The sequence below is a fragment of the bacterium genome, assembly GCA_035307765.1.
In the GTDB taxonomy this organism is placed as follows: domain Bacteria; phylum Sysuimicrobiota; class Sysuimicrobiia; order Sysuimicrobiales; family Segetimicrobiaceae; genus Segetimicrobium.
In genome coordinates this window covers 1-57671 of the sequence record DATGHU010000048.1, presented here as the reverse complement: position 1 = coordinate 57671, position 57671 = coordinate 1, and the positions used below count along the sequence as shown (strand labels likewise).

The 57671-nt window shown below is 66.6% G+C and carries 51 protein-coding genes and 1 pseudogene (1 of these 52 running past the window's edge); 14 read left to right on the top strand and 38 right to left on the bottom strand.

Annotated elements, in window-relative coordinates; all coding sequences use genetic code 11:
• Positions 1-13, bottom strand: the 5' end (the start) of a protein-coding gene (locus VKV57_17135; protein ID HLW61628.1) for an ABC transporter substrate-binding protein. Its footprint begins 1283 nt before the window's first position; the window shows 13 of its 1296 coding nt (coding positions 1-13); the start codon lies at positions 11-13; the stop codon falls past the left edge of the window.
• A 195-nt stretch (positions 14-208) separates the two neighbouring features.
• Between VKV57_17135 and VKV57_17130 the strand changes: the two genes are divergently transcribed.
• Together VKV57_17130 and xpt are read left to right on the top strand one after the other, a co-directional pair.
• Positions 209-994 carry a glycerophosphodiester phosphodiesterase family protein gene (locus VKV57_17130; GenBank protein HLW61627.1) on the top strand — a complete coding sequence of 262 codons (786 nt, stop codon included), beginning with the start codon at positions 209-211 and terminating at the stop codon, positions 992-994.
• 99 nt (positions 995-1093) lie between these two features.
• Positions 1094-1663, top strand: coding sequence for a xanthine phosphoribosyltransferase (gene xpt, locus VKV57_17125; GenBank protein ID HLW61626.1), 570 nt, complete (start codon positions 1094-1096; stop codon positions 1661-1663).
• A gap of 14 nt (positions 1664-1677) precedes the next feature.
• Here xpt and VKV57_17120 read toward each other — a convergent pair whose 3' ends face one another.
• The 7 genes from VKV57_17120 to VKV57_17090 all read right to left on the bottom strand — a co-directional run bounded on the left by VKV57_17120 (position 1678) and on the right by VKV57_17090 (position 9815).
• Positions 1678-2358, bottom strand: a complete 681-nt coding sequence (locus tag VKV57_17120) for a Crp/Fnr family transcriptional regulator (protein ID HLW61625.1) — start codon at positions 2356-2358, stop codon at positions 1678-1680.
• 294 nt (positions 2359-2652) lie between these two features.
• Entirely contained in the window at positions 2653-3558 is a 906-nt protein-coding gene (locus VKV57_17115; GenBank protein ID HLW61624.1) for a trypsin-like peptidase domain-containing protein, read from the bottom strand.
• Positions 3559-3648: 90 nt separating this feature from the next.
• The gene (locus VKV57_17110) at positions 3649-4404 is read right to left on the bottom strand and encodes a response regulator transcription factor (GenBank protein ID HLW61623.1); all 756 of its coding nucleotides are present in this window, start codon (positions 4402-4404) and stop codon (positions 3649-3651) included.
• 118 nt (positions 4405-4522) lie between these two features.
• Positions 4523-5404, bottom strand: a complete 882-nt coding sequence (locus tag VKV57_17105; protein ID HLW61622.1) for an ABC transporter permease — start codon at positions 5402-5404, stop codon at positions 4523-4525.
• Positions 5405-5410: 6 nt separating this feature from the next.
• The gene (locus VKV57_17100; GenBank protein HLW61621.1) at positions 5411-6430 is read right to left on the bottom strand and encodes an ABC transporter permease; all 1020 of its coding nucleotides are present in this window, start codon (positions 6428-6430) and stop codon (positions 5411-5413) included.
• Between the two features lie 36 nt (positions 6431-6466).
• Positions 6467-8128 carry an ABC transporter substrate-binding protein gene (locus VKV57_17095; protein HLW61620.1) on the bottom strand — a complete coding sequence of 554 codons (1662 nt, stop codon included), beginning with the start codon at positions 8126-8128 and terminating at the stop codon, positions 6467-6469.
• 28 nt (positions 8129-8156) lie between these two features.
• Positions 8157-9815 (bottom strand): ABC transporter substrate-binding protein, encoded by a 1659-nt coding sequence (locus tag VKV57_17090; GenBank protein HLW61619.1) that lies wholly within the window; start codon positions 9813-9815, stop codon positions 8157-8159.
• A gap of 330 nt (positions 9816-10145) precedes the next feature.
• On the opposite strand from VKV57_17090, the gene VKV57_17085 reads away from it, so the two are divergent.
• Both VKV57_17085 and VKV57_17080 read left to right on the top strand, forming a co-directional pair.
• A complete protein-coding gene (locus VKV57_17085; protein HLW61618.1) occupies positions 10146-11210 on the top strand; it encodes an NADP-dependent oxidoreductase in 1065 nt (354 codons plus the stop codon).
• A 278-nt stretch (positions 11211-11488) separates the two neighbouring features.
• Positions 11489-12115, top strand: a complete 627-nt coding sequence (locus VKV57_17080) for a TMEM175 family protein (GenBank protein ID HLW61617.1) — start codon at positions 11489-11491, stop codon at positions 12113-12115.
• Positions 12116-12142: 27 nt separating this feature from the next.
• On the opposite strand, the gene VKV57_17075 is transcribed toward VKV57_17080, so the two are convergent.
• Positions 12143-13720 carry an amidohydrolase gene (locus tag VKV57_17075; GenBank protein HLW61616.1) on the bottom strand — a complete coding sequence of 526 codons (1578 nt, stop codon included), beginning with the start codon at positions 13718-13720 and terminating at the stop codon, positions 12143-12145.
• A gap of 165 nt (positions 13721-13885) precedes the next feature.
• Here VKV57_17075 and VKV57_17070 point away from each other — a divergent pair, with 165 nt between their 5' ends.
• Positions 13886-14800 (top strand): chromosome partitioning protein ParB, encoded by a 915-nt coding sequence (locus VKV57_17070; GenBank protein ID HLW61615.1) that lies wholly within the window; start codon positions 13886-13888, stop codon positions 14798-14800.
• Between the two features lie 16 nt (positions 14801-14816).
• Here the strand turns inward: VKV57_17070 and VKV57_17065 are convergent, their stop codons facing one another.
• The 13 genes and pseudogenes from VKV57_17065 to VKV57_17005 all read right to left on the bottom strand — a co-directional run bounded on the left by VKV57_17065 (position 14817) and on the right by VKV57_17005 (position 27502).
• Complete coding sequence (locus VKV57_17065; protein ID HLW61614.1) at positions 14817-15275, bottom strand: cupin domain-containing protein; 459 nt, start codon at positions 15273-15275, stop codon at positions 14817-14819.
• Between the two features lie 87 nt (positions 15276-15362).
• A pseudogene (locus VKV57_17060) lies at positions 15363-16393 on the bottom strand (P1 family peptidase).
• A 219-nt stretch (positions 16394-16612) separates the two neighbouring features.
• Complete coding sequence (locus tag VKV57_17055; protein HLW61613.1) at positions 16613-17176, bottom strand: hypothetical protein; 564 nt, start codon at positions 17174-17176, stop codon at positions 16613-16615.
• A 78-nt stretch (positions 17177-17254) separates the two neighbouring features.
• A complete protein-coding gene (locus VKV57_17050; GenBank protein ID HLW61612.1) occupies positions 17255-17629 on the bottom strand; it encodes a gamma-glutamylcyclotransferase in 375 nt (124 codons plus the stop codon).
• Positions 17630-17637: 8 nt separating this feature from the next.
• A complete protein-coding gene (locus tag VKV57_17045) occupies positions 17638-19221 on the bottom strand; it encodes a regulator (protein HLW61611.1) in 1584 nt (527 codons plus the stop codon).
• A gap of 30 nt (positions 19222-19251) precedes the next feature.
• Positions 19252-19947, bottom strand: coding sequence for an isochorismatase family cysteine hydrolase (locus VKV57_17040; GenBank protein HLW61610.1), 696 nt, complete (start codon positions 19945-19947; stop codon positions 19252-19254).
• A 37-nt stretch (positions 19948-19984) separates the two neighbouring features.
• Entirely contained in the window at positions 19985-20944 is a 960-nt protein-coding gene (arcC, locus tag VKV57_17035; protein ID HLW61609.1) for a carbamate kinase, read from the bottom strand.
• Positions 20944-22401 (bottom strand): DUF1116 domain-containing protein, encoded by a 1458-nt coding sequence (locus VKV57_17030; protein HLW61608.1) that lies wholly within the window; start codon positions 22399-22401, stop codon positions 20944-20946. Before VKV57_17030 ends, arcC begins: the two co-directional genes overlap by 1 nt.
• The gene (gene fdrA, locus VKV57_17025; GenBank protein HLW61607.1) at positions 22398-24008 is read right to left on the bottom strand and encodes an acyl-CoA synthetase FdrA; all 1611 of its coding nucleotides are present in this window, start codon (positions 24006-24008) and stop codon (positions 22398-22400) included. Before fdrA ends, VKV57_17030 begins: the two co-directional genes overlap by 4 nt.
• Before the next feature lie 9 nt (positions 24009-24017).
• On the bottom strand, positions 24018-24752 hold the full coding sequence (locus tag VKV57_17020) for a GntR family transcriptional regulator (protein HLW61606.1): 735 nt from the start codon (positions 24750-24752) through the stop codon (positions 24018-24020).
• Between the two features lie 405 nt (positions 24753-25157).
• The gene (locus tag VKV57_17015; GenBank protein HLW61605.1) at positions 25158-25556 is read right to left on the bottom strand and encodes a VOC family protein; all 399 of its coding nucleotides are present in this window, start codon (positions 25554-25556) and stop codon (positions 25158-25160) included.
• Between the two features lie 59 nt (positions 25557-25615).
• Complete coding sequence (locus VKV57_17010; GenBank protein ID HLW61604.1) at positions 25616-25804, bottom strand: hypothetical protein; 189 nt, start codon at positions 25802-25804, stop codon at positions 25616-25618.
• A 57-nt stretch (positions 25805-25861) separates the two neighbouring features.
• A complete protein-coding gene (locus tag VKV57_17005) occupies positions 25862-27502 on the bottom strand; it encodes an AMP-binding protein (protein HLW61603.1) in 1641 nt (546 codons plus the stop codon).
• Positions 27503-27742: 240 nt separating this feature from the next.
• Here VKV57_17005 and VKV57_17000 point away from each other — a divergent pair, with 240 nt between their 5' ends.
• Positions 27743-28750 (top strand): 4-hydroxythreonine-4-phosphate dehydrogenase PdxA, encoded by a 1008-nt coding sequence (locus tag VKV57_17000; GenBank protein ID HLW61602.1) that lies wholly within the window; start codon positions 27743-27745, stop codon positions 28748-28750.
• Positions 28751-29320: 570 nt separating this feature from the next.
• A complete protein-coding gene (locus tag VKV57_16995; GenBank protein HLW61601.1) occupies positions 29321-29878 on the top strand; it encodes a hypothetical protein in 558 nt (185 codons plus the stop codon).
• Positions 29879-30034: 156 nt separating this feature from the next.
• Here the strand turns inward: VKV57_16995 and VKV57_16990 are convergent, their stop codons facing one another.
• From VKV57_16990 to VKV57_16970, 5 genes are all read right to left on the bottom strand, one after another.
• The gene (locus tag VKV57_16990; protein ID HLW61600.1) at positions 30035-31273 is read right to left on the bottom strand and encodes an ABC transporter substrate-binding protein; all 1239 of its coding nucleotides are present in this window, start codon (positions 31271-31273) and stop codon (positions 30035-30037) included.
• A gap of 233 nt (positions 31274-31506) precedes the next feature.
• On the bottom strand, positions 31507-31719 hold the full coding sequence (locus VKV57_16985; protein ID HLW61599.1) for a hypothetical protein: 213 nt from the start codon (positions 31717-31719) through the stop codon (positions 31507-31509).
• 703 nt (positions 31720-32422) lie between these two features.
• Positions 32423-33205 carry a hypothetical protein gene (locus VKV57_16980; protein HLW61598.1) on the bottom strand — a complete coding sequence of 261 codons (783 nt, stop codon included), beginning with the start codon at positions 33203-33205 and terminating at the stop codon, positions 32423-32425.
• A gap of 7 nt (positions 33206-33212) precedes the next feature.
• The gene (locus tag VKV57_16975) at positions 33213-33446 is read right to left on the bottom strand and encodes a hypothetical protein (GenBank protein HLW61597.1); all 234 of its coding nucleotides are present in this window, start codon (positions 33444-33446) and stop codon (positions 33213-33215) included.
• 554 nt (positions 33447-34000) lie between these two features.
• Positions 34001-34522, bottom strand: coding sequence for a hypothetical protein (locus VKV57_16970; GenBank protein HLW61596.1), 522 nt, complete (start codon positions 34520-34522; stop codon positions 34001-34003).
• A gap of 694 nt (positions 34523-35216) precedes the next feature.
• On the opposite strand from VKV57_16970, the gene VKV57_16965 reads away from it, so the two are divergent.
• Together VKV57_16965 and VKV57_16960 are read left to right on the top strand one after the other, a co-directional pair.
• On the top strand, positions 35217-36464 hold the full coding sequence (locus tag VKV57_16965; protein ID HLW61595.1) for an MFS transporter: 1248 nt from the start codon (positions 35217-35219) through the stop codon (positions 36462-36464).
• 623 nt (positions 36465-37087) lie between these two features.
• Positions 37088-37693 (top strand): SRPBCC domain-containing protein, encoded by a 606-nt coding sequence (locus tag VKV57_16960; GenBank protein HLW61594.1) that lies wholly within the window; start codon positions 37088-37090, stop codon positions 37691-37693.
• 127 nt (positions 37694-37820) lie between these two features.
• Here VKV57_16960 and VKV57_16955 read toward each other — a convergent pair whose 3' ends face one another.
• The 3 genes from VKV57_16955 to VKV57_16945 form a co-directional block, all read right to left on the bottom strand.
• Positions 37821-38324 (bottom strand): hypothetical protein, encoded by a 504-nt coding sequence (locus VKV57_16955; protein HLW61593.1) that lies wholly within the window; start codon positions 38322-38324, stop codon positions 37821-37823.
• Positions 38325-40507: 2183 nt separating this feature from the next.
• Positions 40508-41167, bottom strand: a complete 660-nt coding sequence (locus VKV57_16950) for a hypothetical protein (protein HLW61592.1) — start codon at positions 41165-41167, stop codon at positions 40508-40510.
• Positions 41168-41510: 343 nt separating this feature from the next.
• Positions 41511-42422: an LLM class F420-dependent oxidoreductase gene (locus VKV57_16945; protein ID HLW61591.1), complete on the bottom strand. Its 912-nt coding sequence runs from the start codon at positions 42420-42422 to the stop codon at positions 41511-41513.
• Positions 42423-42726: 304 nt separating this feature from the next.
• Here VKV57_16945 and VKV57_16940 point away from each other — a divergent pair, with 304 nt between their 5' ends.
• Positions 42727-43881, top strand: coding sequence for an FAD-binding oxidoreductase (locus VKV57_16940; protein HLW61590.1), 1155 nt, complete (start codon positions 42727-42729; stop codon positions 43879-43881).
• Positions 43882-44340: 459 nt separating this feature from the next.
• On the opposite strand, the gene VKV57_16935 is transcribed toward VKV57_16940, so the two are convergent.
• The 8 genes from VKV57_16935 to VKV57_16900 form a co-directional block, all read right to left on the bottom strand.
• On the bottom strand, positions 44341-45534 hold the full coding sequence (locus VKV57_16935; GenBank protein HLW61589.1) for an FAD-dependent oxidoreductase: 1194 nt from the start codon (positions 45532-45534) through the stop codon (positions 44341-44343).
• 12 nt (positions 45535-45546) lie between these two features.
• Positions 45547-45792: a sulfurtransferase TusA family protein gene (locus tag VKV57_16930; GenBank protein ID HLW61588.1), complete on the bottom strand. Its 246-nt coding sequence runs from the start codon at positions 45790-45792 to the stop codon at positions 45547-45549.
• Positions 45793-45801: 9 nt separating this feature from the next.
• The gene (locus tag VKV57_16925; GenBank protein HLW61587.1) at positions 45802-46230 is read right to left on the bottom strand and encodes a DsrE/DsrF/DrsH-like family protein; all 429 of its coding nucleotides are present in this window, start codon (positions 46228-46230) and stop codon (positions 45802-45804) included.
• A 674-nt stretch (positions 46231-46904) separates the two neighbouring features.
• On the bottom strand, positions 46905-47393 hold the full coding sequence (locus VKV57_16920) for a DUF4149 domain-containing protein (protein ID HLW61586.1): 489 nt from the start codon (positions 47391-47393) through the stop codon (positions 46905-46907).
• Positions 47393-48502 carry a hypothetical protein gene (locus tag VKV57_16915; protein ID HLW61585.1) on the bottom strand — a complete coding sequence of 370 codons (1110 nt, stop codon included), beginning with the start codon at positions 48500-48502 and terminating at the stop codon, positions 47393-47395. The genes VKV57_16920 and VKV57_16915 overlap by 1 nt, the downstream gene beginning before the upstream one ends.
• A 54-nt stretch (positions 48503-48556) precedes the next feature.
• Positions 48557-48913 carry a cupin gene (locus VKV57_16910; GenBank protein ID HLW61584.1) on the bottom strand — a complete coding sequence of 119 codons (357 nt, stop codon included), beginning with the start codon at positions 48911-48913 and terminating at the stop codon, positions 48557-48559.
• A 37-nt stretch (positions 48914-48950) separates the two neighbouring features.
• Complete coding sequence (locus VKV57_16905; protein ID HLW61583.1) at positions 48951-49256, bottom strand: iron-sulfur cluster assembly protein; 306 nt, start codon at positions 49254-49256, stop codon at positions 48951-48953.
• Entirely contained in the window at positions 49257-49973 is a 717-nt protein-coding gene (locus VKV57_16900; protein HLW61582.1) for a DUF2249 domain-containing protein, read from the bottom strand.
• Positions 49974-50605: 632 nt separating this feature from the next.
• Between VKV57_16900 and VKV57_16895 the strand changes: the two genes are divergently transcribed.
• The 4 genes from VKV57_16895 to VKV57_16880 all read left to right on the top strand — a co-directional run bounded on the left by VKV57_16895 (position 50606) and on the right by VKV57_16880 (position 56751).
• A complete protein-coding gene (locus tag VKV57_16895) occupies positions 50606-51799 on the top strand; it encodes a CBS domain-containing protein (protein HLW61581.1) in 1194 nt (397 codons plus the stop codon).
• Positions 51800-52205: 406 nt separating this feature from the next.
• The gene (locus VKV57_16890; GenBank protein ID HLW61580.1) at positions 52206-52874 is read left to right on the top strand and encodes a response regulator transcription factor; all 669 of its coding nucleotides are present in this window, start codon (positions 52206-52208) and stop codon (positions 52872-52874) included.
• Positions 52875-53583: 709 nt separating this feature from the next.
• On the top strand, positions 53584-54273 hold the full coding sequence (locus tag VKV57_16885) for a CBS domain-containing protein (protein ID HLW61579.1): 690 nt from the start codon (positions 53584-53586) through the stop codon (positions 54271-54273).
• A 75-nt stretch (positions 54274-54348) separates the two neighbouring features.
• Positions 54349-56751 carry a heavy metal translocating P-type ATPase gene (locus VKV57_16880; GenBank protein ID HLW61578.1) on the top strand — a complete coding sequence of 801 codons (2403 nt, stop codon included), beginning with the start codon at positions 54349-54351 and terminating at the stop codon, positions 56749-56751.
• Positions 56752-57671 lie beyond the last annotated feature (920 nt).

Sequence of the window (57671 nt, the reverse complement as noted above, 5' to 3'; positions counted from 1 at the left end):
GACGCTTCACCATCGCAGCCCCTCCCTCGACTAACATTCATGAGCAGAATACCGGGCGTCCGCACCGCAATCCTCCCTCCGCCACCGACCGCCGCCCGGGGGCACGCAGCCGCCGCCCGCCGGCGAGGGCCGCGCCGCGAGGAGGGAACCGCCCGCGCGCCGGGCAATTGTCGAACAGCAATCCGACGGGTGAGGACTCGCACACTTCGTGAACACACCTCGCCGAACCGGCGACGCGACGACGGAGGAAACCGGATTCTGGGGGGCGGGGCGGCCGCTTGGCGTGGCCCACCGCGGGGCGTCCAAGCACGCCCCGGAGAACACCCTCGCCGCGTTCCGGCTCGCGCTCGACCTGGGCGCCCGAGCGCTCGAATGCGACGCCCGCCGCACGCGCGACGGCGCCATCGTCACGATTCACGATCAGCGCGTCGACCGCACCACGGATGGCCAGGGGCCGGTCGAAACCCTTACCCTCGCCGAGCTCCGCCGCCTAGACGCCGGTCGCTGGTTCGGGCCCCAGTTCGCCGGGGAACGAATCCCGTTGCTCGAGGAGGTCCTCCAGCTCGCGCGCGACCGCGCGGTCGTCGAGCTGGAGATCAAGAACGATCCGCTGCCGTACGAGGGGATCGAGCGCCAGATCATCGATCTCGTCGACCGCGCCGGCATGGAACGCGACGTCCTGGCGATGTCGTTCGATCACCGGTGCGTCCGGACGATCCACGCGCTCGCCCCACGGCTCCAAACCGGAATTATCTACGCGGCCCGCCTCGCCGATGCCCCGGCCGCGGCGCGGGCCGCGGGCGCGGACGCGCTGTGCCCCGATTGGCGCTACGTATCGCAATCGGACGTCGACGAGGCGCACGCCGCGGGATTGAGGGTCTCGGTCTGGACCGTCGACGAGGAGGCGGCGCTTCGCCGCTGCCTCGCGCTCGGCGTCGACGGGGTGACGTCCAACGACACGCGGCTGTTGATGCGGGTGCTCGAAGGCCGGTGACGTTCGACACGCCCTAGACAATACCGCGCGGGCCGCGGCTCGCTCAGTGTCCGGGGGCGCGTCCGACACGTCACCGCACGTTTGAGCAGGAGGGAACTCGTGGACGCGCTCAAGGCCCGGATCTTGAAAGAAGGCCGGAACCTCGGCGGGGGCATCCTCAAGGTGGACGGGTTCATCAACCATCAGATCGACCCCGTCCTCATGAACGAATGCGGCCGCGAACTCGCCCACCGCTTCGCTCCAGCCCATGCCACCAAGGTCCTCACCGCGGAAATCTCTGGAATCGCCCCGGCGCTCAGTACCGCACAGCACCTCGGCATCCCCGTCGTGTACGCGCGAAAGACCAGACCAATCACCATGCCCGACCAAGTCCTGCTCACGATCGCCCCGTCGCACACCAAGCACCGCACGGTCGAGCTGATCGTCTCGCCGGAATACGTGTCCCCCAGCGACCGGGTGCTCATCGTCGACGATTTCCTCGCCACCGGACAGACGATCCTCGGGCTGGCCCGCCTGGCCGACGCGGCGGGGGCGGCGGTGGTCGGGATTGGCGTGGTCATCGAAAAGGCCTTTGAAGGGGGACGCGGGGTCTTGGCGCCGCTGGGGGTGCCGATCGAAGCGCTGGCGATCATCACCGACATGAGCGGGGAGCGGATTGTGCTCGCCTAAAGAAGGGATGCGCCTTAGGCCAGCTCCCGTTCGAGGCTTTCCGGATCGGTCACCACGAGCCGGCCGCGCCTGCGGGCAATGGCGCCCTGCTGCACGAACACGCGGAGCCATTTGTTGATGCTCTCCCGGGTGACGCCGACCATATTGGCCAACTCGGCCTGGGTGAGGAGCGGACACACAAGGGAATCTGCGGACGCCCCCTGCCCTTCAGCCTGGGCGAGCTCGAGCAGCAAACGCGCCAGCCTCCCGCGGACGTCGAAGAAGGCCGCGTCGTGCACAATCTGGGAGGTGCGCCGCAGCCGCCGGCTCAGCACGACGAGCAGATCCATCGCCACCTGGGGATGCTCCAGGAGAAACCCACGGAATGCCTCGCGGGGCACGATCAGGACCTCCGAGGCCTCGACGGCGATCGCATCGGCCGAGCGCGGGTCTCCGTCGAGCAGGGCCAATTCGCCAAAGAAGTCCCCGCGCCCCAGCAGGGCGATCGTCCGCTCCTTGCCGTCGAGCGAACTGCGCGCGATCTTGATCCGCCCCTTCACAATGGTATAGAGGGCCGACCCGGGATCCCCTTCACTAAAGATCACCTGGTCCTTGGCGTACCGACGCGCCTGGGCCAGCGCCGCGAGCCGAGCGAGCGGGCCGGCCGAAAGGTGGGCAAACAACGGGCTCTGCTGAAACACCGCCGGGTCAGGCATACCCTCAGCATACACCCTAGACGCCGACGATCAAGACGCGTCCCCGGGCCGACAGCGGTGGGGCCCCCCTCCCCTCGGCCGCACTCGGTTCGCGCCCGCGGCGGTTCATGCGGATCAGAAAGCCCGGGCACGGCGACGGCCGAGGGCCGCGTTTGAGATTCGACACCCGACGCACGACACTGGGGAAGCCGGGACGCGATCGCCAGCGTCGAGCCCCCAAAGCGGCCGGGGCCCGCCCCCCTCCCTCGGACAGACCCCGGCCCGGCCTTGAGGAACTCACGAGATCCCCGCCCCTTAGGCGGTGCGCCGCAGTCGTTCCCCGACGGTGATCGTGAGGGGCTGCACCGTCCCAGCCCGGACGATTCTGAGGGGGGCGGCGCGACCGATGCGCTCCCCGGACAACAGCCCGAACAACTCCTCCGGATACCGGACGGGCTGGCCATCGACCGCGGCGATGGTGTCGCCGAGGAGCACGCCGCCCTGATCCGCCGGGCTTCCCGGCTCCACCTCCAGGACCAAAAGTCCCCGCTCCTGTCCGAGTTGATCCGCGATCGTGGCGGCGAGCCGCACCGAGTGGGTGGCGACGCCGAGGTATCCGTGCCGGACCCGCCCGTGGGTTACCAGCGCCTCCGCCACCCGGCGGATCGTCGGGGTCACGACCGTAAGGCTCCCACCGCGCCGAAGCCCGGCGGTGTTTACGCCCAGTACGCCCCCCGCGCTGTCGAGGAGCGGCCCGCCCGAGAACCCCGGGTACAGTCGGACGTCGGCCTCCAGATATCGATCGAGCCGTCCGCCCGCGGGTGTCTGCCACTCCTCCCCCAGGACGCTGATGATTCCCAGCGTCGCGCGCAGTGTCCGTCCCGGCCGCCCCAGCGCCACGATGAGGGTCCCCACCCGCAGGGCCGAGGAATCCGTCCACGAGGCCGCGCTCAACGCGAGATCGCGGACCCGCAGCACGGCAAGATCGGTGGTCGGATCACGCCCAACGACCTCCGCGGGGACGAGGCGTCCGTCGGCCAGCCGAACCCGGGCCCTCTCCTCGCGATGCACGACATGGTCGGCCGTCACCACCAGCCCGTCCGCCGACCAGACCACCCCGGTCCCCCGAGACCGCCAGCCGGCTTCCACGCCGAGCACGCTCGCGCCGGTCGCTTCGATCACTCCCGCCAACTGCTCTGACACCGCTGCCAACTCACGCATTGTTGTCCCACCTCCGGGTCAGAGTGTACCCGAGAGGAGCGCGGCGCGCCCCACCCGTTTGGCTGGGGGCGGCGCGCTCGGCATAGCGGGTCACAACGCGACCAGGCCCAATCCTGCCGCGCGGGCGACGGCCTCGGTGCGCGTGTGGGCGTCCAATTTGCTGAAGATGGCGGCGATGTGAAATTTCGCGGTGTGCTCGCTGATGCCAAGCTGCTGCGCAATGAGCTTGTTGGGCAGGCCTTCCGCGAGGAGCCGCAGCACCTCCACTTCGCGGGGGGTCAGCTCCTCGAGCAAAACGGCCGAGGTCCCGCCCACAAGCGTCCGCGGCCCTTTGGCGAAGACCGGGTCGAGGACGATCAACCCTTGCGCCACCGCCTGGAGGGCAGCCGTCAAACTCGACGCGTCCACATCACGGGGAAGCAGGCCCTGGACCCCGCCGGCGGATCCGACGTCCGCGGTGGGATCCGCCGGCGCCAGGACGAGCACGGGGGGGGCCGCCCCTCCGATGTCGGGCCAGCGGTCGGAGAAAGCCCCACCCGGGCCCGCGACCCACACCACGACGTCGGGGCGAAGTCGCTCCAGGGCCCGGGGGAGGTCACGGTCGGCACTCGTCCGGCCGACGACCCGACACTCGGGTGCGTCGGCGAGGAGCGCAGCGACCTCCGCCCTCCTCTGCGGGTCCTCGGAGACGATCAGCACCCGCAGGACGTCGGCCGGGGCGGGTGGAGCGAACCCGTCCACCACGTAGGCGATCGGCGCGTCGGGAGCGCGGAGGACCAGCGAACCGATGGGCGCGGGCGCTCCGCCCGTCTCCGACCTCCCCCCGCCCATCGCCGGCCACATCATGCGATCCTCCCTCCGCGCGCCGAGGAGCCGCGCTTGACGACCGCGCGCAGCGAACTGACGCCGGTAGGGAAAACGTGGGGCGGCGGTGGGGTATGCCACCCCCGGCCGACGAGGGTCGTCAGCCCTTTCGCAGACGTGGATCCAGCGCGTCGCGGAGGCTGTCCCCCACCATGTTCAGCGCGAGCACGAGGCTGAGGATCGCGGCACCGGGGAAGGTGCCGATCCACCATTGGTCGAGGTAGTCGCGGCCGGTGGCGATCATCGACCCCCACTCGGGAATCTGCGGCGGGGGACCCAGTCCGAGAAAGCTCAGCGATGCGAAGGTCAGGATGGCGTGCCCGACGTCCAGCGTGCCCAGAATCACAATCGGGGACAGGATGTTGACCATGATGTGCCGGAGATACACGCGGATCGCGGACGCACCCACCGCCCGGGCGGCCTCGACGTACTCGCGCTCCCGCGCGGAGAGGACGAGCGCGCGGGCGAAGCGGGCGTAGGACGGCCACCAGGCCACCATGATGGCGATCACCGAGTTCCGGATCCCGGCGCCCAGCGCCGCGGAGATGATCATCGCCAGGATCACGGTGGGAAACGCCAGCATCAGATCGGTCGTGCGCATGATGACCTCGTCGACGGCTCCGCCCGCCGCCCCGGCGACGCTACCGATCAGCGTGCCGGACACCACCGCCAGGGCCACCGCGGTGATGCCGACCGGAATCGACAGCCGCGCCCCGTACAGGATGCGGCTCAGGATGTCCCGCCCGAGGGGATCGGTGCCCAGCCAGTGGGCCGGGCTCGGCGGCGCCAGCCGTCCAACGATATCCTGGGCGAGCGGATTGTACGGAGCGATCGCCGGAGCGAAGACCGCCACGAGAATCCAGAGCGCGACGGCGGCCAGCGAGGCGAGCGCCAGCGGGGATCGCACGAACGGTCGAGGCAGCAGACGCCCGAGGATCGACCTCCGCGCGGGACCGACGAGCGCGGTCGCGTCCGATACCATCGCCCGCTAGCCCATCCGAATCCGGGGGTCGACGGCCGCGTAGGCGAGGTCGACGACCAAGTTCACGAGGATGTACACGCTGGCCACGACGATCCCCACGCCCATGATCGCGGGGAAATCCAAGGAGGTCGCGCTCTGGAACGCGTACGAACCGAGGCCCGGCCACGCAAAGACGCTCTCGGTGACCACGGCTCCCGAGAGCAACCCGCCAAAGCTCAACCCGATCACGGTCAGGACCGGCAACAGCGCGTTGCGCGCCGCGTGCCGAAGCGTCACGGTCCGCCCCGACAGGCCTTTGGCGCGGGCCGTCCGGACGTAGTCCTCGCCCAGCACATCGAGCATGCTGCCGCGCATCATCCGGGTGATCACCCCGACGCTGTACGCCGCCAGGACGAGCGCCGGAAGCGCCAGGTGCGCGAGCGCGTCGCGGGCGATGTCCATCCGCCCGGCGAGGGCGGCGTCGAGCATGATGAACCCCGTGACAAAGGGCGGACGGGGAAGGCGGGGGCTCAGCTGCCCGGGAGAGGGCACCCACCCGAGCCGGGCGTAGAAGATCAGCAGCGCCACCAGGCCTAGCCAAAAGACCGGCACGGAAACCCCGACCAACGACCCGCCCCGGCTGATCTGGTCGAGCGCGGTGTCGCGGCGGACCGCGGAGGCAATCCCCAACGGGATCCCGAGCAGCAGGCTCAAGATCATCGCCGCCACGGCCAGTTCGATCGTCGCCGGCAGGTGCTGCCGGAGGTCGGTCGTGACCGGCTGGTGGGTGGAGATCGAAATCCCCATGTCGCCTTGGGCCAACCGCCCCAGGTACACCGCGTACTGCTGCGGCAGAGGGCGATCGAGTCCCCAGCGGTGCCGGAAGGCGGCTACCACCTCCGGATTCGCCGCCGCCTGCTCCCCAAGGTTCGCCGAAACGGGGTCGGCGGGGACGGCATGGGAAAGGACGAAACTCAACAGCGTGATGCCGACGAGCATCGGCGGAAGGAGGAGCACCCGCCGGATGATGTAGCGGCGGAGGGTCACGCCGACGCAGCCCCGACCCGGTGTCCTCCGCGGCGCCTAGGTGCGCCGTACCGCATGGAAGTCGACGCCCCACACGCTGTGGAACGTCACCCCCCGCAGATCCGCTCGGTGCGCCCACGGGAGCGCCGGCTGAAAGAGCGGCGCGTACGGGCCGATCTCGAGCAGGCGGCGCTGAACTTTTTCGAGCAGCGCAACCCGCTTTCGCGGATCCCCCTCCGCCTCAGCGTCGTCTCCCCACTGCGCGAGCTCCTTCGCCGCGGGGCTGGCGCTGGCCGGCCACCGCATGCGCTTCCCCACCAATCGGCCGGGCAGGTAGACGAGGAAATCGCTGGCATCGGGATAGTCGGCGGCGTACCCGCCGAACAGCGCGGGGGCCTTCGCATCGCGGTACTGCTGGAGGCTCAGGGCGCCGGGAAGCCCATTCAGCTCGATGGTGATCCCGACGGCCGCGAGATCGGCTTGAATCTTCTGCGCCACGACCGAGTACTGAATCCCGTATGCGGTGGCGTCGCTGGAGTACATCAGTTTCCCGGTCACGGCCCCCAGCCCGGCCTCCTTGAGCAAGGCGCGGGCTTTCTCCCGGTCCGTGCGAACGGCCTCATGGGGATCCAAAGCGCCCGGGAGCGAGTTGGGGATCACCCCCGCCATCCGCACCGCTCCGGGGCCGGCGATCGTCAGCAGCCCATCGTAATCGAGCGCGTATCGGATCGCCTGAATCACCTTCGGGTTCGACAGCTGCCCGCTCAACTCCGGGTCCTCGTTGATCATGAAGACAAACGACGTCGCCACCCGGCTCGACCGCACCGTGATGCTCGGCACGCGCCGCAGGGTCTGCGCGTTGTCCCGGCCGAGCCCCGTCGCGATGTCGAGGTCGCCCCGCTCGAGCTGCAGCGCCTGGGTCGATGCCTCCGGGATGTTGCGGATCACGATCCGCTCCATCTGCGCCGCACCGCGCCAGTGCTGACGGTTCCTGACGAGCACGACCTCCTGGTTCGGGATGTAGCTGTCCAGCGTGAACGCGCCCGTCCCCGCGGAGTGGCTGTTCAGATAGGCTTCCGCCTGGTCTTTCGTCTTGGCGTCCGGGCCCGCGTCCCCTCCGTGCTCGGTCACAAACTTGCTGTCGAGCACCGCGAGGCTGCCGCTCGAGAGAATCGGCACGATCGAGGGCTGCGGCGTCTTGAGCCGGAGCACGACGGTCTGGGGGGTGGGAGCTTCCACCGCCTCAACCCCGTCGAGGAAGAAAGTGGGGTTCGATTTCAGATTGATGACCCGCTCCAGGGACCACTTGACGTCGGCGGAGGTCATGGGGTTGCCGCTCGCAAATGTCACGTTGGGACGGAGCGTGAACGTATAGGTTCGCCCGTCGCCCGACGCCTTCCAGGCCGTAGCCAGGGACGGCTTCGGCGTCTGGAGATCCTCCCCGTCAAAGGTGACGAGGGAGTCGTAGGCGGCGTGACAGATCATCTCCGCCACCGGCTCCAGCGCGTGGCCGGGATCGAGACTTCGGATGACGAAGCTCGGCGCCATCACGAGCGTCCCCCGGTCCGCGGCGGAGGCGGCACGGACCCGGCGAATCGGCACCAGGCGACTCGCCGCCGCGACGCCCATGCCCTGCCCCACCACGCGCAGCATGGTGCGCCGGGTGATCGGCAGGCCTTCGGTGCCGTGCGCTGGTCCCCCTCGAGATTGTTGGCTCACGCTCATCCCCCCTCCGGTCTGTGCGGCGCTACGCGCTTTTGCGGATTGGATAGAAGTCAATCGCCCACACGGTATGGTAGGCGACGCGCTCGACGTTCGCCCGGTAGGCGTATGGGACGGCGGGCTGGAACAGCGGCGCAAACGGGCCGACCTGCCCCAGCGTCCGGTCGAACTCCTGCAACAGTGCCACCCGCTTGTGCGGCTCCACCTCCGCCTCTGCCTCGTCCGCCAGCGCGGCCAGCTTCTGGGCCGCCGGGGTCGCCGATGGAAGCCAGCCCGCCCGCTTCCCCACCACGCGACCGGGGGCCCAGACGAGGAAGTCGCTGGGATCCGGGTAGTCGGCGGCCCACCCCCACACGCCGATCTGGTTCTTTCCATCCCGGTACTGCTGGAGCGCGGTGATGATCGGCAGACCCTCCAGATCGAGCACGATCCCCACCGCCGCCATATCGGACTGGATCTTCTGCGCCAGAATCGCGGTGGGGATGCCCCACGAGACCTGGTCGCTGGCATACGAAAACTTGCCCCTGACCTGAGCGATGCCGGACTCCTTGAGCAGCGCCCGCGCCTTCTCGGGGTCGGTCCTCACCGCCTCCTTGGAATCGAGCGACCCCGGCATCAGGGTCGGGATCACGCCGGCCAGTCGGACGGCCCCGGGTCCGGCGATCGACATGATGCCGCGATAGTCCAGTGCGTACCGCACCGCCTGCTGCACCTTCGCGTTCGCGAACGGCCCCCCCACCTCGGGATTCGCGTTCATCAGCACGTAGAACGTCGTCGCCGCCGGGCTGGTCTTGACGACCACCGACGGCGCGCGGCGCAGGGGCGCGATCTGATCGATCCCGATGCTGGTGGCCAGGTCAAGGTCGCCGCGCACCACCTGCAGCGCCTGGGTGACGGGCTCGGGAACGTGCCGCACGACGATGTGCTCGAGCCCCGCGGCCCCGCGCCAGTAATTCGGATTCCGGGCGAGCACGAGCTCTTGCGCCGGGGTGTAGCTGGTGAGGACGAACGGTCCGCTGCCCGCCGATCGGCCGTTCAGATACGGTTCCGCCTGATCCTTGCTCTTGGCATCCGGACCGGCATCGCCCCCCTTCTCCATCAGGAGCTTGCTGTCCACGATCCCCAATCCGGGATGCGAGAGGATCGGCACGATCGACGGCTGCGGGGCCTTGGTCCGGATGACGACGGTCCTGGGGTCCGGCGCCAGGACCTCCTGCACGCCGTTGAACAGGAACAGGGTATTGGCCTTGAGGTTGAGCACGCGGTCGAACGACCACTTCACGTCCGCCGACGTCAGTTCGTTGCCGCTCACAAACTTCACCCCCGAGCGCAGGGCGAAGGTGTACGATCGGCCGTCGGGCCCGACCTTCCAACTCGTCGCCAGGAGCGGCTTCGGCGTCTTGAGGTCCTCGCCGTCGAACGTGATCAACGTGTCATAGGCCACCTTCTCGATCATCATGCCCGTGACTTCGATCGTGCGGGCGGGATCGAGCGTTCGGATGTTGTGGAGATCGGCGCCGACTAGGAGCGTCTTGCTGTCCTGGGCCGACGCGGCCTCGGCGTAACGCCACGGCCGCACGCCGCCCGCCGCGGTCAGCACGATGCTTCCCCCGGCGGCCCGCAACAGCGCGCGACGGCTGAACCGTCCCCCTCCACGAGATCGCGATGGACCGGACCGGCTCATTCGGTTCCCTCCCCCTCTCGGATCGAACGGTCACGCAAAGTGCGGCGGGTTCGATGAACGGCCACACGACACGTTGGGCGGGCGGGAAGCCTCCCCACGCCCCTGGCACCGTCCGAGGTTTTCCACATAACTTCTCACCGTGGGAGACCCTCTCCTGTCGTCGAGGCTCCGCCATCGATCGACCAACCGGTGCGCCCCCCGACCGCCGAGGGAGCGGCGGGAAGTGATCCCGGGGACCCGGGACGAATACCTCTCCGGTCGTGGAACGGCTCACGCGGAAACGGCCGAGGGCCGCGGGCCGGCCGCCTGGCGGGAGGGGCGTGTAGGGTGATGAGGGCCATCGTACTGGATGCGTTCGGCGGCGTCGAGCACCTTCGCTGGGCGGAGTGGCCCCTGCCCCAGCCGGGACCCGGACAGGTCCGCATCCGCGTCGCGGCGATCGCGGTGAACCCGGTCGATTGGAAGATGCGCCAGGGATGGCTCTCGGTAGCTCTCCCGACGATCCTGGGCCGCGATGTTGCCGGCACGATCGATGCGGTCGGGGAGGCGGTCACCGAATTTGCGCCGGGAGACGAGGTCTTTGCGGTATTGTTCGGCCCGCGCAGCAACGGGGCCTATGCCCCCTACGTCGCGACCTCCCCGTGCTTCGTGCACCCGAAGCCGAGAGGGCTCAGCCACGCCCAAGCCGCCGCGCTCGGCGTGGCCGGCCTCACGGCCTACGAATCGGTCGTGCGAAAGGCACGGGTTCAACAGGGAGAGGCGGTGCTGATCACCGGGGGAGCCGGGGGCGTGGGCAGTTTCGCGATCCCGCTCCTGCGCCATGCCGGCGCGTCGCCGATCATCGCGACCTACGGCACAGAAACGAGCCGGCGATACCTGATCGACCTCATGGGCCTGGAGGCGGATCATCTCATCGGGTACCGAGGGCGTCCGCTCGACGTCCTCGAAGCCGACGTCCGCGAGCGGACCGGCGGGCGCGGCGTCGCGGCGGCGTTCGACTTTGTCGGCGCCGACATGAAGACGCTCTGTCTTCGCGCTCTCGACTTCGACGGACGGGTGGTCAGCATCGTGGAGGAGCCGCCCGGGCCCGGCCTCGACGTCTCGCGCCCGGACCGAAGCCCGCTGCTGGCCAAGTCCGGAACGTTCCACTTCGTGGCCACCAGCGCCCGGGCGCGCAGCGGGGAGGCGGTGCGCTGGCGGGTGTACCGGGAGATGATGGCGGACCTCACCGCACTGATCGAAGCCGGCCGCATTCCCGCCCCACACGTCACGACGGTCGGTGAGCTCGGGGAAGAGACGATTCGGGAGGCCCACGCCCGGCTCGAGACCGGCCACGTCACGGGCAAGCTGATCCTCACCGTGGGAGAACATCCTCCGGCGCGCCCCGGCCACTGATCGCGGGCCGCCGGCCTGTCGGGCCGCGGCCCACCGCGAGGCTGTGATTTCCACCCGCGCTGCCCGCACGCCGTCGACCAATGCCGCACCCGAGCCCCAGCACTCGAGGATATCTCCCCCAGGCACCTCGCCAGCGGTCACCAAGCAAGGGATTGGTGCTGCCTCGGGTGACTTGACCGGCCCGCGCGGCGTTTCCGTCCGGCCGCCGAGGCCGCAGCGTCCCCCGCCTGGCCGTTCCCCGGCGGGAATGCGCGCGGTGTCCTCGAAGACCTATCGGCATGGGAACCGCCGTCCGAAACCCCACGGAGGAGAGCGGGGAGACCGCACGAATCGAAGCCTTCAGCGATGGGGTCTTCGCCATCGCCATCACCCTCCTCGTGCTGGACCTCAAGGTCCCCCGCGACGCCACCGGCGGGTCGCACCTGCTGCGCGCTCTCCTCGCTCAGTGGCCGACCTACCTCGCGTTCCTGACGAGTTTCGCCACGATCGGGATCATGTGGATCAACCACCACCGCCTCTTCACGCTCATCCGCCGCTCGGATCACACGCTGCTCCTCCTTAACAGCCTGCTGCTGTTAGGGGTCACGTTCGTGCCCTTTCCCACGGCACTGGTCGCGGCGTACGTTCAGCGGCGCGGTGATCGAGTGGCCGCGCTGGTCTACAGCGGGACGTTCACGGTGATCGCGGTGGTGTTCAACCTGCTCTGGCGGTACGCGTGCCACCGGCATCGGCTGCTGCACTCCCGCGCCGATGCGGCGATGGTTCGCGCGATCACGCGGGCCTACGCGTTCGGCCCGCCGCTCTACCTCCTCTCGTTCGGCCTGGCCTGGGTGAGCGTTCCCGCCAGCCTGGCGACGAACGTGGCGCTGGCCCTCTTCTTCGCGCTCCCCAACCGGAGCCGGTAACCTCGGCCGTCCGCCTCGGGGCCGGGGTCAGCCGGCGTGCGGCGTGGGAATCCACCACTCCTCTCCCCGTGGGGTCCGCACGTACTCCGGCCACCGCAGGTCGATTGGGGGGACAAACTCCCTCGGCAGCAGCGGGGCCACCCACGAGGGCCCCCCCACGCCCCCACCGGTCCGCTCCGCGAATTCGGCCTTGGCCTTTGCCAGCTCGTCGGGTTGGGTGAGCAGATCGACAAGGGTCGCGCCGATGGTTTTCCCCGCGGTCAACATCATCGGGTCGATGCAACTCGGGACTCCTCCCAGAGCGTTGTGAGCCCAGGCCGGGTACTCGTATCCCGGGCCCGGCGGCTTCAACCGGGGGCGCCCGGTGAACACCCGGACCGTGGGGGCGTGCCACGTATACTCGACATAGTCGTCCGACGTGAAGCTCGTTTGCCAGGGGGGCATCCCACCGCGCAGGACTGCCTCGTACTCCTGAGGGGAGATGAGACGCTGGCTGCTCCCGGCAAACGGATCTTCCATCGGCGTGAACCCGAGGGTCTTCTGGATCTCCCGCCCGAACCGCCGGGCCGGCTCGTCCAGGACGGGAGGACCGACCAGCGCGAGGTTCCGATAGGCCAGATCGGCGAGGGCAAGATTCGGCAGGCCGACCCGGGTCTTGGTCACCCAGCGGCTCGACGCCCGACACCCGGTGACCTGCGCCACGTGTTGGGCGTTGTGCTCCAAGACCTGGGCGATCCGCTCTTGGATCGCCAGGCTGGGCGACCGCCATGCATACTGGATGGCGCTCATCCGCGGGGGCAGGTTGTCCGACGTGCACTGCCCGGCCACCATGATGAACTCGTTGAGCGTCCACGTTCCGGTGTGCGGGAACATCGCCTCTTTGAGGTACTTGGTCGTCGTGTACATCAGGCACACGGCGTCGAGCGCTCCCGGACACCGGGGCGCGGCATGGGCATGCCGGAAAGGCAGCAGCGACTGGTCGACCCACGTCTCGGGGGTCAGGCACTCGAAGGTGAAGAGCTGGCTCCAGTACGAGCCGCAGTGCGTCTCCCAGGCGACGGTGTTGTACGGGCTGGGATGATACGCGACGTACGCGTCGGCCCCGTCGTAGTACCCCTTGGCGGCGTGCACCGGCTTGGACCCGCATACCTTCTCGGCGGGCTCCCCGAAGAACCGCAGGGTTCCCCGCAGCCCGTGCGTCCGCATCGCGGCCTTGGCCGCGAGCACGCCCGTCAGCGCGGCGGCGCCCAAGGCGGAATGGGGATCGGTGTGCCCCGCCGCCCAAGGGTGCAGCCCGTCGCGGGGGGCCTGGTAGGGAACCGGTTGCTGAGAGTTCTCCGGCACCGCGTCGTATTCGGCGTACGCACCCAGAACGGGCTCCCCTTCGCCGTAGCTCGCGGCGAACGCGGTGGGCATTCCGCCCGACCCCTCCTCCACCGCAAAGCCTTCGCGCCGCAGCAGATCGCAATAGGCCTTGGCCGATTTATACTCGCGAAAGGCAGGCTCGGCGTAATTCCAGATCTCCTGCGAAAACCGGGAGAGCCGACCGGCTTCCTGGTCCACCCACCGGAGCGCAGTCTGCTTTTCCCCTGGGACGTGGCGCATGAAACCCTCCTCGATCCACGGCGTGGCCGCCTCGAACGGTTCGAAGGATTCGGCGGCGCGGCGCGCGACCCCTCACAGGGGGGGGTGGGCGGCCGGGACCGAATGGAGGGATGATGGCCGCAGGGGGAGCGAGGCCCCCCGGCTCATCGAATCTGGGGGAGGCGGATGGCGATGGCACACTGGGCGGTCTTTCCCGACGAAACCCCATCGAAGCACGCCGTGGCCCTGGCCGAACAGATCGACCGTGACGGCGGCCGGACCTTGGCCATCTACCGGGAACCGGTCGGGGACCACTGGCACATCTTCTGCCTGCTCCCCCTCGCGAAGGTCGAGCCCACCCCCTACCAACGGGACCTCTCCCCCACCCATGTCAAACGCCTGTTGACGGCCGTCAAAAAACTCGACCGATTCGTCGACCCCATCGTCGTCATGTCGCCCGGCCCGGGCGTGTACTGGACCCCCAACGGCAACCACCGCCGCACGGTTGCGGAAAAACTCCGGGGGGTCATGATCCCCTCGATCGTCGTCCCCGAGCCGGAAGTGGCCTTCCAGATCCTTGCGCTCAACACCGAGAAGGCGCACAACCTGAAGGAAAAGTCCCTCGAGGTCATCCGCATGTACCGGGGGTTGGTCGAGGAGGCCCCATCGCGCGGGGAGGAGGACTACACCTTCCAGTTCGAAGCCGCACACTTTATCACGCTCGGGTTGCTCTACGAGAGCAACAAGCGCTTCGCCGGCGGGGCGTTTGCACCCATCCTCCGCCGGGTCGACAAGTTCTTGAAGGGCGCGTTCCCCAAGACCCTTCCCGAGCGCGAAGAGCGTGCCGCGATGGTCCGTCACGCGGATGAGGTCTTGGGGGAGGTGGTCGCCAGGCTCAAGAAGCGGGGCCTCAGCCACCCCTACGTGAAGAACTTCGTCCTGTCGCGGACCACCCCCCTGACGCGACAGCGCAAGACCCTGCCCAGCTTCGAGCAGACCTTCAAGAAACTGGCGGCCAACCTGGAGGGGTTCGACGTGGCGAAGGTCCGCTACGAGGACATCCAGCGTTCGGCGATCATGGGGGCACCGTCGGCCGAGTAGGACCCGGGGTGACCGTTCAGTCCGTCGCGGGGCGCGCCTGCGCGCGGTCGTACCGGATGATGTGCTCCCATTCCGATGCGTCGGACCGCGCCACGACCGCGACGACGGGGTCCGTGTCGCTCAAGTTGACGACCTCGTGCGGTACCCCGGGGGCGATGAAGATGAAGTCACCCGCTTCGTTATCGATGATGCGCTGGCATCCCGGCCCGTACTCGTGCCGGACGCGGCCCTCGAGGATGTAGAGCATCACCTCGAATCCCACGTGGATGTGCGCGGAGGCGATGCCGCCCGGAGGAATCGTCGCGACATTCATCGAGAGCTGGCTCGCGCCGACGTTCTTGCCGGACAGTCCGGTCAGGTACTGAATGCCGTTCCACGTTCGGCGCGCCTGGCCGGCGCGGACGGTCAGGATCCCGGCCTCTCCCTGGACCTCCCTCCCCGGATCCCCGTCGCCGATGGGCATCCCTGTCGACATGCGGTCCTCCTCTCGACGAGCCGTCGTCTCCCCGCCTTCGCCCCGAAGACCCTCCCCCCGCGGGGTCCGCCGAGTCGCGTTCCCCGGTCAGGCCTCCCGCTCCTCCCGCGGACGGTAGCGGGCCATGATCGCCGCGAGTTCGTCCAAGGGGAGTGTGTGAGCGGTCCCTTTGAACCCCACCATCGTCTCCGCGGCGACGAGCGCATTGAGGATCGATTCCTCCACCGCCTCGGCCACCGCATCGAAGAACGGATTGAGATACTCGTGCGGCAGCATGCGCAGGTCGTGCAGCGTCCGCGTCCGAGAGACGGCCGGCAGGTGGTTCCCGGTGGCGAACGCGAGGAAAATGTCGCCGCTGGAGTTATACCCGACCCCCCCGACCCGGGCCAAACCCACGGTGGCGCGCTGGGCGAAGCGCCGGCATTGACCGGGCAACAGCGGCGCGTCGGTGGCGACGATCACAATGATCGATCCGCCCGGGCTCGGGGCGGCCCCCCGCGGGTCCAGCTCGCGCCCCACCGGGACGCCGTCCACCCGGAGGTGGCGCATGCTCCCGTAATTCGCCTGGACAAGCGCGCCGACCACATACCTCCCCGCCTCGTTCTCGACAAGCCGGGAAGACGTCCCGATCCCGCCCTTAAACCCGTGGCACCGCATCCCCGTGCCGCCGCCCACGTTCCCCTCGGGGACGGCCCCCCCCGCCGCGGCGGCGAGGGCGTCGTAGGCGTGGTGCCGCTCGACGTGGAACGCGTTGATGTCGTTCAGCCAGCCGTCGAAGGTCTCCGCCACCACCGGCAGGGTGAAGCCCGTGACATACCCGCGCTCCACGCCGTAGCCCACGAGCGCGTCCCGCACCACCCCACCGCGTGCGTGTTGGTGATGCCGATCGGGCCGTCCAGCAGGCCCGCCTCCTCCAGCCACACCAGTCCGGTCATTTCGCCGTTTCCGTTGAACGAGTGGTGGGCGGCGAAGACGGGGTCCCGCCAGACCGCACCGCCGCGGGGGATCACCATCGTCACCCCCGTGCGCGCCATCCGCGGCGTGTCCCAGATCAGCGTGCGGTGCCCGACCAGCACCCCCGGCACGTCCGTGATGGCATTGTGGGAACCGGTGGGCATCTGCCCGATGGCGATCCCCAGGTCCCGCACGCGCGCTCTCCCCATCGGCTTGTCTCCCCCACGCTCATCCAGAGGCGAACCAACGCCCGGCCGGGACATGAGCGTTTCCCGGCCGGGCTCCGAAAGGGACAGAAAAAGGCCCCGCGTCGAACCCCGGGGCCAGAACCGGAGCGGGGGCGGTCGCGGTCCCTCGCCGGCCGCCCCCGCTCTGCCGCGCGTCTATTTCGTGACGGTCACCCTCCCCACCATCCAAGGGTGGATGACGCACGTGTAGATGAACGTCTTCCCGGCGTCCTTGGCCGTGAAGGTGGTCTTCCAACTCGACTGCGCGCCGGGCGGGCCCAACCGCGCCGGCCAGAGGTAGCCGCTGTTCCGAAATGGCGCACCGGTCACCTCCGAGGGCAGCACGTAGAAGGGGTCCTCCACAAACTCCATGTCCTTCGGGTCTTTGGAACCCTCCTTGCCCGGCTTCGGCCGCGCGGCCACGAATGGCGGCCCTCCGTGCAGTTCCCCCGTCTTGGGGTCGGGGGTCAGAAATGTCACGAAGTGCGGCTCAGGCAAAACCGACTTGTTGGTCCACACCACGGTCGTTCCCGGCTTGACGGTGATGGCCGCGGGCGAGTAGCCAAATGTCAGCGTCGAGAACCCCACGGCCGAGGCATGCCCGCCCGGACTGATGGTCACCGAGACCGTGCTCGGTGTGGGCGAGGCCCCCAGCGAGCGCACGGTCGGCGCAAAGCCCATACACAGGGCCAGCGCGATGGCAACGGCGGCAATGCGCATACGTTCTCCCTCCTCCTGTGTGCGTTTTACTCCACTACCCCCGCGGTATGAATACGCGGTCGCCGATCGTTTCCCCGCTCACCGCGCGGACATATAGCCCCGCCAGCTCCCGTGAGCGGAGATATCGCGATGCCGGCCTTCGGCCAGTTCGCGAGGATAGAGCATGCCGTCGACCCGCCGGCCGTCCTCGAGGAGCACCGTCCCGCGGTACAGCCCCGGGGGCTCGCCGGCCTCGACGCGCCGCCACACATCGTCGCTGACGCGGTACAGCTCCCCGGCCACGGAGACCCCTCCTTCCGGGACCTCGAACATCCCGGGATGCCGGTCGTCAATCGAATAGAGGCGGTAGATCGCCGCCGTCTGAGCCTCCCCGAGAAACTCCGCCCCCGCCAGGTTCCCAGCGAGGGCGAGCCCTCGCATCAGGGTGCCGTTGACAAACAGGTCGAACCCCATCGCGGCGGCTACCCGCGCCCCACCCCCTCGACCTCGAGCGGGGGCGCCGTCGCGGCCGCCATGTGTCCGACCCGCCGATACACCATCGTGAAGCACACCCCCATCAGCAGGTAGCCGAGCGTGACCGGGGGCGAGACGTTCCAGCCCACCGGGCCGGCCGTGTTGATCAGGCCGACGAACGAAAGCACCGCGGCGGTGACGGCGACGACCGCCGCGCGATTGAACTCGCGGTCGATGACAAAGGCGGCGATCGCCCCCAGCACCATGCCGGCGAGCACGGCCCCACCGCCGAACAGCGACATCCCGTGATAGATGTCGCCGACGCCGAGCTTATCCAGCCCAAGTTTCCCGGGATCGGCTCCAGCGGCCTGCAGGGCATCGTCCACAAGGCCTTTGGCCCACAGGGCAATGTTGGGCAGGAGCGCCAGCACCACCGCGGGCGCGTGGCGTGCCGGGGTCGTCTGAAACGCCTGGGCGCCGATCACCAACCCGATGAACAGCAGGATCGGTACCAGCGCCTGGATCGGAATCAGGGCCAACAGCAGCGCCACCAACCCCAGGAAGGCTACCAGCGCGGTCACGATGCCGGTCGCGAGGGAATAGCCGATCCGTCCCCCCACGGCCTTCCACCCGGGGTGCCCGATGTATACGGCCGGCGGGAAGGGGCTCCCCAGGAACGAGCCGATGACCGCGCCGATGCCGTCCGCGAGCAGAATCGAGCGGAGGTTGTAGCTGTCACCTCCCGCCGCGGCGCTCTCCACGTTGTTCATCCCCTCGGTGAAGTTGTACACGCCGAGCGGAATCGCCGTCGCCAGCAGGGGCCCGACATCACGCAGTCCCCGCAGCACCTCCGTCCCGGGAATCGGCAGGTGCAGCCCGAACTGCCGAAATGACTCGCCGACCGCCGAGGGCACGAGGATCCCGGTCCAGCCCAGCAGCACCGCCACCCAGCCGACGGCGGTCCCGATCACGACCGCCGCCAGCCCGCCGGGGACGCCAAACGGGAGCCGGACGTTTGCCACCCAGCTCACCAGGATGATGGCCAATGAGACGAAGGCGATCCACGGCGCCTCCCACATCTGGAACGCCGGGCGCATCGAGATGAACGCGATGGAGATGCCGGCCAGCGTGCCCAGCATCGCCGCCCTGGGGGTGAACGCGCGGATCGCCGGGCCGATGAACGCGCCCAGCAGGATGATCAACCCGATGATGAAGCACCACGCCAGGCCGGCTTCCCAGGCTTTGATCGGGTCGCCGGTCTTGAGCGCGATCGGCAGCATGATCACGAACACGACGATGAACATATGTGGCACGCTGGGCCCGTAGGGCATGGCGGCCACGTCGTCGCGTCGCTCCTGCTTCGCCAACCGGTAGGCGAGGTAGGCGTAGAAGATGTTGCCGAGTGGGAGCGCGATGCCCAACGCCGGCAGGATGCGGCCGAACACGACGTTCGGCGGCAGCTTGAGGACCCCCAGCGCCAGGCTGGACAGCACTATGACGTTGAGTGCGACGTTCGTAAACAGACCAAAGAAGGCGTTCCAGTCTCCGGGCACCCACAACCGCGGTCGAAATTCGCTCGCCGATGCCAAGATGCCACCCCTCCCCCCGGCAGCCGCCGGACGTCAGCCTCGTGCTGAGCTGGTCGCTGGCGCGCTCGTGGCCTTCGCCAAAGCCTCAACGAACCGGGCCGAGTCGCTGACCCAGCCGAAGATCCCGCCCTGAGCCTTGATCATCTTGATTCCAACTTCTTGGAACTCCGGGAAATACGACCCCACGCAGTCCTCGAGCACGAGGCAGTCGTAGCCGCGATCGTTGGCCTCGCGCACCGAGGTGTGCACGCACACCTCGGTGGTCACCCCGCAGACGATCAGCTGCCTGATCCCCCGAGCGTGCAGGATCGCATCCAGATCGGTCGCGTAGAACGCCCCCTTTCCCGGCTTGTCCACCACCGGCTCGCCGGGGGCGGGCCGGAGTTCGTCCACGATGTCGTGTCCGTATTCGCCCCGCACCAAAATCCGGCCCATCGGCCCGGGATCCCCGATCCCGACTTTCAAGCGGCCGCGCGCCTTCTTCGCCGAGGGCAAGTCTGAGAGGTCCCCCCGGTGGCCTTCGCGGGTGTGCACCACGAACATCCCTGCCCGTCGGGCGGCGTGCAGCACGCGCTCGGTGGGGGCCACCGCCCGCAGCAGGAACGAGGTGTCGTTCCCAAGCGCCGCCCCGAACCCTCCCGGGTACACGAAATCCCTCTGCATATCGATGATGAGCAGGGCCGCTGCCCTGGGATCGAAATCGAAGTCGTACGGTTCCGCCTGTATCATCGCCACCACCGCTCCCCCCCCTATCGAATCTCCGCGGTCACCCCTGCGGGTCCGGCACGATCCGCGTGCCGGTCGCGCCCGCCACTGCCTGCGCCAGCCGGTACGGTGAGGTGATCAGCACCTCTTTTCCTCCGCGCTCCAGAAAGCCGATCGCGGCCTGAATTTTCGGCCCCATGCTGCCCGCGGGAAACTCGCCGGCCTCCAGGGCCCGCCGCGCCTCCGACACGGTCATGCGATCGATGAACCGCTGGTTCGGCTGGCGGAAGTGCAGGGCCACCTGGTCCACCCCGGTGGAAACGATCAGCATCGGGAAATCGAGCGCCTCGGCCAGCAGCGCCGAGGCGAGGTCCTTGTCGATGACCGCCTCGATGCCCTGGTATTCGCCCGGGGCGGGTTCCACGACGGGGATTCCCCCACCGCCGACCGCGATCACCACGAATTCCCGCTCCACCAACGCGCGGATCTGGGGCACCTCGACGATCCGCAGCGGTCGGGGAGAGGGGACGACCCGCCGATACCCCCGGCCGGCATCCTCCACCATCACCCAACCCTCCCGCTGCTGCATGACCGCCGCCTGCTCGGGCGTGTACCAGGGGCCGATCGGCTTGCTCGGCTTTTTGAAGGCCGGGTCGTCCGACGCGACGACCGTATGGGTGAGGACGCAGGCCACGCGGTCGCGGAGTCCGAGGCGCGCGAGCTCGCTCGTAAACGAACTGTCCATGATGTACCCGATCCCGCCCTGGGAATCGGCGACGGACATGTCGAGCGAGAGCCGGGGGACCGGTGCCGACGCTCCCACCAGCTCCGAGCGGAGCAGGATGAACCCAACCTGGGGCCCGTTCCCGTGCGTCACCACGATCTTCCAGCCGTCCGCGACCAGCGCGGCGATGGGACGGACCGTGGCCCGAGCGTTTTCAAACTGCTCGGCGATGGTGCCGGCCTGCCCGTCCCTGATCAGCGCGTTTCCCCCGACGGCAATGACCGCCCGGCGGTCCATTACCGCGCCCCCCCGAGGCCGAGCCGACGTCCCAGTTCCCGGATGGCGTCGGCGAAGCAGGCAAGCGGCGCCCGGGTGATCCCGGCGCCGATCTGCCCGATCCCCGGCTTGCGGTGCGCGATCCCCGTGTTGATCACCGGCAGGGTGCCGCTTTCGACCACGCGCCGGGCATCGATGCCCGTGGGCGTGCCGGCGAATCCGAGCCCGGCGATCGTGTACCCTGGATGGCGGGTCAGGGTGATCCGGTACATCTCGCGGGTCGTTTCCAACGCGTCGCTGGGAGTCCCCCCCACGAACCGGACGATCGCCGGCGCCGCGGCCATCGCGAATCCCCCCAGCCCGCACGTTTCCGTGATCGCGCTGTCGCCCAGATCCGGGTTGGCGTCCGCGGGTCCGTAGCCGGGAAAGTACAGACCCTCCGGCACGGGCACCGGCGCGGTGAACCACGTGTCCCCGGTCCCGCTCATGCGGATCCCAAACTCGACACCGTTCCGCGACATCGCCGTGACCACCGTCGAGCCGTCGCGTCCGTGGGCGGCGTCGAGCGTCGCCTTGCAGGCGGCCATCGAAAGGTTGAGGTAAAAGTGGTCGTTGCCCCGGATGAAGTCCAGCGCCGCGGCGGCGTCCGCGCGCTCGACGACCCGAACCAGCGCGGGCGCGAGCGTTCGGACAAAGAGCGACGTTGCGGCGGCGTTGCGGTTGTGGCACTCATCCCCCATCTGCAGGGCCTGGGCGGTCAGGCCGGCCAGGTCGACCGAACCCTCCGACCGCAAGGTGCGGCCGAGCGCCGGACCGAGGGTCTCGGTGAACCACCTCAACCGTCGGATCACGTCCGCATCGAAGGCGCCGTAGCGCAGCACCTTTCCCAGCCCCTCGTTCAACGTGGCGAACGCGCGGTTGCCGTGGGCGGCGTTTTCCACGACGAACACCGGCATCGATGGGGAGACGACGCCCGCCATCGGCCCGACCGCTCGGTGCTGGTGGCAGGGCGAAAACTGGATCCCCCCGCCCGCGGCCATCGCCTCCGCCTCTTCGGGGGCGCGCGCCCACCCCTCGAAAAGGATGGCCCCGGTCACCGCCCCCCGCATCGGTCCACACATCCGCGACCACTCGATCGGCGGTCCGCTGTGCAGCAACATGCGCGGGGTCATCCCCGGGATCACGCTCTCGGCCGGTTGCACGTCGAGCAGGACCGGGCGGCCTTCAAGGATCTGCTTAACCGCGTCGGCGTTCGCGCGGGCGACCAGGCCACCGATCGGATCGTCCGGATCATCCTCCAATCGGGCGACCAGGAGTCCGAGGTCACGGTCCGCCTCCGCGGGGGGCCGCCACGCGACCTGCACGCACTCCGCGCCGTGGGCGCGGAGTGGCTCCGCAAAGCCCGCCAGTCCGACGTTCAGCGCCCGCAGCCCGTCCGGGAACAATCGAGGGCCGGCCGGCGGCGAACCCGCTGTCATCCGCCCTCCCCCCCGGAACCGCGTGGAGCATTCGGCGTCCCGCCGGTGCGGTGTGGGTCGAGCCTGACCGGCTGCGCCGGCCGCGTCGCGGGGGCGCCCGCCCCGACGAGGCGAGCCGCCAGTTGGGCCGCCTGCGCGTTGCTGGGGGCCAGGAGGACCTCCGCCGACTCCAGGCACGCTTCCTGGCGGCCGAGACCCTGAGGGTCGGCCGCCGTGCCGCAGACTGAAGCGACAAAGGCAACCTGGCGCCCGGCGCGCCCGGCTTCGCGCCTGGCCTCCTCGAGCGCCGGGACGAGCGCGCCCGCCGGATCCGGGTGCGCATTGTACCCGAGGACCACGTCGAGCAGGATGACCGCGGTCTGCGGATCCCGGGCCGCGTCGACGATGAACTGGTTCCGGAGGCGCGGATCGATCATCGGGTGCGGTCGGCCGACGGTGTACTCGTCATCCCCGAGATCGATCACCGTGTAGCGCTGGGCCCGGGTCCCGCCGAGCAGGCGGTGAAGGATGAGCTTCGCCTCCCCGGCCAGTGACCCCCCACAGTACAGGCCGCGAATGGCGTCCTGTCCCGGAGCCAACCGCAGGCCAGGGTCTCGACCGGAGGCCTCCCGCTGGGGCGTCCCGGCTTCCGGCGCCTCGCCGGGGGATGAGACCCCTCGGGCCAGGGCCACCGCCGTCCGCGCCGCGTCTTCGAAGGTCTCGGCGAACAGGACTCCCCCCACCCCCGCCTCGGCATCTCCGCCGAGGAAGTTGGCCACGACCGGCTTGGGGCAGCCGCGGGCCTCAGCCAGCACCCGTTGCGCCACCGCCGGGGCCGGCGGCTTGGAGATGAGGACGATCACCGCGGTACCCCCGTCCGCGGCAAGCCGGCGCAGCGCCGCCAGGGTCATCCGCCCGCCGACGCGCTCGTCCAGGTCGCGCCCGCCGACCCCGATCGCCTGGGAGATCCCTTCCCCCAACCGGTCGACGAGGCAGGACACCTGCTGCAGGCCGGTGCCGGAGGCGCCAATGAGGCCGATGCGCCCGGGGCGGACGACGTTCGCGAACCCGAGCGGAATCCCGTCGATGATCGCCGTTCCGCAGTCCGGTCCCATTACCAACAACCCCTTGCGCTCCGCCAGCTGCTTAAGCTCGATCTCGTCGGCCACCGGCACGTTATCGCTGAACAAAAATACGTGCAGGCCGCGCTTGAGCGCTTTCAGGGCCTCCGCCGTGGCGTAGGGGCCCGGGGTCGAGACCAACACGAGGTTGGCCGTGGGCAGCCCAACCAGCGCCTCGTAGATCGTCGCGGCGACCCGCGCCCGCTGTTCGGAGGGACGCGCGTCGCCCGAGCCGGCGAGCAGCGCCGTGGCGCGATCGAGGGCGCTCGTGGCCGCCGCCTCGTCCTCTGCGGCGACGGCCACGATCAGGTCACTGGGACCCGCGCCCTCCGCCGCCGGATCGAGGAGCGCGGCATCGACCAGCACCTCGCGGTTCGCCGGGGTGGCCATCATCATCCCGGCCCGCGACACGGAGGGAAGCCGCTCCAGCTCGGCGGCGATGCGCATCAGCTCCACGGAGTCCCGGTACGCGTTTTTGAAGATCCGGTTTCGCACGATCTGCCCCATACGGTTGGGCTACTCCTGGACGAAATAGATTTGAGCCAGGGCTCTCACGCTCTCTTTGCTCGACAAGATGTGCTGCTCCATCCGGTCGGCGGCGGCGGCGGCCCGGCGTGCCTGGATGAGCTCGAGGATCTCCAGGTGCTCGGCCCGCGTGAGCGTCGCCCGCTCGGGTCTCGTGTAATCGATGCGACGGATGATGCGGAGGCGCTCGTTAATCCGCTGAAGCATTGCCACCAACCTTCGGTTCCCGCCGGCCTCAGCCACCAGAGTGTGGAACGTCTCATCGGCGTCGAGCCAATCGAGCAGGGTCATCGCCGGTTGCCTGGCCTCAAGCGCGCCCCAATCCTCCGCCACGCGGGACAGCGACGCAAGGGGGGCAAACTCCGCGGCCGTCCGCGAGGCATGGCGCTCGATCGCCACCCGCAGGTCGTAGATCTCGTCGAACTCCCGCAGGGTATAGGCACGGACGTAGTACCCCTGCCGCGGGACCAGGATCAGCCACCCCTCCTGCTCCAGCCGGCGCAGCGCCTCGCGCGCCGGTGTCCGGCTGACGCCAAGCTCATTGCCGACCTGGATCTCGCCGATCCGCTGCGCGGGGCGCAGTTGATAGTTAAGGATCCGTTCCTTCAGCACGTTGTACACAGACTCGGCGCGGAACACTCTTCCCGGCGTCCCTTGCCCCTCTCGGGGGCGAGCGCCGGAGGAGACTCTGACCAGCGAATCCAGGCCGCCATCCACGGTGCCCATTCACAAGCCTCTCTCCGGCCGGAGTGCACCCGTGCCTGGAGATGATCGTGATCTTGTATACAAGATTGTATTCGGTCGCGTACCGCCTTATCCTGCCTCCGGCAGCCTCAGCCGAAGGCGGCTAGAGGGTCGCGAAATCGAACTCGCCGGCGGGGGTCGAAACGCCGGGCCGGCAAGGCCCTGGGAGTCGTTAGTCTAGGGCGTCAAGCAGACGCTGCCTTATGGACCATGGCCGGAGGCGGCTCGGGCACATTTCCGCCACCGCTCGAGCGGATCCTGACCTCGCGCCCGTCTGCACGCCGCAGAGGACCAGATGTCAGTGAGGCGCGATCCGAGCGGCCGAGGAAGAGGACTTGCCAGTCATCAATGTCGCGCGCAGCGCGGGCCGCGTCCGCGATCAGCTGATCACCTCTGACAACGGTCGAGCGCAGCGATTTGGATCAGGTTGCCGCAGGTGTCGTTCAGCATGGCGATGGTCGAACCGGTCACTTTGGTCGGGGGCATGCTGAACTCCGCGCCTAGCGGTTTCATGCGGTCGTACTCGCGCTGCACGTCATCCACATAGAACATGGCGGCCGGCTGGCCCTGCTCGAACATCGCCTGCTGGTAGGCCCGAGCGGCCGGATTGTTATTGGGGGCAAGCTGCAGCTCGGTGCCGTCCGGCTCCTCGGCCGAGGCCACGGTGAGCCACCGAAACGGCCCCTGCGTGAAATCCGCCTTCTTCACGAAGCCGAGGACGCCGGTGTAGAAGCGCAGGGGTTTCGCTTGATCGTCCACGTAGATGCTGGTCACTTTGATCTTCACGGCGATTTCCTCCTGTCACATTTAGAACGCTCAACGCGGCCTAATTGTGACGCCCTGCACTAGCGGGTACCGGGCCGCGCCAGGCCGATGAAGACGGCGATCCCCGCCACGGCCACCACCGCGCCGACGATCGCCCAGAACGATGAACCGGTCATGAAGCTCCCCGGCAGCACGCGGATTCCCTGCAACACCCACACCGTGCCGGTGACGCACATCACCGCGCCGATGATCTTCTGCCCCCCGCGCATGAACCGCCTCCGGTTGCGACGTCGTCGACGGGCGGCACCCCCCCACGCCCATGCGGCCTAGGCGGTGCGAATCCCGGCCGCCTGCTCCAGGCCCAGCTCGGACACGGCGATCTCGCGCATCCGAAACTTTTGGATCTTCCCGGTCACCGTCATGGGAAAACTGTCGGTGAACTTCCAGAAGCGCGGGATCTTGAAGGTGGCGATCCGGCCCCGGCAGAATGTCGTTAACTCTTCTGGGGTCGCCACGGCGCCTTCGCGCAACTTGATCCAGGCCATGACCTCCTCACCGTACTCCCGGCTCGGCACGCCGATCACCTGGACGTCGGCCACCGCCGAATGCCCGTACAGAAACTCTTCGATCTCCCGCGGGTAGATGTTCTCGCCGCCCCGAATGATCATGTCCTTGATGCGCCCAACGATGTTCACGTACCCTTCGTCGTCCATCGTCGCAAGATCGCCGGTGTGCATCCAGCGGGCCGCGTCGATGGCATCGCGCGTCGCCGCGGGGTTGTTCCAGTATCCCAGCATCACCAAATACCCCCGGGTGCACAGTTCGCCCGGGGTCCCCCGCGGAACGGTCCCGCCCGTGGCAGGATCGACGATCTTGATCTCGGCGTGGGGGTGGATGCGCCCCACGGTCGTCACGCGCTTGTCGAGTGGATCGTCGAGGGCGCTCTGGGTCGACACCGGCGACGTCTCGGTCATTCCGTAGCAGATGGTCACCTCCCTCATGCCCATCTGTGCCTGCACCTTCTTCATCACCTCGACCGGGCAGGGGGAGCCGGCCATAATCCCGGTGCGGAGGCTGGACAGGTCGAACTGGGAGAAGCGCGGGTGGTCAAGTTCGCCGATGAACATCGTCGGGACGCCGTACAGGGAAGTGCAGCGCTCCGCCTGGACCGTTTCCAGCACGCCGAGGGGGTCAAAGGCCTCCCCGGGGACGACCATGCACGATCCGTGCGTCGTGCACGCCAAGTTCCCCAAGACCATCCCGAAGCAGTGGTAGAACGGTACCGGGATGCACACCCGGTCGCGCTCCGAGTAGTGCAGCGCTTCCCCGATGAACAATGCGTTGTTGAGAATGTTGTGATGCGAAAGCGTCGCCCCCTTGGGGAACCCCGTGGTCCCCGACGTGTACTGGACATTGATGGGATCGTCAAACTGGAGGGTCGCCTCGAGCGCCGCGAGATCTGCCGCGGCGACGCGGTCGGCATCCGCCAGGAGACCCTCCCAGCCGTCGTCGAGCACGAGGCTGTCTCGAAGATCCGGACACCGAGCTCGGACCGTCTCGAGCATGGCGACGTAATTCGACTGCCGGAACCCGCGGGCAAGGACGAGGACGCTGACTTCTGACTGCCTGAGGGCGTATTCGAGCTCGGTCGTTTTGTACGCCGGGTTGATGTTCACCAGGATCGCGCCGATACGGGCGGTCGCATACTGCACGACCACCCATTCCGCGCGGTTGGGGGCCCAGATCCCGACCCGATCGCCCCTCCGAATCCCCCGGACCATCAGGCCCCGCGCCGCCCGGGTCACCTGGTCCCAGAACTCTCGGTAAGTGGCCCGGTAGTGCTGATGGCGCACGACGAGCGCCTCGCTCTCTGGGAACCGCTCCACGGTACGCCACAGGTTCGCCCCAATCGTCTCGCCGAGGAGCGGAATCTCGCTGGCGCCGTGCACATAGGAAGGCGCGGGCATGGGTACACCTCCTCACCCGTTCGGCTCACCGGCTGCGGGACCCTTGAGCTCGGATCTCGCAGCACCCCCGAGTTCGCTGCCGGGCAAACGAAGTCCCCCGGGCCGTCGCCGGGGGCATTGCCGACCGCGCCGGGTCGATCGCGCTCAAGGCCAGGTGACGCCGCGGGGGCGCGCGAAGTGACCCACGGAGGGCCGAAACGCGCTGTGTCCCGAACGAATGGGGGAGGCGAACGCGCACCTATGAGACCGCGCATTGCCATGATGGCGGGTGATCCCGCCGGCATCGGCCCCGAGCTGGTCGCGAAGCTGTTAGGGGACCCGGCGATCCGCGCCCGCGCGGAGATCTACGTGATCGCCGATCGCGAGGAGTTTCACCACGGCATGAAAATCGCGGACGTGGACGTCCCGTACACCACGGCGGAATCGTTCGAAGCCGCGGACTTTGCGCGGGGCCTCCCGATCCTCTCTCCGCACCGCGGGGGCGTGACCGGGGCGTTCCCGAGGGGACGGGCCAGTCGCGAGGGCGGACAGTACTGCCTCGACGCGCTGCGAGTAGGCATTGAGCTCACCCGGGACGGCCGCACCGACGCGTTGTGCTTTGCGCCCCTGAACAAGACGTCCCTCCACCTCGCCGGCATGTGTCAGTCGGACGAGCTGCACTGGTTTGCCGACCAGATAGCCTACCGCGGCCCGATGGGCGAGTGCAATGTGCTCGGCACGTTGTGGACGTCGCGCGTCACCTCGCACGTCGCACTGAGCGAGGTGAGCGGATTGCTCACCCCCCAGCGGGTCGCAGAGGCGATTGAGCTGATCGCGGGGGTGCTCCGGCAAAACGGGGTGACCCGTCCGAGAATCGCCGTATGCGGCCTCAATCCCCACAACGGCGAGGGCGGCGCCTTTGGTCGGGAAGAGATCGACATCATTCTCCCAGGCATCGAACTCGCGCGCCAGCGCGGCACCCCGGCCGACGGGCCGTTCCCGGCGGACACGATCTTCCTCAAGGGACGCGACGGGCGATACGACGCGATTGTGACCCAGTACCATGATCAAGGTCAGATCGCGATGAAGCTGATGGGATTCGATCGGGGCGTGACCGTCGCCGGAGGATTGCCTATCCCCGTCACGACCCCCGCCCACGGCACGGCGTTCGACATAGCCGGTCAGGGCATCGCCAACGTCGGCGCGATGTGGAGCGCGTTCGACCTCGCATGCAAGATGGGGCTAAGCCGTCGGCACCGGAGACCCTGAAGCACATCTCGGCTTCCGCGGAGGAGACCAGACGAGCGCCCCGCGTTCCGACGGCCCGGCGACCCTACTCCTGGGCCGACCGGGTCTTGATCGCGTCTCTTCGTCCGCGACGGTGCTGCTTGTTTTTGGCGGCACACTCCTGACACACCTTACTCCGGCGGCTCTTCGGAACAAACCGCTTTAAGCACTTTGCGCACCGCGCCGGATACCACCCGATCGCCATATCATCAAACCGCCTATTCCCAGGCGCCACGTCACCCTGGACTCCTATCCTACCCTTGGGCGCGGGGGTTTGCCATCGCCCGCGTGCTCCGGATCGAGAGCTGATCGAAAACAGCCATCCGCGATCATGGGAACTCGCCTGTCCGAGCAATCTGGGCTTTATTATCAACTTCATCACTCATATGCCCAGAAATCTCTCCAAAACCGCACCACAATGGGTGCGGATAGGGAATCGGTCGGGCGGATCCCTTAGGGTTTGGGGGAACTTTTTCAACCCTTACCGGCGCTTTTGGGGAGGGTCGCGGCCATGGACCGCAAGAGATTTCAAAGCCGAACGGGGAGGAGATCATGATCCGGAAGCTCGGCGCGGCAGGCATGCTGGTGGCGGTCGGTTTCGGTGTGCTGACGGCGGCAAATTCCGCATTCGCCGAGGGTAACGGTGACCGGGGAGAGGTGATCGCCCCCGGACCACCCCCTCTGCCGCCTGGCGATATCGCCACGCCGCCGCCGAGCGTCGGCTACGTCTGGGTGCCGGGGTACTGGTACTACCAGCCGACTGGATGGACGTGGATCGCAGGTCGGTGGGAGCTCACCCCGTACCCCGGCGCGGCGTGGGTACCGGGACGCTGGGTTCACCGCTGGTACGGTTGGGTTTGGGTACGCGGTCATTGGCAGGGGGTCGCGGTTGTCGTGACTCCGCCGCCCCCGGTGCAGGTGGAGGCCGTTGTCGCGCCTCCATTCGTCGGCGCGGTGTGGATTGCGGGAGCCTGGCGGTGGAACGGCGGAGGGTGGGCTTGGATATCGGGGCGTTGGGCGCCGGCACCTTGGCGAGGGGCAGTCTGGGTGCCGGGGCATTGGGCCCGCCGGCCGGGCGGTTGGGCGTGGGTGGCAGGATTCTGGAGATAGGATCGATCGCGATCAACCGGCCGACGCCGGGGCTCGTGAAAGGACGCGGGGAGCGGTCGCTCGCTCCGGCCCGGCGACGCGGTCGGTGAGGCCGGGGGGATCCTCACCCCGGAGAGGGATCGTCCTTTGCCCCCGCGGGCTGGACCAAGCCCCCCCTCACGGGAACACGATCGGGTGGGTGGCAAAGGCGGGGGGCCAGACCAGAACCCGCGTATCGGGGGCGATCCATTCCCAGACCACGCTCGCCGCCCTAAGATTCTCCCCCGCCAGCACCGACCCCGGGGACCCGAAGGCCAACCCGCTGCCGTTGGGCAGGCTGCCGAAGGGGAGCGTCCTCGCCCGGATCGCAGAGGCGACCGCGGCCGCGGAGAGATCTCGGGCCCGCGGCAGGATCTGTTGAAAAAGCGCGATCCCGCCGGAAAATCCGGACAACCCGGGCTCCCACAGCGGATGGCCGTAACGGCGGCTGAACTCTTGCCGGGCCCAACGGAGCTCTTGCGCTGCCTCCGAAGACAGACCATCCGTCGGCAGGACATCGCCGCCGGTCTTATCGGATGAGAACACGCCCACGGCCTTCCATCCCAACCGCTTGCCGAACTCGGGCATGATGTAGGCGGAACACCCGCCGATGTTGACGACCAGCGGCACGTGGGCGCGGATGACGGCCTCGCGCAGGGCAACGGCATCATCCATATACCCTGCCAACACCAGGACATCCGTGTGCGCCCGGGCGATCTCCCGGACCAGCTCGCCGTAGGTCGCGTGCCACGGGTCGTACGCCAACACGGCGGCAATCGGGAGGTGTGAGCGCCGGAGTTCCGCTACCTCTCCCTGGGCCTCCGCTCGCCCAAACGCATCGTCTACATGAACCACGCTGTATCGGAGCGGCTCGAGGCGGTGCAAACGCGGGACCACCCGGTCACGAACGAATGCCACCGCCTGTTGGCCAAGGAGCGCCCCGCTCGGAGCCACACGGAAGAAGTACCTACCCGGCGCCGCCGCCGTTCCGATCTCGCCGACCGCCCCCGTTTCCCAAAACAAAAGCCCCAGTCGGGCCGCGGTCTCTGCGGCGGGACGGGCAATCGTGCTGCCGTAGGTGCCGACGATTACCGCAATGTCCTGGCGGGCCAGCTGCTCGACCGCGTCCGGGGCGGCATCGGATGAGTCGGCGGGCGCCAGCCGGATCTGGAGGGGTCGTCCCCCGACGCCGCCATTCGCATTCACGTAGGCGGCCGCGAGCAGCAGCCCGTGGAACTCATCAATGCCGGCTCCGATCCTGCCCTGAGGTCCGGCGGTGGGGTAGACGGCACCAATGACGATGGGATTCCCCTGGCCCTCCGCCGCGGTCCACGCAATCAGCATGAGCAGCATGGACACCGTGAGCATCCGTCGCATCGGCCTCACCTCACTTACGGAGAAATTTGACGGCGCCCGCAGACCACCTGCGTCCCCTATCGAAGCCGAAGGCGGCGGGCACACATCGCCGAACGGGAAGAATTCCAGATTCCAGGGAGAGACGAACTCGTTGGGGCGAATAAACGGGCCACCGGTGCTCGGGTACGTGCGGGGCGGATGCGAGGGGAGTCCGGCGGCGCGCCGTACCCTACGACCCTGCCCAGGGGGTGCGCTTAAACTGAATAGACCTTGGGCTCCAGCGCCTCGGCGATTCGGTCCAGTACGGACGCTGCGTCCTGGGGCGCTCCATATTCGCGAACCACCAGTGCCTCACCGTTTGGAAGGATCGCCTGCAGGGCACTTTTTCCATGGGTCAGCATCGCCTTGATCTCCATGACGTGATCCAAGTTGATAAGGTGCCCCTTCCCCTTCACATTCAACCACATCGGTCACCTCCTCGCATGCTCGCGGGTTGTACCCGGATCGCAGAACCCCTTTTCCTTCCGCTTTTGAGATGCAGCGAGTGTCGACGCCCTAATGTAACCGCCGGGGCGTTGGTGGTTCGTGAACGGCGATCGCCGGGATTATACCTTGCCGGTGCCCCGCGAGCAAATCATTCCCTGGGGCGGCTCGGGGTCGAGCGTGGCCCCGTTCCCTACCTGGGAGTCGCTGTCGATTCGGGGATTCGCACTCCTCGATCGCGGCCCGCACCCGCCGATTGGCGCTCCCGGCCGGCGCTCGCGGGGGAACAAGGTTTGCTCACTGCGGTGACGCTTGCGTCACACCGCGGGGCGGCGTGCGTCGAGGATCGGAGGGGCGGAGGATGTTTCGGGCTCAGGGCCACATGGCATCGCACGTTCCCACGCGGTCCACTGTGTCTTCGTAATCCCCGAGCCTCTGGTCACCATCATCATCTCGAGATCTGTGGGTGATGCGCCCGCTTCCAATTCCAACACCTGCGCATTCGTGATGCCCAGTATCTCCGCCACCTGATGGGTGGATAGTCGACCCGCAACCCGCCGCCGCTTGAGCGGGTTACTTTCCTTCCACTCCTGGGTCCGCCGTGCGTGATGATCCAACCGCAATCTCTCCCCGTGGGACCTTCGCCCGATGTCACGGAACCGTCGTGCTCTTTCGATCACAGTTCCTTCAGGTGCGGACCCGCGAGACGAAGGAGCTCAGGTGGGTTTGGATGACGCGGCAGGCCCCCGGGTCCGAGAAGCGGAGCGTGGTCCGTCCGCCCCGCGAACTGACGGCCCCCCCGCGGATCCGCCAACATCGCTTGATCATAGCGTGCAGTCTATGAAGGAAGGCCGGGGTCCCCTCCACCGCGAAGTCCCCCGCTTTCGGGCCGTTTGTGGAGTGGATGAAGGGCCAGTTTCCATCGACGTACCCACGGATGAATGGAATCGCCAGTTCCCCCGGGAGATCGTCGAGCAGCGCCGAATCGCTCCCGTGGAGCTCCGACGGCACCCCCCAAGGGAACAAGGCTTTGCACAGATCCTGATCGCGCAAGTAGACCTGCCACCCCACAATGCTGCTGTAGCAGAACTCGCAATAGATCCGATCCGTTGAGAGATCGGCCATGAACGTCTCGATGTGGGCGCGGGACTCTGCGCCCAGCGTGATCACGAGCGCGAGAGAGCTTCCTTGCCCCCAGATGTACCCGGCAGCCATCAGGAATCCGAGCCAGTACAACTGGATCTCAGCGGGAGCGGTCCCCACGGTGACCCGCTGCTTCTGAAGCAAGCAGACCGGGTCGGAGATGCGGGAGTGTTCGATCGGCGCCAAGATCCGCTCGACCGCCGCCAGAGGAAGGTGTTGCACCTCGGCGATTTCCAGGGAACTCTTTCCGCCGCGCGCCGCAGTCCGAATCTTCGCGGTGCGTTCCCGCAATTCGAGGTCCTGCTCGTTGGGCGCCCTCAGACGCACGGTCGTCTCATTCCTCTTGACGACGCAAATAGTCTCGGCCGCGATCCGTGATTGTCGCTTCCCCCGATCCATTCCGGTGCCGCTTCCAGGTCGCCAGCCCGTAGTCCACGCAGTAGAGAAGGTGGCGCTCCACTACGTCCTTGGTCAAGCCAAGGCCCTCGACCAGGACAGAACTGTCGACGCCATCTGAGCGATCCCGTAACGAGGCCAATACGCGGTTCCGTTCGTTGTCCAGCGCCATCGTCGTCCTCCTTACAACCGCCGTCAGATCCGCGAGGGCCGGCGTGCTCTCCGCGAGGGCCCAAACCCGGGAGCACGCCTGCGGTACATGAGCAGTGCCGGCCATTGGGGGGGGGCAGCGTTTGGATCAGACCGATGAAGATACCTCCCCGGAGTCGGCGCAAACTCGACCATTGCCTTCTCCTCCGGGGAACCGACCGCTTGCCTGGGGTACGATCGTAGACACAAGGAAGGGGAAGCTGCATTAAGTGTACTCCTGCGCCGGCAGTTACGCAAGGTTCGCACGCAACACGTGCGCTCGGTTGATGGGAGGATTATGGGAGCTCGCACCGCACATACCGGAGCGGATTTTCCGCCAAGGACCGCCAACCGCTGTCCGGCGGGACGAAACACCTCGCGGGGTGAGCTCACTGCTTCTCTATCATCACTGCGGCGAATTGCGGGAGATTCGGGGACTGGTCGACCCCGCGCCACCTTCCTGGGGGGGGACAGAACGGAGGGGCGGATCCGGGTCCGCCCCTCCATCGCCGACGACCGCCACCCGTTCGGGCACCCTCAGTGATTGTGATCTCCGCCGTCCCGGCACCACTGCCCCCCGGGGTTACCGTAGCATTGTTGCCCGGATTGGTTTTGGGCCGCGGTCTGGGCTCCGTGTATCGCAAGGTAGAGGAGACCGCCGACGAGAACCGTCCCGAGAGCAATTCCCGCCCATGCGGGCAGACCCGAGATGGCGGAAGCCGGGGCCGGCGCGGGAGCCGGGGTTGCCGCCGTGTCCACGTCAACGCGCTCAGCGACAAGTTGGCCGGCGCTCGGGGCGACCGTCACGGTCGCATTGTCACCGACGTATTGTTGAAGCGCACAGAAACCGACCGCAGTGGAATCCACGAATGCCGTCGTATAGGGTCCCGCAGGGAGCACATGGGTGCCATCCGCCGCATCCATGACCAGCGCGCGTGTCTGACAATCCACCGCCTGAATCGTTCCCTGGATGGCGGACGCACTCTGCGCCTGCCCGATACCGCTGATCGACAAGGTCGCCGTCAGGATGCCGAGAACCGTTGCCACGAGTTTTCTCATGAGAGACCCTCCTCCAAATCCTTAAGATCTACGCTCAGACTAGGGAAACGACTTGACAAACTCCTGAAGATGTCGTGTAGATCTCGTGAATTCGCTCGGCGCGGTCAACACCCCCACCATCCCCGAACGCTTGCGGTCACAGCGTCAGAGAGCGGACGCCAGCGCGGGAGCGCCCCCGAATTGCGTCATCACCTCAGATGTGTCTTGCTAGACGGCGCAGTGAGGTAAACGGGCCATTGTCGTCCACCACGACTTGCGCACGCGGGCAAAGCCGTCGCCCAGGGGCGCGCGCCGTCCTGCTGTTCCTCCCCGATCGCCCGACGAGGGATCGAACCCACCCACGTGCTCGTAGTTCCCTGCTCGGTGGCGCCGTGTCGAATGCCAACCCGGCCGCCGCGACCCTGTTTCATCCCGATCGCGTTGTGGCCTGGCATTTCTCGCCGCGTCGCTCGGTGCACGCGATGGAGGAATACATCCCGACACTTCCGGGACAGAAGGGAAACATCCGATCAGCATCTAGGTCAGGGCCGGTTCCCGGACGTCGTCTGGAAGGCCGCCCATGCAACTGACGCGGGCACGTCGGGGGTCGATTCCGGTGCGATGGTCCGTCTGGACCATTGGCGAATGCGCCGACCACAGGGACCCGCGTCGGCGCCAGAGAAGCCCATGCGATATCCTCGCCCGCAGGTGACTGATGGTTGAGTCAGATTCCCAAACGGCGCCGGGGGCTGACGCCGCGGCGGTCCCGACTGCTTCAGGCCGGGACGCCGTGGATCCGGGATCGCTCCTCTGGCTCAATAACGCGTTGCAGTTCCTCTCCAACGGGGCGTGGTACGTTGCGGCGCCATTCATTCCCCTCTACCTCACCTCGCAGGGCGCATCGGTGATCATCGTGGGAGGGGTGGTCAGTATTTCCGGCGTTATCCCATTGCTGATCTCGATCCATGCGGGGGCGCTGGTGGACGAGCGCGGTCCCATCATGGTCGCGAAAGGGTCGGTGATCCTGTTCGCTCTGGCCGGTATGATCCTCACGGCATGGCACAGCGTGTGGGCAGTGGCCGGAGCGTACATGTTAATGGGAATCGCGAATATTGGGTTTGCCGTCGCGCCGCAGGCTATCGTCGCCGCCGCCAGCAATCCCGGTACACGGGTCCGAAACTACGGCTACTATTCACTTTGGAACTCCGCCGGCGCGGTGGTCGGCCCGGTCATCGGCGGGTACATCGCCGGCCGCTTCGGCTACGCGGCGGCGTTCGCGGTGGTGTGGATCTTGATGTTGCCCGCTTTCGCGGTCGCCGGGTCCATGCGCGTGATATCGACGGTCCCGGCGCACATCGTGTCCCTGGCCACGGCCCACACCCTCGCGCGTACAATCATCGGCCGGCGGGGAGTGGCCGGCATCCTGTTCATCTCGTTCATGGTGGGGTGCGGACAGACGCTGCAACAGTCCTTCTATCCGCTCTACCTGCACACAGTCGGGTTATCCGCAACCCTGATCGGGATCGTGATTGCCGCAGTCAGTCTGAGCTCGATGTTGGTCCGCTCAATGCTATCACGCGGAGTGGCGATGTTCGGCTACGGATCGCTGCTGGTCGGCGCCACGGCGCTGGCGGCAGTTTCGCTTGGAGTCACGCCGCTGTTGCGGCACTTCTGGCCGCTGATGCTAGCATCGGCGCTGATGGGCGCGAGCCTCGGCTTCACCCAACCGCTGACGATGAGCCTCATGGTGGAATCGGTCCCCCCCGAGCTCTGGGGGGTGGCCTTTGGCATCCGCCAGAGCGTGCAGCGGCTGGCCGCCATCCTCAGCCCAATCGTTTTCGGCCTGGTGATCACGGTTTCCAGAATCGAGTCGGCGTTCACCCTGGGGGCACTCACGCTGGGAGGAGCGGTGCCGATCATGGCCAACGTCACTAAGCACATGCGGCGTCCCCGGGCAGGATGACGGAACCGCCTGCAACATCGATCGACGACCACAACACGGACCGAGAGGGCAGCCGTCAACAACGCAAACCTCCGCTTAACGTAAATTCACGTACACCGGGATGGGTCGATGCCCTCGGTTTCCAATTGATCGCGCACCCGCACGGCCGCACCCGGTCGCCCGCCTCGTCCTTCGCCGCATGACGATCGACGTGACACCCGCGGTGACAATCGCTCCGGCGCAGGTCGACCCCAACACACGCCAACCCCGGCGCGCCAGAGAGTCCGTGCGCATCCGCCCCCGCGGCTCCGAGATCGAGCCCCAGCACCTCCAAACGGTCTACCCCCCGCTGATGCGGCACCCGATGTCCAGTCCGGCCTTGGCACAACCCTCACCGGAACGCGATTGCCGCACGCCGGTTCGACGAAGAACGTGGCATGTGCCCGCTGGGCCCAACAGGATCCGCCTCGGGTCCTGCGGGGGAATGTTAGCGATCCGTTTCCCGGCAGATACCCAGAAGTTTACACGAGGAAGATTGACCTCGAAGATTCGTCCGAATGAATGAGGTTGCAGCCCCTTATTGTAGGGTAGTAACTTCTTGAAGATTCCGTTGCCTCGATTGCTGGATCTGAAGGGGGGCGTCAATGCGGCGGACGGAGATCAGCGTCACCTCGGCCTTGAGCCTCCCATCAGCCGATGCCACTGGCACCAACGCGACCGCGTCGCACGCGCCACCGCGCCCACTTGCGCTCCTCTCGACCATTCTCGTCCTGACGATGTTCCCGGCCTTGACCGCCCAGCACCAGGTGCAGGCGGAGGTCGAGATCAACGCCCCCCCCGAGCTTGTCTGGCAGATTCTCACCGATCTTGCCGGGTACACGATTTGGAATCCCTACGTCTATCCGGCCACGGGGGAGATTCGCACGGGAGCACAATTAGATATCACTTTGCACTCCGGAACGGGCGTGATTGAATTCCAACCGACGGTAGTGACTGTCCAACCGAATCACATCTTGCGCTGGCGTGGGCAGACCTTCACGGGTGGCCTCTTCGACCGCGACCAGACCTTCACCCTTGAGCCACTCGGTGCAGACCGATCCCGCCTGATCGCCCAGGAAACCTTTACGGGCTTGCTTACCTCTCTCTCAGGCAACGTGCAGGGCGACGCGCAGCGCGGTTTGGAAGAAATGAGTCGCGCGCTCCGAGACCGTGCCGAGATCATGCGGCTCACGGTTGGGGCTCGGAAATAACAACCCGCAGAGGGGGCCCACAGGCCCCACCTGCGGCCCCTCCGACAATTCCCCATGCACTGTGTACCGAACCACTTTCCCCAGGATGTCGTCAGGAGATAGAGTGAAAACGCGCAAAGCTGCATGATCACCGATCTCTCGGCTTCGCCCACCTCGGCACAAGCACTGACACTGCGACGGCACTGAGGTAGAGTGTCGCCATATCAGAGAGAGAGGATGGCGCGAGAAAATTCCGTCCACCCAAATGCTCGACACTCACAAGGGCGATGAGAGGCCGCAACGGCGCCATGGCACCGACGACGGGGGCCCTCAGCAATGAGTGGGTCCCAGACACCAGCGGCAGGAACGCGATTAGAAAGCTTCCGGTCGTCGCGTCGACCAAAGTGATCACCCACAGCGCTGCCGCAGGTCGGCGGGCAATTCGCCCCAACCAGCCATAGAGAAAGCCGCCGAAAATGCCGGCGCTGAGCGCGGCCCAAAATGTCAACATTTGTGCCTGCCGGTGGATGAGGATCCCCACGGCCACACTGGCGAAGCTTGCCACCGCGCCGGCACCAGCCCCGGCGATGATGCTCGCTCCCCACGCCGGGGGAACGCGGACCTTCGCGGGGTGTCGTCGGGGCTCAGTCATTCAATTCTTCCCTCCACACAAACTCAGATCCATGGACGATCTCATCTGGACGTGCACCAGCGCGACTCTTCAACTCCGTGGCCATTGCCGACCCGGGCACCTATTACGCGTGTCTTTGTCCCGCAGGCCGACGGCATCCACGCCTCTGCTTGGGGGTGGATCGCCCGATCGATTCATTGCCTTGTCGAGAGGCATCGTTGACCGCCTGTGCGCCCTCCCCCTTCATCAGATCCGATGAATCAGCACCTCGGGAACGCGTTGAATCTCGTCAGTACGAAGGGGAGGTCATGAGGTGGGCATCGCACGGAGATCCCGAGAACGGGGGTGCCATCTGGAGCGCTTGGGGGGAACAACCGTCCGGCCCGGCGACGTGGACAGCGCGGGGCCGTGGGGTTGATGAACGTGCCGTCATCGATAGGAAAAGGGAACGTCCGATCGGGAAGAATGTCGGGCTAAGCTTCGCCTTGACGCCGCTGGTTGAGGGTGTGCCGGGGATCATGCCAGGACCGGGTCGGGGCGAGTTTTGCTCGTCCTCGCCACCCTCCCCACCCTGGCCCGTGCAGAGAGCGCGCTTACTCCCGCGAGTTACAGAGTCGCCCGGAGCAGCAGATTAAATCCTGCCCTTACGAGCTGCGTCGGGATGCGACCCGCAGCCAATCGTCATTGTGACCGCTCTGCGCAGCGCGGCCGCCGCGTTGTGGGGGGGCGACTTTTGTCAAGTCGTGCGATGGAAAGACCCCTGCCTGTGGCAAACCTTTTGCCGATTCGAGCGGCTAACTCTTCCGCGTCCCGGAGCCCACATTGGCCCCGAACGACCTGCGCAGCGCCCGGTTCGAAGGCTTCCGGGTGCCCGGTTGATAGCGGTCCCAGGGAAAAGGTCCCGGCCGAACATTTGCCGCGATCGAGGGATGCACCGCGTCGAGCTTGCTCGGCTTGGCGATCCGCGTATTGCCCGTCTGCCTTTGATCTCTTCGCATGACCATCATTCCTCCTCAGATCTGGTGCACCCGGCGTCGCCTCCGCCGTTGTCCGAAGGACAGGGCATGTTGTGCCTACACTTAGCCTACCACAGATTTCGCTCTCTGCCAGGTTTGTTTGGCGTCATGAATGCGGCGATCTCAAGGAATCCTCGCCCGTAACGCCCCCCGCAAGGTGAATCCGTAACCGATGACCCTCCCGGGGGTCGCCTCTTGCCGTGAACTGCCCGGCAGGGCGTTCCGACGAAAAACTCTGGCAGGATGTGAAAGGCTTATCCGGGGGCCAGAGTAGCGTCGATCCCTACCGCATGCAGATGCATGCGCAGGCTTTCCGCAGTCGTCCGATCCAGATAGCCCCCAACCCATACGAGGAACGGCCGGTCCCCAACAAGCCGAACTGCGAATCCAAGCGCCCGCAACCGTTGAACGATGACTTCCGCGCTCGGGCGGTCCGTAAAAACGCCCACCTGGACATGAAACCGCGTTGCTTCGGAAATCCTCGACGCAATCGTGGTGGGTCGCTGCAAGGCAGCGATGACCGGTTCGGCCGAGATGGACGCGCGAATTGAAGTGGACGCCGCCGTGGGTCTCCCTCGCGGCGGGACGCTCCGGAGGTCGGGCCGTCCAGCCGGCATGTCCGGCACGGGTGGCGAAACGGGCGCCGCTACGGCCGAAGGGGGAAGTGGGTCTAGCCGCCTCGGTTGCGCGACCCTCAGTTTCGCGATCACCGCGGGGTCGGCGTGACCTGCATAGGACTCAGACCGCCTGTCCGCCGGTGGAACATTGGCAACATAGCCAACCACAACGGATAACGCCGCCGAGCCCAGCACGATCGCAATCGCGCCACCGAGCATAATCCGCTTCACCGGTGCGCGGCCTCCCCCGGCGGCACGTCGACTCCCGTGTGTATACCGTTGCAGTCTCACCGACCCCGCAGATCTAGGATTTGGGAATCTCATCAACCCCTCCCGATCCGGTAACCCCGTGACTCGACGAGGCGCGGCGGACATCCTGCCCGTTCGCGCGCTCTGCCCATCCCCCCGAAGCTGACGACATTCCCGCGACCATTCATGTCCACGGACGCACCCGATGACATTCGGCGGTAGGATCACTCTCCCCGGGCGCAGGCTCCTTCTCCACGGCGGGAAGTTTCCCTCCAGATCTCCATCAGCCCCATGGGCTCCTTTGGGCAATCGACACCTGGCGTCATTGTGAACTGAAAAGAATGTGACTGTACAAGATTTCCATCGACGCGTTGAATCGAGGACTGTACAGATACTGGTAGGTCAGCATCCAAATCCTCTGCATACGCGTGTAGCGCTGCTTGGTATCGATGCTCCCCCAAAAGTAACGAACCGTGCCTTCGGCCAACAGTCCCTGGTCGAAGTCAATCCATCCAATCATCGCGCGAGGATCATTCCGAGGATCCTTCGCCTGCCCCTCAACCAAGTAGTATCGGTCATGTTCCACGATCTTTTCGCCCAACACATCGAACTTGAATCGTGAGAGAAAGCTCTCCAAGCGCTCGGTGGCTTCAAACCCCCGGCCGATCACATAGCGATCCGCGATCCAACACAACAACCCAACCGTCCGACCACCAATCCTCACGGTGGGATGGGCACGCACGACCTTCACGGTCCCGTGGAAGACGCAGTCGGGGGGGGCGCTCAGCGCCTTCCCGACCCGCAGCCTGAACTCGGCATCCGCCGATACCACCCGGGGAATGCCGGCAATCATCAGCAGCATGCGATGGAGAACCTGCTCCGCGGATGGCGCCGGAGGCGCAGCCATCCCCGCCGGCAAGCTCAAAGTGACCGAGATCAGTCCAAAGGCACTCGCCAAGAGCGCCTGCCGCCACTTTTGCATGTTCGTATCCTCTCTCTGTCGAGGACGCGAGCAACACCGCGATCCCGTGCGGGGGGGATCCCGCGCAGGATCGGGTCACCATTCCATCGGCGCCAGTCCCTCGAGCAACCTCCCTGCTCGCCACCCGGGGAGGGACCCTTCCGAACAGCTTCATTAAATAAACAACATCGCCGCCGTTGGCCCCAGGGTGGCGGGCCCCATTTACCCATTTAGGAGAAGCTCCCGTACCGCTCAGCCAACAATTCTGGGGAATGGGAAACCGAGCCGCCGCGTCCGCCCCACCTGGACCATGAAGCGCGAGTCGAAATCGGTCAGAAGTCCCTTCGAGCTTCCCTCGAGTCCGTCAGGTCGCCACCGCTTCATGAAAACGCCGGATGGCGTCGATATGCGCATGCGGGGTCGAGAGACCGGAGCGCATCGTGTCGACACTGAGATGGGTAGCACCCAGTTTCCGCCACCGCTCGATATCCCGACGCCACTCATCCGGTCCGCTCTGCCGAAATGCAATGCGACCTTCGATCCCCAGACTCGCCGCGTCGCGGCGTCCCGCTGCCAGGTGCGCACGGAGACGCCCCACCTGCTCCTCTCTGCTTGAACCCGCCGGTCGGTCGGGGAGCGCCTGAAAGCCTCGGCTCGACATCCACCCATCGGCCACGCGCGCCGCACGGTGCAGGACCATATCTGCCTCACCCCCCATCCACAAGGGGATGGGGCGCTGAACGGGCAGCGGATTGATGCCGGCGTCTGAGATGCGGTGCCACCGCCCGTGAAACGTCACGGACTCCTGGGTCCACAATGCCCGGAGAACCGTGATCTGTTCCTCGATCCGTGCCCCGCGCGTGCGAAAGTCCGCCCCGAGAGCCTCGTATTCGACCTCGTTCCACCCCACACCAATGCCCATCCGTAGCCGCCCCCCACTCAAAACGTCGACCGCAGCGGCCTGCTTTGCCACAAGTGCCGTTTGGCGTTGGGGGAGAATCAAGACTCCAATCACCAGCTCGATCCGGCGGGTGGACGCGGCGAGGTGGCCGAATAGCACGAATGGCTCGTGGAACGTGTGTTTAAGGGTGTAGGGGCCCCGCCACGAAGGACGAGTCGCCGTATTGGCACCCAACACATGATCGTAGACGAGTAGATGATGGTAACCCAATGACTCGGCAGCCTGGGCGAAGTCGCGAATCAGCACGGGATCGGTGCCGATCTCCGTTTGGGGAAAAACGACGCCCAGATGCATGCCCTCGTTTTCGCGTTTCACCAGCAATCCCCTGCGGGGGGCCTCGGCCTCGCGCGCTCAGCCTGTGCGCGTTCCCCGAGCGTTTGAGTCCGCGCGCGCGGCCGGGCGACCTCAGCCCGATCCCTGGAGGCACTCGACTTGTCGCGCTCTGGATGTCGGCCCCGTGCCGCGCGATATCGTGCCGACAGTCCCATGAGATGGTTCTGCGAGAATCACCGGGGGAGGCCTCCTCAAAATGGAGCATCCCCTTCGCGGATCGAGCACGTAATCGGGTCTGTGACTTGCGGCTCGAGAGCCGAACAAATTGCCGAAAGCGGAATCGGGAATGATCGGACCATCCGTCGCCGTGATTGGAGGAGGGGCGATCGGTCTCTCCACGGCTCTTCAGTTGGCGGAATTGGGGGCTTCGCCGGTACGCGTCCTCGAGAGGGCATACGTCGCGAGCGGCTCATCTGGACTTTCGGTTGGCATCATCGAGACCCAATACCTCGACCCTCTCGACATCGAACTCCGCGTCCGTAGCATGGAGTTCTTCTCCGCGTTAGAACGGCGCCACAATCTAACGGTCACCCGAAATGGGTATCTGCGATTAGCCCACCGGGCAGATGAACTCGCGGCGTTTGAAACGAGCGTCAAGATGCAACGAAACTTGGGCGTCCGGGACGCCCGCACCCTCAGCAGACGTGAGGTTCTCGGCCTTGTCCCCCACATGCATTGCGACGACGTGATCGGAGGCTTGTTCGGACCAAGCGACGGCTACATCGACGGACACCTCTATTGCAACCTGCTTGCGGATCTCGCCAAACGGCGCAACGCCGAGGTGCGGACACAAGTCACGCTCGTCAGAGCGGAGAAAGGCGCCTTGCACCGGCACCGGTTGATCACGACACAGGGGGAGGTGGAGTGCGATTTTGTCGTTAATGCGGCCGGAGCATGGGCGGGCGAGATTGGGGCCCTGCTTGGAGCGCCGGTCAAGTTGTTGCCCCAGCGCCACCAAGTCACGCTTGCGCATCTTCCGCGACCCCTCGCGTATGTGATGCCCTCGGTCATGGACTACATTCCGCACTCTGGCGACTACGGACTGTACCTCCGGCACGATACCCGCTCGCGGCTTCTCGTGGGCCTGCACACCGAGGAACCCCTTCACGACATCGTTGACCCAAACAACTACAGCAGATCGACCGACTACACATTCCTTGAAGCCGTTGCCGAGAAGTTCGCGCTACGCTTCCCCCTCCTGGATGGCGCTCGGCTGGCGGCGGGGTGGGCCGGCCTCTATCCAGTGAGTCCCGACGGCCTCGCGCAAGTGGGCCCGACGCCGGGCCAACGCACCGTCATCTCAGCCTGCGGGGTCGGTGGGTCGGGTCTCCAAACCTCACCCGCAATCGGACGGCTTGCTGCGGAGTGGGTTGTATTCGGGGAGCCGCGGTCGATACCTACGGCAAGGTCCCTCACCCCTCTCCGCTATTCACTGGCATGATGGTGCGGTCCCACGCTTCGGGCAACGGCACCACGTGACTACGAAACATGGAACGGTGAACGTGACCGAGTCCGGGCCTGGCTTGCGCTGGTTGGGTAATGGTGGATTGGGGGGCAATGTGGGGAGGGAAATGCTTTCACAATCGCAGGTCGGCCGTTAACGGCGAACCTCGGGCACCGCCCTAGACTGAGCGCATTCCACTCATCCTGCCCTGAAGGGCCTTCAAGGCTACCGCGTATCCCGTAAGGAGCCCGTGGTAGAAACCGCGGCTGTCTCGGTCGTTCACCTGCCGGTATCGCTTCTGGGCGCGGCTAATGGCATGACGCAGGCGGTGGGTGGCCGCACTGCTGTCACACTGATCGAGTAGGTCGAAGCTCTTGGCGGTCAGCACGTCCACAGCCCCGGTTTCTCCTACCCTAAAATGTGTCATGTGCACCCTCCAACGAGTCACGCTCAGCGTCACGCGTGACGTTTCGCGACGTGGGTCGGTGTGAACCTATCGGGGCTCGTGCGTTTGAAATACCAATCGAAAACAGGGTCCAGGGTCCCTCGCAAACTCAGCCAGTAGATGTACGCCATCATCATTTTCATGATGTGGTTGAGGCGGCTCGGCGGGTACTTGAGCACCGGGGCTGTATACGAACCGATGACAAAGGTCCCCCGACCGTAGGCTAGGTCGACCGGACAATGAGTCCGGCCGCTGAATTCCGCCTGGCCCCCGCCCAGGAGTTCTGCCACCACCTTCGCCTCGAGATGCGCCCCCACGCCCGCCTTCGAGGTCGGCAGATTCGTCGCGTCCCCGATGGCAAATGCGTCGTCAACCCCCTCGATGTGGAGTGTCAGTTTGTTGGTCACCACAAAACGGTTCGCGTCTACGACGGTGGCGGGCTCGTACGCGATATCAGCACCCATGAACGGGGGGATGATGATGGGCAGGTCATACTGGATCTGTTCTCCTTCGATTGAGTAGATCGTCCGGGTTCCTGGGTCGATGCGGTCCACGTCGAAGAACGGGAAGATCTCGATACCGCGAGCCCGGAGGATCGGCTCGACGATCTCGTTCATCGGCTCCGCCGGATAGGCGCGCGGATACGGGGAAATGAAGACGAGCCTTGTCTGCTCCCTGAGCCCCCTCTTGTGCAAAAGCTCCTCCGTGAGCAGGATGCCCTCGACCGGCGACGGCGGACATTTGGTAATCGGGGAGCTCTGCCCCAGCACGATCGTGCCACCGCGGAAGGCATCGAGGTGCCTCCACACCTTCTGCGCCTGCGCGACGGTTGTGTGGTAGTTGCCGAATTCGTCGTCGAGGTCGCGGAGTCCAGGGATCTGCGATGGATCTGTCGTCACGCCCGTGGCCACGACGATGGAATCGTAGTCGTACCTCGCCCCGCCGGCAGTGATGACCACGTGCCCGCGCAGGTCGATGCGGGTCACCGGTTCCTGGATGAAGCGGACGTGCCGCGCCAGCAAACGCCGCTCGTCCCGAACCATATTTGGGTTCCCGTTCTTGAACGCGATGTACAGAAACGCCGGCTGGAAGACGTGCACCGGTGACTGACTCAGCACCGTCACGTCGAACCGTCGCTTGTCCAGCGAGTTGGCCAGCATCGTGGCCCCCGTGCCTCCCCCAATGATCAGCACCCGCTTCTTCATGATCACACCGCCTCACCGCTTCACGATTCGGAGAACCGTGACGATCACGTTCTCTCTGTCCTCCATGGACACAATCTCGTTCCCCGTCTTCGCCGCCCATGCCCGCACGTCCGCCTTGACCCCGAGGTCGGTCGCCCACAACTCGATCACGTCACCCACCTTCGCGCGTCGGTATGCCATGGCCAGATCTGTGATCGGGCCGGGGCACGATGACCCCCGTGAATCCACGAGCGTACGGTCTGCGGTCGCTCCATCCATCACGGCACCTCAGATGAAGAGCGTTTGGCCGTTCTCGGACGCCTGGAGGAACGCCGCGGCTCCAACGACGTCGTCAACCAGATCGTTAAAATCGGCCTTGACCAGCCCCATCACGCTGGCCATCATCGAGCACGCGTAGACTTTCGCGCCCAGTTCTTTGGCCTGCACCAGCATCGTGTCCCATGCTCCGACGCGGTTCGCCTGCATGCCTTTGGCCAGCGCGGGCGCCATGTTGGCAAACTCTGCTGGGAATGGCAGGTCATGGGGCTTCTTTGTAAAACCCAACAACGCGAATCCCGTGACGAAAATGTTCACCTGCATTCCCATGGCCGCTGCGGCCTGTGAAACGACCCCCAGGGGAATGAACTTGTCGGCCGTCCCGCTAAACATGATGATCGACATCTTACCGGTCGTGCCACCGTTCGACTGGACCTGCATATTCCCAAAGCCTCCTTCCCTGCTCCCGGCAACTCTACTACCTCCTACGTTACACGGCCCGCGGTTCGCTCACCATCAGGCGGTCAGTGTATCCGGGGATACTGCGGGAAAGGCAGATCGCTTCCGATATGAGGCCGTCGTCCGGTACGCCTCGTCCCGGTGCGGCCTGGCGCCTGTACTTAGGATCCTTTGTGAGCCGCGATGCGGAAGGCAGTCGGCAATTGGGTGCTGCGGCGGGGGATTACCAGGGGTCCGCTGGCCCCGCAAAGCCCTACCTGAGCGGACGTCCGGTGACTAAACTTCTCATTGAGTGCGGTGACCAGGGGCAACCTTCCCAGTCTCAACAGATGGAGCAGACGTCTCAAAATCGCCATGGCGGCGAGGTCGGGCGTTCCGCATCCACACGCACCTTGTGGCGAGTTCACCCTTCGAGGATTGTCTCGCGGCCCGGTGCGAGCCAGCGCAGGCGGTTCCCGAACCCGGCGCTGGCGAACGGCGGCTTATGTCCTTTTGTGGACGGGCGGGTGGCGGGAACCCCAGCCCGTCCATTATGGCTGAAAGGTGCCCACACCTGAGGGAGCGCGATGCGGGTCGCCGTCTGCGCGAACCTGGCGACGGAGTTGGCGGGAGCGCCCGCACCGACCGCCCAGGGACTGATCCAACCAGGGAGCGCCTCAGACGCCGCGGACGAGGATGACCCCGAGCGCCACCACAGCGATCGAGAACAGCAGGACAACGCGGCCCATCCAGGCTGCCCGTCGCCGGAGTCGCTGCGCGGCTGCGGTATCGAGTTGCTCCGCCGCTACGGGCCCGAGCACAAGATCGTGAACCGCGCTAATGACCACGACGGCCGCCACGAGGATGAGCTTCGCCGCCAGCGTGTGGCCGAACCATCCCTGCCACCCGCTCCCGTCGCGCAACTGAGTCCAGCCGTACCCCCTAAACCGCAGATTGGCGAGTCCGGTCAGCACCAGCGTCGCAACCGCCATCCACCCAACCCAGCGAAAACGCACTCCCGCCCCCCGGATCAGCGGCCCCGCCACGAACCGATACTCCCGCTGCCGGAGAATCGGCAACACGACGAGGGCCAGGAAGATCATGCCGCCGACCCAGATGCAGGCGGCGAGGATGTGCAGGGTCACGCTGACCTCGTACCACGACATCACTGTCCCCGCATCCCCCCCTGTGGGGGCGGGGGCAGACGGCGGGCGGAAGCCGCGGCTCCCGCGGTTGCCGCGAGAAACAGCAGAATCGCGAGCACGCCGAGCAGTCCGCCCCACCGCCGCCCCTCGGTCCATCCCCCAAGATCGCTTCCGAGCCTCAGGAGGATCGAGACATCCAAGAGCGCGAGGTGCCCATAGAACCCCGGCCAGTACGGGACCGCCCGACCCAAGACTGCGGGCACGATGATCGGCGCGTGCGCGAAGAGCATCCCAAAGACAAACCCCAGAAACACCACATGCAGCATCGCGTCGTAGGTCGGTCCCGCCACGGCGCCGCCCAGGACAACCCACAACCCGCCGCCGATCAACAGCCACACGTAGCCTGACAGCAGGCTCGCGGCGATGAACCGAGGCAGCCCCGGTTCTCGAATCGTGCGGCGGGCGATATCGTACCGCAACAGCCAGAGCGACATACCGATCATGCCCGCCCCGGCGAACCGCTCCCCCAAGGCGAAGATCGGGACCGTCAGCACCAGACCGGCAAGATAAACGCCCACCGCGACTAACAGTACGGCCCGAGCGCCACGCGAAGGACGTACCAGGCGGCTGAGCTCCAGCCGTTCTCCGACGATCGTCAGGATCAAGAACCCAGTGAGCCATGGGACGGTCTGGACGATCGGGCCTCCCCCAAGCCACAGCAGGTTGCCGACAAACCAAGCCCCCGCTCCCGCGGCCATGACGATCATGAACGCGGCGGGTTGTCGACTGAGGAGATGCCCGAAGGCGACGACGAGGCCGAGGCCCGCGGCAGCAAAGAGCATCGGAACGGGCATCCCGGCCAAGAGGGCGACCACACCAACGCCAGCCAGGAGCGGGGCGCTGTAGGCCCATACGCGCGCCAGTGCTGCCGCGCGTTCCAGACCGATGAGCGTCCCCAAGAACCCCGAGACCATCAACGGCCCATGAGCCAGCGTGAGCCCGGCCCGTAGGTCAGGCATCACCCAGCCGATGCGCACAAGCCCACCCCAGAGCCCGACGAGCAGGGCGAGCACGCTCAGGAACACAAACGGCAGATGCTCCACGCGCGCGCCCCGCCCCCGGCGCGCCATCGGAGGGATCGCGGAAGACAGGCGGATCACCGGCCGGTAGGGGTGACGGCTGCGCTACCCGGGCCGGCCACTCCGTCCAACGGCTCCGTGGTCGGCTGCGGTCGGCGGCGGACTCGCCACGGCGAGGGCCACAAGACGCCCCGTGGCCCGGAGCCCGCGGGCCGTCCCGGCGGTCACGACGGCAACGGCACCGGGTGAGATGGGATCCTCTCGATCTCCCACTGTCATCATCCCGTCCCCTTCCAAGACGACAAGTGCGAGATCAATCCCCGGCGTATGTACCGCGATAGCCTGGCCCGGTTCCAGACACAGCAGTAACACCAGGATACGCTCCGTCTCAGCGAGGACCGCGGGCTGGAACCGCTCCCGCCGAAACGCCACGGCCGACGTGTAGGATGCGAGAAGTGACATACCCACGCTCCTTCCTTTCGACGCGCCGGTGGGGGGCTCACGCGGTCCACCCCAAGCGATCCCGCGCATCCTCAGACATCATCAGCGGATCCCACGGGGGATCCCACACCAGCTCTACCTCAACGGCCTGAACCTCGGGGAAACTCTCCCGCAAGGTGGTTTCGACTTCTCCCGTCAGGTATCCGGTGACCGGACAAGCCGGGGTCGTCATCGTCATGACCACCCTGACCCGGCCGTTCGCCGTGTCGATCCCGTAGACGAGGCCCGTCTCAACAATGTTCAGTCCGATTTCCGGGTCGACGATCCGCCGGAGAATCTCGACCACATCGCGACGGGTGATCATTCAAACCCGGCCGATTCGCACTCGCCAGACCACAGGCCCCTGCTCCAGATACGTCCACGTGAACTTCCCCGGTTGTTCCGCTTGGAACTGGTAGTAGAGAGGCTTGGGATCGTGGTCGTTCACGAGCGTGAAAGCCTGCCCGGAGCGCAGCCCATCGAACGTGTCGAGAATGAGGGGGTGGCGGCGGGCGGGCGGCAGGGAGCGGACATCGAGGGTGGCGTCTCCCTTCTCGGTTCCCTGCTTTGGTGGGGTCTCGTGCATGTCCGCCAGGATGTCCTGTTGTTCAGTCTGCGATACGTACCGCTCCAGCAGGGGCAGGTAGATCTGTTCTTCCTTCTCCAGATGGACCTCGAAGACTGCCTGCAACTGCCAGGCCAGACGTGCCAGGTCCCGACGCGCCTGAGCACGCCCGGCCTCCCGGGTATCTCGCGCGTCGGCTGCCGCGCGCTCGAGCGCCTGTATATAGCGTTCGATTGCTCGGTGATCCATCCGCATCGTGGCGGTGGCCATGCCGTGTGCCTTCAGCAGCGGCTCGACCACCGGGTACAGGGACCGCTCCTCGCCCGTTGCGTGTGGCAGCAGTTCCCGGCGGAGGAAGCGAACGAGCGGCTCGGGATCGCCCTGCGAAGCTCCTCCCGTCAGCGCCGCCGTGTGCTGAGCCAACTCCTCAGCCAGCTGTCGGTGATGGTACCGAAACGCATCACTCACCTTGGACATTGTCCTCCTCCATTCCTCTCCGCAGATACACGTCTTGAATGTAACACCGATCCTGTGCGCCTCCCTGGTATCGAGGTCTTACATACCCGCACATCGATCCGTCGGATCTAGGCCATGGTGGATGAACAACCCGCGGGCGCCCTGACAGTGCGTCAGCGTCCTTTTGACGGATCGTCCTGCGTGCGAACACGATATGATGGCATCCCCTCCATCGGCTCATCCTGCTGGGTCCCGCCCGGTTGATTGCCTCCCCCCGGGCCGCCTTCAGTACACACGGGGTGCGTGGTCCCGTCTTTGCGCTGAAGCAACTTCCATAACAATTGCATTTGTCGGTCGGCTGCCCGATAAGGCCCCTCCCCCGGGGTTCGGCCATCGCGTCCAGCCGGTCCGGTTGCAGCATCTAGAGGGGCCTGGCCGGCCTCAACCGCTTCCATCCCTTCCCGCTGGTTCATAATACGGCTCATGCGTAGAGGTCACCCCGCGCCCTAGCGGACCGACCCCGCGCGATTGGTCACCGCAGGCCAAACCACCAAATCAGGTGGGTGCCCGAGCCCGAATCAAGCGCCGATCCGATGGCCGCACCTTCGCCGCCAGCGTACCCTGGAGGCAGCAATCTAAGAGGAGGTACGCCCGTGGAAGCTCTGCCTTCCGGCGCGCTGTTAGTGCCGACGGACATGTCCCACGTCTCGCTCCCCGCCGTGGCCTACGCGGCCGACTTCGCACGGCGCACCGGCGGGACGCTCGTGCTTCTGCACGTAGTTTCCCCCAGAGAGAGCGAAGAGGGAGTCGTCGATGGCCGGTATGTGGACCAGCAATTCGAGGAGATCCGGGGGAGGTTGCTTTGGTGGTTTCGGACGTTCGTCCCCCTGGCGGCCCGACAGGGCGTGGGCGTGGAGACGGTCGTGTGCGTCGGCCATCCGGAGCACGAGATTCTCACCATGGCTCGGGCGATGCAGGCGGGGATGATCGTAATGGCCACCCACGCCCGCCGAGGATTGCGGCGGGCCGTCATCGGGAGTGTTGCCGAGGCTGTGCTGCGCCAAGCGCCGTGCCCCGTTCTCGCGATGTCTCCAACGGCATTACAGAATTCCAACCACGCCGGCCTCGTGCCGGGTGGACAGGGAGGTTGTGTGATGCATGCACGCGAGCTGATGAGCACCCCGGTGGTCACCGTGTCCCCGGAGACCAACTTGAAAGAAGTGGCGGAGTGCATGGTTGCCCATCGCGTGAGCGGCGTACCCGTCGTCGACCATTTCGGCCGCCTGGTGGGCATCATCTCGGAGACAGATCTCGTCTCGAAACTCGAATCCGAGGAAAAGAGACCTGGCCTGGCGGGCCTCCTCGACCACCTCGCGCAACCGGTGGGAGAAGATCGCAAACTTCACGCCAGGACCGCAGCAGAGCTCATGACGTCTGCGGTCGTCACCGCGCCGCCGGACGCGTCCGTCCGCGAACTGATCCACCTGATGACGGGCCAGGGCGTCAACCGAATCCCGATCGTCGAAAGCAGCCGGGTGATCGGCATCGTCACGCGGGCAGACATCCTGCGGACGCTGGTGCGGCCCGACGCCGCGATCACGGAGGATGTGCGCTGGAGGCTTCTCCACGATCTGTGGATCGACCCGACGCCGCTCACGATTGATACGCGCGATGGGATCGTGTCGATCGCCGGGGAGGCGCCGACGCGGTCGGAAGCGGAACTGGTCAAGAGCTGGGCCGCGGCCACGGAAGGCGTGGTCGACGTCGATACGCGGGGACTCCGTTACCGCAATGACGACCGACGCATCAAATTACCCGCCGGCCGCGGGTGGCAAGATCGATCATAAAACGGGAACCAAATCCCGACCTGAGTGCCCTCATCGGGTTGGTATCGAGATGCAACGCCGCGACGGGTTCGCGGCAAGCACCCCTGAGCGCACTGCACGGGACCTAACGGGGACTCGGTGGCGAGCGACCACTGAGATCCGCGGCCATCACCCGGGCCGGACCGTGAGGGCATCCCGAACCGTTAGCCAGATGGTCACCGCGACTCAGCGGGCTCCAGGGCATACCCTGCCCCGGGCGATTCGATCCGATTCCGGGGGACGCTTTGCCACCCGTATGGCGCCCGGTGCGCTCGTCAACGAACCCGGCAGGGGAGTCCGGCACGGACATGGTGGTCGGGCAGGGAGACAGAGACCGCCTCGGAGGAGTTCCGTCCTGGGATCCGAATCGAACACGGGGTGAATGGCAATGGCAGAGAGCAAAGGTGCAAAAATCCGAGTGCTGATCGCCGATGACCATGCGATCGTCCGCGAAGGCGTCAAAAGGATCTTGACGGCAGAGCCGGATCTCGAGGTCGTGGGAGAGGCGGAGGACGGCCTGCAGGCGATCGAGCAGGCGAAGAAACTGAAGCCGGACGTCGCCGTACTCGACATCAGCATGCCCAAGATTAACGGGATCGAAGCGACGAAGCAGATCAGGGCCGCTCTCCCCGCGACCCACACGCTCGCGTTGACGATGCACGAGGACGACTCGTACGTGTTCCAATTGCTCAAAGCGGGCGCCTCGGGGTACGTGCTGAAGCGGGCGGCGGCAACCGATCTCGTTCAAGCGATCCGAGCCGCCCGGCGGGGGGAGGCGTTCCTCTACCCTTCCGTGGCGAAGGCCGTGGTCGCGGATTACCTCAAGCGCGTGGAAACCGGCGAAGGACGCGAGACCTACGATGGCCTCACCGACCGGGAGAAAGAAATCCTCACCGTCGTCGCCGAAGGGGCGACGAACCAGGAGATCGCCCAGAAATTGTACATCAGCGTGAAAACGGTTCAGACGCATCGGGCGCACATCATGGAGAAACTCAACCTGCACGACCGCACCATGCTCGTCCGGTACGCGATTCGAAAGGGCCTGATCGAACCATAGCACCACGCTCCCGGCACCGCCGATCGCCGCGAAGCCGATTGCCCGTACCCCGCCCCGGCGAGGGAAGGCGTGGTTGGGGGGCCGACGGCCGTCGGTGGTGAAGATGCTCCTCGCCTCTTCGGAGTCGCCGGCGAAACGACCCACTTTCCCGATGGAGTTCCTCTCCTGAACTCCGGCGCCGGCCATCGCTCGCCTTGATCGGATCGGCGACCAGCAGGACACTGATTTTCGGAAACGTCCCACCACGTTGGGGGGCACGGGATGATCAATGACACCAGGCCATCTTCGCATCGTCACCGAGGGGGGAGAGGAATGGGCGCCTCAGGCGGTATCTACGGTATGGCGTTTATCGGCGCACTCGTCTACTACTGGCAACATGCGACCACATTCTGGGCTGGGGTGCTCGGGTTCTTCAAAGCTCTTTTTTGGCCCGCCGTGCTGATGTACAGGGTGTTGGAGCTCCTGAAATTGTAGCCGCTTAATCCCCCCTTGACCCTCCTCGCTGCCCGCAACTTGCATCCGATCTGAAATCTCAGGACCGGCGGGATCGGGTGACGACCCGATGGACGTTCGTCTGGACGACCGATAGATGAGCCGTCGCGCAACTGTCATGCTTGGACCGGAAGGGTTACAGGCGGAGCTCGGGGAGCGATTACGGGGGCCGGGTCGAGCGATTTTGGGCCGATCGGACTGTGCCGGAGGCGTGACGATGCGACAAGTGACAGCAAAGGAAATCATGAGCGACTCGGTAATCACCGTCGGCCCCGACACGCCGTTTCAAGAGATCGTGGCGATCATGTTGCAACACGGGATCAGCGGCCTCCCGGTCGTGGATCAAGACGGCCGGCTCCTCGGAATCGTGACCGAGGCCGACCTTCTTCTCAAGGAAGAAACACCCCACGCGCAGCGGCCGTTGATCCCCTGGCACGGATCGTCGCTTCGGCTGGAGCGGGTCCTTGACCGGCACAGAAAGGCGGAGGGGGCGACGGCGGGGATGCTGATGACCGAGAACGTCGTCACGGCGACCGAGGACACCACCGCGCACGACCTCGCGCACCGGATGCTCACGCAAGATATCAACAGGATCCCGATCGTCCGGGATGGTCGGATCGTGGGAATCGTCACCCGCGCGGATATCCTGAAGGTGTTCACCCGCGGTGATCAGACGCTGCTCGAGTCCGTCCGCGTGGTGCTTGCTCGCGACCTGTGGATCGATCCCAAGGATCTGTCCATCTCGTGCCTCAACGGTGTCATCACCGTGTGCGGAGAGGTGGACCGCCGCACCGATCGTGACCTCCTCATCCGTTGGGTCAAGTCGATCGACGGCGTGATCGGCGTGAACGCCGACCAACTCGAGTTTCGCATGGACGATCTGGCCCTGGGGAAGGTTATCAGGTGACGTCGTCCTCAGCTCCCTAGTCGTCCGATGACGGTCGAGGTTCGCAGCCCCGCGCCCCGAGGGTCTGCGGACCGTGTGATTCTCCCCGTCCCTGCCTACGTCGAGGCGGCGTTGCCGCGCGTCCCCACAGCACGGGACCACCGCCGCCTGACCCTGGGCGTTGCCCGGGCACCCCAAGGGGCCGGCGTGGTGGACCTCATCCTCGACCTCGAGGGCGGCCGCCTGAGGGTCGGCTACGATCCCCGCGTGCTGTCGCGTGAAAACGCGCAGCGGCTGGCGGCCCACCTGGCTGCGCGGCTTCTCGACGTTGAGACGATCGTTCGCTCCGAGTTGCCCGTGGCACACCTCCTGCCCTGTTCGACCTGCCCGCTGACCGTGGAATGTGCCCTCCGCCGGCTCCCAGGCGTGCTCGGCGTCAACGTTCGGTACGCCTCCGGTCAGGTCACCGTCGATTACGACCCGCGGACGGCCAACGAGGCGCAGATCCGGCGGCGGCTCAGCGACCTCGGGGTGCCCGTCCGTTCGACCGACGCGGACAAACCCGTCTCGTGGTGGAAACGGCACGAGCTGGCGGGGCTCACCGGAGCCGCCTTTCTCGCCCTCATCGTCGGAGTCGCCCTCGAACATCTTGTCAGGGCCGGTCCGTGGGCGGTCGCCGCCTTTGGCGCAACCTACCTCACCGGGGGATGGCAGGCGACCCGAACGGCGGTCGCGGCGATTCGGGGCGGCGCCCTGGACATTAACGTTCTGATGCTCGCCTCGGCCGCGGGAGCGGCGGCGATCGGTTTCTGGGAAGAAGGCGCGGTCCTCTTGTGCCTGTTCTCGCTGAGCACCACCCTCGAAGCGCACGCGATGGAGCGCACCAGGCGGGCGATCCGAGCGCTAATGGCCCTGCGCCCGGACGAGGCCGTGTTGCTGCGGAACGGCCAGGAAGTTCACGTTCCGGTGGAGACCCTCCAGGTCGGCGACGTCATTGCGGTGAAACCTGGGGCGAGGATTCCCATCGACGGAACCATCCTCGCCGGAACCACCTCGATTGATCAATCCGCCCTCACCGGGGAGTCGATCCCCGTGGGACGGGCGATGGGCGATCCGGTGTTCGCCGGGACCATCAACATCACCGGCGCGCTCGAGGTGCGGGTCGCCACGCTCCCCCAAGAGACGACGCTGGCGAAGATCATCGCACTCGTCGAGGAGGCACAGGGTCAAAAGGCGACAACGCAGCAGCGGATCGACCAGATCCAGCAGGGATACGCCATCGCGGTGCTGGCGGCATCGGCGGCGCTGGCTACCCTCCCCACCCTGTTCTTTCACCGGCCGTTTGTTGCCATGTTCTATCGGGCGATGACCCTGTTGGTCGTGGCCTCACCGTGCGCGCTGGTCGTCGGCACGCCCGCGACGGTTCTCGCCGCGATTACAAACGGCGCCCGTCGGGGGATCCTATTCAAGGGCGGGGTGCACCTCGAGCGGATGGGGCGCGTGAAGGTCGTCGCGTTCGACAAGACCGGAACGCTCACCCTGGGGCGCCCCCGCGTCACTGATGTCATCCCCGCCCATGGGATCGCATCCGGAGAACTCCTTCGGCTCGCCGCCGCGCTCGAGCAGCGGTCGGAGCACCCGTTGGGGACTGCGATCGTGGACGCGGCTCGGGCAACACCGGCCCCGCTCCCGGAACCCGACACATTTCAAACCGTCACGGGCAAGGGCATTCGTGGCACGGTGGGCGGCCAGTCCATCGTGATCGGAACCGCGGTCCTCCTCGGAGACGATGGCATCGTGCTCCCGGAGTCGCTGGTGGATGCGGCCGCACGTCTCCGCGCAGGCGGAAAGACAACGGTGTTTGTCGCATCATCGCGCGCGCTCGGCGTGATCGGTATTGCGGATCCGCTTCGTCAGGAGGCTCCCGAAGCGTGCGCGGCCCTGCGCCGTCTCGGGGTGCGCCGCTTGGTCGTGCTGACCGGTGATCACACGACGGTAGGCAACGCGGTCGGGGAACAGGTCCGGGCAGACGAGGTCCGCGCGCAAACGTTGCCACAGGAGAAGGCCGAGGCGATCCGCGCGCTGCGGCGGGAGTTCGGGGAAGTCGCCATGGTGGGCGACGGGATCAACGACGCCCCCGCGCTTGCCGCCGCGACGGTGGGAATCGCCATGGGTGTCGCCGGAACCGATGTGGCGCTTGAAACGGCGGACATCGTCCTGATGTCAAGCGACCTGAGGCAGGTGGCCTATGCCGTCGCCCTCAGCCGGAAAACGCGGCAGGTGATTCGTCAGAATCTGATCTTCGCTCTCGGCGTGATTGTCTTCCTTGTGACCATGACCCTCCTCGGACACCTGCGCCTTCCCCTTGCGGTTGTCGGCCACGAAGGGAGCACGGTGCTCGTCGTCCTTAACGGGCTCCGCCTCCTGGCGACCATCCCTACAGCGTCCAAAGGATCATCGTTTGGCAACTCTGCCTCGCCCGCATTAGCCGTTTCGTGAGTCCAAGGGCGATGTAAGCGGAGAGGACGTCACCAGGCAAAGCGCCGGGTACCGAGCGTCCAGAAAGATCAGGGGTGCTCAGCAATGCGGGCCGGAGCCACGAACTCTCAGCAACGGGCCGGATCTGATCGGACGCGACGGATATGCGCATTTCCAACAGGAGCGGTGTTGAGGGAAATCCTTGTCCGTTCTATGATGGAGACAATATACGCTTGCCGCGGCGGCGGCGCCCGGTACGCGTCCGGCCAGATCGCCGTCGACTACGGCCCGCCGACGACCACGAGACCCAGGTCGCTCTTGCGGGACCGCGGAGATACTCGGCAAAGGGCAGATCGGCTCCGTTGCGTCCGATGCTCACCGTACGGGACCCATCCCGAACGCCGTGCGACCCGCAGGGCGGCGCGTGGAGAACTCGACAAGGGCGGTGAGAGGGCCTGCGCCCACCGGGATGATAGCACACGCCCGAAGGTGTCTGGTCCGTCATTGTCGCTAGGGGCTTTCGGGACTCGAGCAGAATTCAGAGCTGTGATCTACGCATGACCTCGATGGCACGCTCGCCGCAGACGAAGCCCCGTTGGCCAATTCGGGCCAGGGTCGGCATCTTGTTGGGCGCGGTCGCGCTCGCAGTGGGCGGGTGGTGGTGGTACGGGCGATCCGTCCCGCCCGGGCCGATCGCCGGTGACGCGTCCATCGAGGCCAGTCCTGTAGACGTCGTGACAAAAGCGGCTGGCCGGATACTCCGTTTGACAGCACGCGCGGGAGATCCGGTGCGGAGGGGTCAGGTCCTGGCGGAGTTGGAGCCCGAGGAGGCGAGCGCGCAGGTCGCCCAGGCCCAGGCGGGTGTGAGGCAGGCGGAGGCGGAAGTGGCACAGGCCCGGCAGGCCGTGGCGACCCAGCAACTGGTGACCGACGCGCAGGTC

Coding starts and splice junctions, on each gene's coding strand:
- VKV57_17120 (HLW61625.1), bottom strand. CDS start 2,358: ATGCCTGACCCGGCGGTGTTTCAGCAGAGCCCGTTGTTTGCCCACCTT.
- VKV57_17115 (HLW61624.1), bottom strand. CDS start 3,558: ATGCGTGAGTTGGCAGCGGTGTCAGAGCAGTTGGCGGGAGTGATCGAA.
- VKV57_17110 (HLW61623.1), bottom strand. CDS start 4,404: ATGATGTGGCCGGCGATGGGCGGGGGGAGGTCGGAGACGGGCGGAGCG.
- VKV57_17105 (HLW61622.1), bottom strand. CDS start 5,404: ATGGTATCGGACGCGACCGCGCTCGTCGGTCCCGCGCGGAGGTCGATC.
- VKV57_17090 (HLW61619.1), bottom strand. CDS start 9,815: ATGAGCCGGTCCGGTCCATCGCGATCTCGTGGAGGGGGACGGTTCAGC.
- VKV57_17085 (HLW61618.1), top strand. CDS start 10,146: ATGAGGGCCATCGTACTGGATGCGTTCGGCGGCGTCGAGCACCTTCGC.
- VKV57_17080 (HLW61617.1), top strand. CDS start 11,489: ATGGGAACCGCCGTCCGAAACCCCACGGAGGAGAGCGGGGAGACCGCA.
- VKV57_17075 (HLW61616.1), bottom strand. CDS start 13,720: ATGCGCCACGTCCCAGGGGAAAAGCAGACTGCGCTCCGGTGGGTGGAC.
- VKV57_17070 (HLW61615.1), top strand. CDS start 13,886: ATGGCGATGGCACACTGGGCGGTCTTTCCCGACGAAACCCCATCGAAG.
- VKV57_17065 (HLW61614.1), bottom strand. CDS start 15,275: ATGTCGACAGGGATGCCCATCGGCGACGGGGATCCGGGGAGGGAGGTC.
- VKV57_17055 (HLW61613.1), bottom strand. CDS start 17,176: ATGCGCATTGCCGCCGTTGCCATCGCGCTGGCCCTGTGTATGGGCTTT.
- VKV57_17050 (HLW61612.1), bottom strand. CDS start 17,629: ATGGGGTTCGACCTGTTTGTCAACGGCACCCTGATGCGAGGGCTCGCC.
- VKV57_17040 (HLW61610.1), bottom strand. CDS start 19,947: ATGATACAGGCGGAACCGTACGACTTCGATTTCGATCCCAGGGCAGCG.
- arcC (HLW61609.1), bottom strand. CDS start 20,944: ATGGACCGCCGGGCGGTCATTGCCGTCGGGGGAAACGCGCTGATCAGG.
- VKV57_17030 (HLW61608.1), bottom strand. CDS start 22,401: ATGACAGCGGGTTCGCCGCCGGCCGGCCCTCGATTGTTCCCGGACGGG.
- fdrA (HLW61607.1), bottom strand. CDS start 24,008: ATGGGGCAGATCGTGCGAAACCGGATCTTCAAAAACGCGTACCGGGAC.
- VKV57_17020 (HLW61606.1), bottom strand. CDS start 24,752: ATGGGCACCGTGGATGGCGGCCTGGATTCGCTGGTCAGAGTCTCCTCC.
- VKV57_17010 (HLW61604.1), bottom strand. CDS start 25,804: ATGCGCGGGGGGCAGAAGATCATCGGCGCGGTGATGTGCGTCACCGGC.
- VKV57_17005 (HLW61603.1), bottom strand. CDS start 27,502: ATGCCCGCGCCTTCCTATGTGCACGGCGCCAGCGAGATTCCGCTCCTC.
- VKV57_17000 (HLW61602.1), top strand. CDS start 27,743: ATGAGACCGCGCATTGCCATGATGGCGGGTGATCCCGCCGGCATCGGC.
- VKV57_16995 (HLW61601.1), top strand. CDS start 29,321: ATGATCCGGAAGCTCGGCGCGGCAGGCATGCTGGTGGCGGTCGGTTTC.
- VKV57_16990 (HLW61600.1), bottom strand. CDS start 31,273: ATGCGACGGATGCTCACGGTGTCCATGCTGCTCATGCTGATTGCGTGG.
- VKV57_16985 (HLW61599.1), bottom strand. CDS start 31,719: ATGTGGTTGAATGTGAAGGGGAAGGGGCACCTTATCAACTTGGATCAC.
- VKV57_16975 (HLW61597.1), bottom strand. CDS start 33,446: ATGGCGCTGGACAACGAACGGAACCGCGTATTGGCCTCGTTACGGGAT.
- VKV57_16970 (HLW61596.1), bottom strand. CDS start 34,522: ATGAGAAAACTCGTGGCAACGGTTCTCGGCATCCTGACGGCGACCTTG.
- VKV57_16965 (HLW61595.1), top strand. CDS start 35,217: ATGGTTGAGTCAGATTCCCAAACGGCGCCGGGGGCTGACGCCGCGGCG.
- VKV57_16960 (HLW61594.1), top strand. CDS start 37,088: ATGCGGCGGACGGAGATCAGCGTCACCTCGGCCTTGAGCCTCCCATCA.
- VKV57_16955 (HLW61593.1), bottom strand. CDS start 38,324: ATGACTGAGCCCCGACGACACCCCGCGAAGGTCCGCGTTCCCCCGGCG.
- VKV57_16950 (HLW61592.1), bottom strand. CDS start 41,167: ATGCAAAAGTGGCGGCAGGCGCTCTTGGCGAGTGCCTTTGGACTGATC.
- VKV57_16940 (HLW61590.1), top strand. CDS start 42,727: ATGATCGGACCATCCGTCGCCGTGATTGGAGGAGGGGCGATCGGTCTC.
- VKV57_16935 (HLW61589.1), bottom strand. CDS start 45,534: ATGAAGAAGCGGGTGCTGATCATTGGGGGAGGCACGGGGGCCACGATG.
- VKV57_16930 (HLW61588.1), bottom strand. CDS start 45,792: ATGGATGGAGCGACCGCAGACCGTACGCTCGTGGATTCACGGGGGTCA.
- VKV57_16925 (HLW61587.1), bottom strand. CDS start 46,230: ATGCAGGTCCAGTCGAACGGTGGCACGACCGGTAAGATGTCGATCATC.
- VKV57_16920 (HLW61586.1), bottom strand. CDS start 47,393: ATGTCGTGGTACGAGGTCAGCGTGACCCTGCACATCCTCGCCGCCTGC.
- VKV57_16915 (HLW61585.1), bottom strand. CDS start 48,502: ATGGCGCGCCGGGGGCGGGGCGCGCGCGTGGAGCATCTGCCGTTTGTG.
- VKV57_16910 (HLW61584.1), bottom strand. CDS start 48,913: ATGTCACTTCTCGCATCCTACACGTCGGCCGTGGCGTTTCGGCGGGAG.
- VKV57_16905 (HLW61583.1), bottom strand. CDS start 49,256: ATGATCACCCGTCGCGATGTGGTCGAGATTCTCCGGCGGATCGTCGAC.
- VKV57_16900 (HLW61582.1), bottom strand. CDS start 49,973: ATGTCCAAGGTGAGTGATGCGTTTCGGTACCATCACCGACAGCTGGCT.
- VKV57_16890 (HLW61580.1), top strand. CDS start 52,206: ATGGCAGAGAGCAAAGGTGCAAAAATCCGAGTGCTGATCGCCGATGAC.
- VKV57_16885 (HLW61579.1), top strand. CDS start 53,584: ATGCGACAAGTGACAGCAAAGGAAATCATGAGCGACTCGGTAATCACC.